This window comes from Enterococcus sp. DIV0008, from assembly GCF_050542615.1.
In the GTDB taxonomy this organism is placed as follows: domain Bacteria; phylum Bacillota; class Bacilli; order Lactobacillales; family Enterococcaceae; genus Enterococcus_D; species Enterococcus_D innesii.
Genome location: NZ_CP172937.1, coordinates 1,537,501 through 1,595,171, shown reverse-complemented (window position 1 = coordinate 1,595,171; position 57,671 = coordinate 1,537,501). Strand labels below are relative to the sequence as shown.

The following is a 57,671-nucleotide window of genomic DNA, read 5'->3' as shown; positions in this document are numbered from 1 at the left end:
CTGGAACAAACACAAGAAATCGTGCATAGTTTTAATTCTACGTATAGTGAAGTATTAGTCGAACCAAAAGCTGTTTTACCGCCAAAAGGTATGGGACGTTTGGCTGGGATCGACGGCAATGGAAAAATGAGTAAGTCACTAAATAACGGTATCTATTTAGCAGATCCAGCTGATGTGTTACAAAAGAAAGTGATGAGCATGTACACTGATCCAAATCACATCCATGTCGAAGACCCCGGACAAGTCGAAGGCAATATGGTCTTTACGTATCTTGATGTATTTGGTACCGAAAAAGAAAAAATTACTGAATTAAAAGAACATTACACCCGTGGCGGATTAGGAGATGTCAAAATCAAACGCTATTTGATCGATGTTCTGGAAGCCGAATTTGCACCGATTCGGGAACGACGTGAAGCTTTTGCGAAAGATCCCGGTGAAGTGATGAACTTATTAAAACTTGGTAGCGAAAAAGCAGAACAAGTTGCCGCCCAAACGTTAGCTGAAGTCAAAAATGCAATGGGCATCAATTACTTTGCTTAAAAAAATAAGCCTTAGCGGCTTATTTTTTTGTTCACAAATCGAGAATACAATTTAATGCTAGACCTACGAGCACACTCTGTGTTAGGTTTCACGAGCAAACTTCATCCACAGACCGATCCATTAGGCAACTTGATTTGATGCGATTTCTTGCGAAAAAACCTAGAAAATTGCCCTAAAAATAACTTCGAAAATGCTGATTAGAGAATCATTTTCTCAACCTTGACAGCGCTAAAAAAGAACAGTTCAAAAAAGCTGGATTGCCTTTGATAGTGAGATACTTTACAGCTCCAACCCAACTCCTAACATTTTTGTGTCATCTGAGCATCTATTATAATAGTAGAAAACGTTCCCCACCCAACTTCTTTGTATGGTGGAGAACGTTTTTCTACTTATTTGATTAGCGGATTTCTGCTTGAACTTTTTCTTCTAAGTTACGAGTAATTTTCGCTATTGCTTGATTGATCTCTTCATCCGTCAGGGTAGCTTCTGGATTGCTAAAGGTCAGGCTGTACCCTAATGATTTTTTGCCTGCTTCGATGTTTTTCCCTTGATAAACATCGAATAAACGAATCGCACTTAAGAAGCGACCGGCACTTTCGCGAATGATCTCCATCACGGACTGGTTATCGATCGTTTCATCAAGTAAGAGTGCCATATCCCGCGTTACTGATGGGAACTTAGAAACTGGTTGATAGACCAATTGTTCTGTTTTCGCTGCTAACAGTTGATCTAAGTTCAATTCAGCAACATAGGTTTCACTCACTTCATAATCTTTGGCGATCGATGGGTGGACTTGTCCCAAGAAGCCGATTTCTTGGTCATCTAGCAGGATCATTGCCGTACGGCCAGGATGCATCTCTTTGATAGCTGCCGTTTTTTGATAACGAATACGGTCGGTTAATGCCAACGAATCAAATAGATTTTCTAAAATGCCTTTTAAATGGAAGAAATCAACTTTTTGAGCTTGGGTTTGCCAGTCTTTCTCATAGATATTTCCTGTCAAAGCTAGCCCCAAGTGATTGACTTCTGTTGGCAGCTCGTGTTTACTGTCGCCTGTCTGATAAAAGACGCGACCAATTTCATACAAAGCAACACGATTGTTTTTACGTGCCAAGTTGTACGCAACGTCGTCTAACAAACCTGAAATCAGATTCAAGCGCAAGACGGCACGCTCTTCGGTCATTGGCCAATCCAATCGAGTCACTTGGCTCGATTTATCCGTAAATTGTTGTGCCTTCTCTTCCGTTGTCAAAGCATAGCTGATGGCTTCACTGACCCCGTTGCCTTCCAATAGCGTCCGAACTTCTCTAGTCAGACGTTGCGCTTTGGTTAGATGACCGGCAACCGTTTCTCCTTGCGGTAAAGTCGATGGCAAACGATCATAACCGTAAATACGCGCCACTTCTTCAATGATATCTGCTTCGATCGTAATATCCCAACGACGAGGTGGGACAGAAACAATATAGCTGTCTGCTTCTTGACGATGACCAAAGCCTAATGCATCAAAGATTTCTTGCACTTCTTCATCAGTGATTTCTGTGCCTAAATAGCTATTGATTCGAGCTAAAGTGATTGTAACCTCAACAGGTTCTACTGCTACTTGGGAACCTATTACTGCCCCTTTTAAGACCGTTCCACCAGCAAGTTCCGCAATCAGTGCTGCTGCTGCATCACAAGCTTTTGCAGCCGTGGCTTGGTTGATCCCTTTTTCAAAACGAGCGGAGGATTCGCTTCTTAAATTGAATTTCTTTGAGGTCAAACGAATCGCTAACGGATCGAACAAGGCCGCTTCTAAAGCGACTGTAGTCGTTTTTTCCGTGATTTCTGAATCAAGCCCTCCCATGACGCCTGCGAGCGCAACGGGCGTGGTTCCGTTGGTGATAACGATGTCTTCTGGGGAAAGCTGACGTGTTTCTCCATCTAAAGTCACCAAACTTTCATTTTCTTTACCACGACGGACAAGTATTTCTTTGCTGTCGAGCTTTTGATAATCAAAGGCATGCAATGGTTGGCCAAATAATAGTAAGATATAATTCGTCACGTCCACGACATTGTTGATTGGACGAATACCTTCATTCATCAAGCGATTTTGCAACCATTGTGGACTTGGGGCGATCGTTACACCATCAATGATTCGAATTTGGTAGGCGGGTGCATCTGTTGCTTCAGTGACCTTCACCTGAATTTTATCGGCAGCAGCTACTTCACTTTCAGTAAGCGAAATTTCAGGAAACTTCGGTGTTTGGCGATAGATCGCACCGACTTCATAAGCAACCCCCCGCATGCTCAACGCATCCGCACGATTCGGAGTGATCGACAATTCGATAATGTGATCATCCATATCCAGATAAGGAAAAACCGGTGATCCTGGTTCTGCTTCTGCTGGTAAATAATAGATTCCTTCCGCGTATTCTTTGGGAATCACGCTATCGGCATATCCCAACTCTTGCAACGAACAAATCATGCCGTTGGAAACTTCTCCCCGCATCTTGCCCTTTTTTATTTTTACATTGCCCGCGATTCGAGAGCCTGGTAATGCCACGATGACTTTGATGCCGCTTTTGACATTCGGCGCACCGCAAACGATCTGTGAATCTTCATCCTCGCCAATATTTACTTGGCAAATCGATAGATGGTCAGAGTCCGGATGCGGTCGGCAGTCGGTCACTTCTCCGACAACGATTTTTTTTAAGCCTTCTTCAGGCACGTCAATACCTTCGACTTCGATCCCCGTCACTGACATTTTATCCGCCAGCTCTTTGGGTGTGATCTCAGACAGATCAAGGTATTCATTTAACCATTTATATGATACTAACATTTATTGTTCCCCCTTGAACTGGCGAATAAAACGCACATCATTTTGATAGAATTGGCGAATGTCGTTCACGCCGTAGCGCAGCATTGCCACTCGGTCAGGACCTAAACCAAAAGCAAATCCCGAATATTGGGTTGGATCAATCCCTGACATTTCTAAGACGTTAGGATGGACCATTCCGGCACCAAGGATCTCGATCCAGCCAGTTTGTTTACAAACATTACATCCGGCACCACCGCACTTGAAGCAACTGACATCGACTTCGACCGATGGTTCTGTGAAAGGGAAATAGCTTGGTCGCAAGCGAATTTGGCGATCTTCCCCAAACATTTTTTGCATCATGACTTCTAAGGTTCCTTTTAAGTCACCCATCGTAATATTTTTATCGATTACCAATCCTTCAATTTGATGGAATTGGTGGCTATGGGTCGCATCATCTGTATCACGACGGAAAACTTTCCCGGGAGAGATCATCCGTAACGGCCCTTTTGAAAAATCATGGGTCTCCATTGTTCTCGCTTGAACGGGTGATGTATGGGTTCGAATCAACACTTCCTCTGAAATATAAAAGGTGTCCTGCATGTCTCTGGCAGGATGATCTTTTGGCAGATTCATCCGCTCGAAGTTGTAATGATCTTTTTCCACTTCATAGCCTTCAACGACTTGGTAGCCCATACCAACAAAGATGTCTTCGATTTCTTCCATGATTTGTGTCAGCACATGGCGAGTTCCTCGGTCCATCTTTTTACCAGGCAACGTCACGTCGATGGATTCTTCAGCGAGGGCTTTTTCCAAGTTTGCTGCTTCGATAGACGTCTTGGCTTCTTCGATCGCTTCTGTCAAAATATCACGAATCTCGTTGGCATAGCTCCCCACCTTCGGCCGTTCTTCCGCAGAAAGATCTTTCATCCCCCGTAGAACTTCAGTGATGGGTCCTTTTTTTCCAAGCACTTCCACTCGAATTTGATTCAAGTCGTTCATGGTTGGACTTTCTTTGATTTTAAGCAATGTCGTTTCCTTCAATGCTTCTAATTTTTCTTGTAAAGACATGTGTTTCCTCCTTCTATACTGTGAATAGTGTAAGAATAACAAGACTGGATTGACTGAATAAAGGGAATATCATTCATTTAAAGACAAAAAAAGACATCATCCCTTAAAAAAGGAACGACGTCTCGTGTTACCATCCTCATTCGCGAAAAAACCGCGCACTCACTTCGGCTAACGACAGCAAAACTGCCGACTGACTGTAATCAGCAAGCTCCAGAAGTGAAATTCATTTTTCGAATGCAGGACTTGCTTTCAGTCTGTGACAAGTCTCCCTTTTTCTGATTCAGCCAAATTACTAGTTTCTATCAACGCTTTTTAACTATTCATTTAAGGTTAGTTTACCTAATTTCTGGTGAGAAATCAACTGCATTCTTCCTCACGTACCCATGTTTCTGCCCAACGCTTCACACTCATCATACTCTTTTCAAGAGCAATACCTCTTGGCGTCAAGCAGTAAAGATTGTTTTCTTTGCAGACAATTTCTTCCCGCTCTAATTCTTTCAAGCGTTCGACTAACACCCGATCACTCACTTGAGGAATCTTGTTTGCTAACTCAACAAATCTTTGTTTGCCGTCTTCAAGAAGGACATCAATGATCAAGCCGTTCCACTTTTTGCCTAAAATAGAAAAAGCTTTTTCAAATTTAGGACAAAGGGCATAATCCGATTCTACTTTTATCATTCTCCATCACCTCTTTTACCTATTATAGCATATGACTTACGAATTGTAAGAAACTAGGATCGATCAGTTAGAATGACACGATCATCTTAGGTTTTAACAGCACTAAATAGGTCTGTTTCACTGGTTTGTTCAACGCTTTCTCCAATGCTTGGCAATAGAGTTTCAATTGACCATAGTATCGTTCGCGCATTTTCTTTTCAATCTGAGCCTGACTACCGAAAACATCATCTGTTTTAAAGTCATACAAAATGATTTCATCCGCCAATTCAATATAGCCATCGATAATTCCGTGGATCAAAAGCGGCGCATCTGGTTCGTCAAACTCTTCAAAGATCGTATCAGCCTCTTTTAGCATCGAAAACGGTTGTTCCCGCTTCACCAAATCAGAGGATCGGTTCAGCAATTCACCTAGTTCAGTTTGATAAAACCACAAAATGCTCGATCGGTCAATTTTTTTGGCGATTTCTTCAGAAAAAAATTGCTTTTTCACGAGTTCAGCAATCAGGAGCTCCAAAGTATCTTGATTTGGCGTCATTCCTAATGGGATCATTTGCAAAACCGTATGGGTTGCTGTCCCGATACTGCTAGCGAGAGGCTTCGTTTCTTGCAGAAATTTTGGTTTCGCCAATTCATCCTGTACGTAGCGATATTGCTGAGGATTCGTCTTCTCGGAAACCGACCGCCATTCCAACAAAGTGGTCTGTTGATCATCAGGATCGTTATAGAGTCTTTTCAATTCTGATACAGATTGATAACTAGTCGTTTGGGTCGCTTTTTGATAAGGATAGCGATAGGCTAGGCGTTTCAAAAGATCATCGATATTGCTATCTGGCGCAAGCAATCGTTTAGGCTCCTCGACTGGCGCAAGGGTCTCTTGGACTTGTTGCGTGATCGTTTCTTGATTCCACCATGACAGACGAAAATGAGCAGGATGATCGATCGTCCGCTTGCGCTCTGACGCTTCAGAGAATACTGCTTCCATATCTGGATGGCGCATCAGGGTCCGTCCGACCCAATCCATCAAACTCCCCCGGGCAACAAGGCGCAATGCAGGGTCAAGAACCATTTCGGCTTGCGTCAAGCCAGATTGCCACGTCTTAAAGGCATCCGCTTGATTTTTATAGGAGCCCACTAAGAAAAGCTTCTGCTCTGCTCGAGTCAATGCTACGTACAATTTTCGCATTTCTTCTGATAAGGCTTTTTTCAAACGAACTTGCTTGATGGCTTGAAACGGCAGTGTCTCAAATTTAAGATTTTCTGCGGGTTCCACATATTGGATTCCAGCCCCGAGCTGTTCTTCAAAGATATAGCGTTTTTGAAAATCTTGGTAGTTAAAGAATTTTGTTGTATCCAATAAGAACACAACAGGGAATTCCAAGCCTTTACTTGCATGAACGGTCATCACTCGAACGGCATCTTCTTCAGGAGTAGCCACAGGCTCCGCCAAATCCTTGTTTTTTTCTTGCATTTTTTCGATGAAGCGAATGAATTGGTACAAACCACGGAAACTGCTCTTTTCGTATTTTTCGGCTCTGTGGATCAATGCCACTAAATTTGCATAACGCTGCTGTCCTGCAGGAAGTCCCACAACATAATCCAAGTAAGCAGTATCTTCATAGATTTGCCAAAGCAAGGTCGGGATCGGCAGTCTGCGTGCTTCTTCTCGCCATTGATTTAGTTTAGCTAAAAACCCATCCACCGTTTGCCACAAGTTTGACGCTTCATGTTGACCATGATAATCCAATACTGCATCGTAGTAGTCGCCGGAACGATTGGCTAAACGGATTTCAGCTAATTGATCTTCTGTTAAGCCGACGATTGGCGAGCGCAAGACAGCCACAAGCGGGATGTCTTGGTACGGATTGTCAATGATTTGCAGCAAAGATACGACGGTTTGGATCTCCGTTGCCTGAAAATAGTTTTGAGCATCATTGACCGCCATCGGAATTCCAAACTGCTTAAAGACATCTAGGATAACAAGATTGTTTTTACGTGTGGGGGTCAACAAGACGATATCATTGTAAGTGATTGGTCGATTTGTTTTGGCTTTTTTGTCATAGATCATGAATTTTGATTCAATCAACTCTCGAATCTTCAATGCAGTAATCTGCATCTCACCTTCTGTTTTGTCATCAATCAATTGTTCTTCAGATTCATGCTCTTTTTCATATAACAAGAGCTCTGTGGCAAAGGCATCGCTTTCTGGAAAATGAGGAAAACCGGTAATCAAGGTTGCCGCCTCATCGTAAGGGATTTGGCCAACCCGTTCATCCATCAGCTGTTGAAATACTAGATTCGTAAAATCCAATACGTCGGAGCGAGAACGGAAATTTTCTGCTAAGACGATTCTCCGCCCACCATTCTCCGTTTCAAATGCCAAGTATTTTTCGATAAACAGCGTCGGATCTGCTAGTCGAAACGAATAGATCGACTGCTTCACATCCCCCACCATAAACATGTTGCCAGGGTTATGATCAACTTGTCTCACCCAATATAAAATTGCCTCTTGCAGCCGATTGACGTCTTGGTATTCATCGACTAAAACTTCTTCAAAGCGATCACGATAATAGACCGACGCCTCACTTCCACTGCCGTCACCTTGTAAAATCTGCAAGGTGAAATGTTCCAAATCATTAAAGTCTAAACGGCCTTTTGAAAGCTTTCTTTCTTGAAATGCTTTCATAAACGCTTCGGTCATGGCCGCCATTTTCTCAACGACAGGTGCTGATCGATGAAGCAGTTCCATCATTTCAGCCGGCGGGTATGGAAAGGCCACTTTCAATTGCTCGACCAATTTTTTCGCATCATCTCGCAAAGGCTTGATTTCTTGGGAGAGTTCCTTTTGTTCTGGTTTGCGAAAAGCTGGGTAGCGACCAAAACGCAACACTTGGATCTGCTCATAGAAGCCATCAACATCGTCTGCATCAAGCAGAGCCTTTAAGGTTTCCACCATTCCCAATTCGGTATCGATCAATAGTGCTGCTTTTTCCATCGCTTCATCAGAACGAGCATAGTCTTGCGCCGCCTGCAGCAAATGCGCCGCTGTCTTCAAATTTTCTTGCAAAGTCGGTTTGATTTGCGATTGGTACAGGATATTTTCAGCAAAGGTTTCTTTACCGATATAGTGATCACTTAGATGAGCTAGCCAGTTGACTGGATCCGGATTTGCTCGGGCAAAGTCATAAAGAGACAGGATCAGATCCCCGACGCCTTCATCAGAACGATCACTAGAAAAATTTTCTGTCAAACGAAAGAAGGCTTCATCATTGGCTTCATATTGTTGATCTCTCAGCTGTGTCCAGATTTCTTCTTTCATCAATAAAATTTCGGTTTCATCGGTCATCATGCGGAAATTTGGATCTAAATCGATCAAATAATAAAAACGCCGAATCACCGTTAAACAAAACGCATGCAAAGTAGAAATGTTAGCTGTCGGCAATAGCTGCAGCTGACGGACGAAGTGCTGGCGTTTTTGCTCATCACTTTCTTGGTTGATGGCTTGTTGCAATGCCGCTTGAATCCGTTCTTTCATTTCTCGAGCAGCTGCTTCGGTAAAGGTCACGATCAGTAAAGAATCGATCGTCGTTCCTGCTTTTAACTTTTCGATCACTCGCCGAACCAAAACGGTTGTTTTTCCTGAACCCGCTGAAGCGGAAACGAGGATATTATCCCCTTTATCAAAAATGGCTTGCCATTGGGTATCCGTAAAGGTTTCATTTTGCGGTTTTAAAGGGATCTTACTCATCTTCTTCCTCCCTTAAGCGATGGATAATCTCATCTTTAGATAAGTTTTCTAAACGGTGGTACTCATTTTCTTTCAACAATACATCAAAATCACAGATGCTGCGAAACGGACAAAACTCACACGCCCGTTTTTTGTCTTTTAATTTATAAGACGGGTTTAAGGCGATTTCACCGCTTAATAGCTTCTCACCGCTTTGTTGCATGTTTTTACGATTGTGTTTTCTTAACAGCTCAAGCTCTTCTTCTGTATAAAACTTGTTTTTCGCCTGCGTCGTTTTTTGATAATCGCCGTTTTTGTCTTTTCGAACAGGAAATATCGGTGAATTTTTGCTAGCTTCAACTTCCTCATCGAGTAATGGGAAAACAGCCGGTTCGTCAATAAACAACCCATCATACTTGAAACGTTTTAAACGTTCTTCTTCACTGGCTTCTTGTCCGTCCAAAAGCGGATTATGCACATGCAGATAATATGCCCCCGCTGGTCGCACATTTGGCGAACCAACCAGTTGGACAGCATCCGTCAATGCGACATCGAGATAGGTGATCAACTGCATCGCAAGTCCGTAGTAGGCTTCAGAAAGGTCAAAATCTCGGCTGCTAGATTTATAGTCAACAACAGAAAGCCATTGTTCTTCTTCCGTTTTCGCCGTGTCGACTCGATCGATTTTCCCCCGTACATGTAGTTTCCCACCAGAGCTTAAAGGCAATTCGATCCCGTTAATCCCATTTGAGCCAGCGATCTGGCCGAACAGTACCTCCGTCTTTTCCGGACTAAAATGCATTTTTTGACCTTGTTTCGCTAAAGCCCACGCTACTCGCTGAATCGTCTTACCTAATTGATACCGAATAAAATTCATCCGTGCAGAACTTGTCAGCAAACGGTAACGGCTTTCGCCAAAAATCTCCTGCAAAACGACTTCCACAAATTGCACGCGTTGGTCAGCAGTTAACTGGGTCAAGGAAATATTTTCAGCAATCAGGACTTTGACAAAGCGGTCCAACGCATCATGGAAAAACTCACCGGTCATTGCTGGATTTAAGCCATAAACTTCCCGTTCTTTTAACCGTAATCCGTAGCTGACGAAATACTTGTATTCACACTGATAGAACGTCTCCATCTGAGAAATGGAGCTGTAGATCGACGGCCCATATAGTGCCGCAGCTTGTGCTTGAGACAAAGGAATCGGAATATTCTGATGAGTTTGGCTTTCAAATACTTGGGCAGCTAAATCTGTCCATTCCGAACGCAGCAGTGCTTGTTTCAGCTGCTCCCAGACTCGAGGCAAGGTCTCTTTGTTTTTTTGCGCTTGCTGACTGAGGTTATTGATTTGGTAAATCAGGCCACGGTAACTGCCGACATAGTCTCTCGGGTCACTGACTAGCGTCAAGATCCCCCGCTCTTGCAGTGGTACATCCAAATGTTTGATCACGCGGTCTAAATAAGGCGACATTTTGATGTTTTGCTGGGTATCAAAATTAACGGCATAGGACAGTGATAAGTGTTCCGTTGCTGAAAGCAAGACCGAATAAAAGGCAAATGGCTCTTTGACACTGCCTTCCACCACTGTATCCCTAAGGTATTTTTCACCGTTGAACAACTGATTGAAATGCTGACGTTCTTCATTCGTCAACAATGTTTTGTTCTCTATTTTTCTTGGCAACGCCGTTTCATTCAATCCCGGTGCAAATGTGATCTTCGCTTGTTTTGGACGAGCCAAATCAAGGCGGTTGACGTTAACCTGGTCGATCGCTGTTGGGATCTTCCCGAATGTGACATTTTCTAAGCCAGTCAATAAAACATCTTCAAAGAGCGCAAAATCAAAGGGCTCTTCTCCATAGATCGTGGCATATTCATCTAGCAAATCCATTAAAGCTTGCCATGCTTGTTCATGGTTGCGAGCTTGATCCAATTTTCCTTGTTGGATTGCCTGGTCTCGCCAATGCCGTAGTTGTTGCTCGACACCGGCATTCAGTAAAAAGCGATACAGCAGTTCTACGGCATCTCGATTTGTTCTAGCAGCCGTCAGCCAGTCAAGAGTATCAGCAACATCTTGCTTAAAGGCCCTACGCAACTGGTTGGTATACGCCGTCAAATCCACTTTGTCCACTGCTTCTTCTTCCAATTGTAAATACTCGATCAGTTCCCAATCTTCGTTTCTTGTCCAACTCGCTCCTTGAAAGTCATGGGCTAATGCTTTATTTTCAGTAATATCCACTAACTTACGAAACTGGTCACGCCCAACGAGCCAATCTGCTTCGGAGCGATAGGCTGCCGGTAAATAAAGTTCCGTTCTTAATAATCGCAAAATATCATTTAAGCGGAAACCATAGGATTGACAAGAAAAAAAAGCATTCAAAAACTCAACCAATGGATGTTGTGCCATCATCTGCTCTTCATCGATATAAAAAGGAATCTCAAACTCAGTAAAAATTTTAGGAATATACTGATGATAGACTTCTGGTTCGGCGATCAATAATTGGATATCACGATACCGTAATGTTGGGTACCGTTTCTTATCACTCATCATCCCGCGGATCGACGCTGCGATTTGACGGATCTCTTCTTCAGGATTCCCAACTTTCCAGACTGCCAGAAAGTCTTTGACGGAGGTCTGCTGATGATAATTGGCTTGTGATTGGGTCTGCCGCCAAAAAGTTTCTACTTCCTTGTATGCCTGCGGGATCGATCCCTCGTCTTCTTTGTCCACCTCTTGGTTGACGGAAAGTTTCTGATCTAAGTAAATGTTCACTTGATTGTCACGAGCAAAACTGATCAACTGATAATAGGTCCGTCCTGCTTCATAAAATAAATTCAATGGCGTGGGCATCTCTTGTGGGTACCCGCGATCCAAAATAAGATCAATCACTACATGACTTCTCTTCATCAGTACTTGTATCAACTGTTGCTCTTGGGTTGAAAAAGCGGAGAAACCGCTGATAATAAATAAGGCGTGGGAAAGATCTGGCGCTTTGTTCAAAGACAAAGCAGTTGGTATCGTTTGATCCACCCGGGAGTCTCCCAGCAAGGAACCTTCCAGAAAGCGTGTCAATAAGGTGAGCGGTTGTTCGACTAGCAAAGCACGCTCTAGAAGTTCTTGTTCAAATCGTTGAAAAATTATCGCCAATTCACTGTATTTCTTCTCTTCATCTTGGGTTGCACTGGGGGCAGCACCACCAGCTAATAAATCTTCGATCCCCAATCGACTTGTATGCATTTCTTGATAAAAAGCCAACAATTGTTGGATAAAACCCGCTTTATTAATTTCGCCGCGATACAAGACAAGTTCTTCTTCTAAATCCAAAAGCAGCTTGCGCATGATCATGGAGGCACCATTTTCAGTGATGGCATTTTGCGAAAGCAATCCTGTTTGCTGCAAATAAAACCAAGCCAAACGGTGAAAACTATACACTTGGGCCCGAATGGAAGCGAAATCCCCTGATTGATCATTTTTAAGTAATTGAAGGATCTCACGCTCTCGTTCAAATTTATTGTAGTTAGGAACGAGGAAAAACACTTCTTGATGGTCTTTTTCTAACCAGCTTTTTGCCTGCTCTATCACAGCTTGATCATGACGACAACGGCCATCACCAAGGATAAATCGTAAACTCATGAAAGGACTCCTTCTCTACATAGTTTTAAAAAAATCCCCAAAAAACAATGAGCAGCTTTTCTTCGAAAGCGACGTTTTTGTCTAGTGGTCATTTTCAGAAACACGTTACAAAATCGGTAATACTCGTTCAATCTTTTCCTAACATGCCAAAATCGGCAATGGGCCAAAAAACAAATTTTACATCCCCCAAAATCGTTGATTCATCGATCAAGCCTAATTGACGGCTATCTTTAGAGATTCGGCGATTATCACCTAAAACCAATACTTGGCCTTCAGGAATGACTTCCACACCAAATAGACTCATGTCAAAGTCACTGGTCAAGGGAAAGCCATCGGTGACAGCCGCTTTGAATTCATCCAAATAGGGTTCATCATACGCTTGTCCATTAATGTAAAGGGTATCGTTTTGATAAGCAACCCGATCCCCCGGCAAACCGATCACTCGTTTGATATAATTTTTCCCCTCTTCATCCGGCGCTTCGAATGTAATGATATCAAAACGCTCGATTTCCGTGTTCTTTAAAGCAATCACTCGCTCACCATCATGTAAGGTTGGATCCATCGAATCTCCTTTTACAATAACGGGGGTAAAGACATATTGTCTTAATAACAAAAGGAATAAGGCGAAGATCACGACAAATCCCACTGTTTTTAAAAGCTCTTTTATCTGTTGCACGTGTCCTTCACTCCTTGAATGTTTTTACTATTTTTTTAAAAGAATCGAACAAACATTCTTATTTTCTATTCTACCATAAAATGATAGAAGCAGAACATCTCCTCTCTGGTTCTTTATGAAAATTTGGGGAATCATTAGACTTGCATATGAATTGTCATCTATTCTGATCCGTGCTACGGTTGAAATAGCACCCATTGATGAAAGGAAGTGCCAAAATGAACCCACAGTTACCACAAGTGCCCACGAAGTTATTGATTGACGGAAAATGGCTTGAAGGAACAAAAGAGTCGGTTTCAGTTACCAATCCTGCCACGAATGAAGAACTGGTAAAAGTCAGCCAAGGAGGGATCGAAGAAACGAAGCAAGCGATCAATGCCGCCGCGAAAGCCTTCACAGACTGGTCAAAACGTTCGCCTCGAGAACGAGCCGATTTGATGAACAAGATTGCAGATTTAATGGAGCAAGAAAGCGACCGACTGGCAAAGATTATGAGTATGGAACAAGGAAAACCATTAAAGGAAGCGGAGGCAGAAATCCAATCCAACGTGGATAATTTCCGTTGGAATGCTGCTGAAGCACAACGAGTCTATGGTGAAGTGATTCCAGCTCCTGCACACAATCATTGGCTGGTACGCAAAGAAGCCATCGGCGTTGTTGGTGCGATCACACCTTGGAACTTTCCGTCCAATATGATTGCTAGAAAAATTGCGCCTGCTATGGCAGTTGGCTGTACCCTGGTTATGAAACCATCAAAAGAAACCCCACTATCCGCACTAGCTCTAGGCGAGCTTTTTCAACAAGCAGGACTTCCTGACGGGGTCGTCAATATCGTCTTAGGAGATTCTTCTGAAATCGGGAAAGAATTGACCGAAAATGAACAAGTCAAAAAAATCACCTTTACCGGCTCCACGAAAGTTGGGATGAAATTATATGAACAAGCTGCACCAACTCTGAAAAAAGTTTCATTGGAGTTAGGCGGCCATGCCCCGTTTCTCGTTTTTGCCGATGCTGATTTAGATTTAGCTGCTGAAAAATTAGTTACAGCTAAATTCCGCAACAACGGTCAAGTTTGTACGTCACCAAATCGTATTTTTGTCGAAGAATCCGTCAAAGACGCTTTTACTAAAAAACTATTAGCGAAAATGGAAACCGTAACGGTCGGTAATGGTCTTGATAACCCCACCGTTGGTCCTTTGATCAATCAAGCTGGCGTTGAAAAAGTTATCGAACAGCTGGAAGATGCGGTAAACAAAGGGGCTGAAGTCTTATGTGGCGGTACAAAACTTACTGAAGGCGAATATGAGAAAGGCAATTTCTTTGCACCGACAGTCATTGATGGCATCACTCCTGACATGACTATTTACTATGAAGAAACCTTTGGACCCGTGATTCCATTGATCTCATTTACCGATCGACAAGCAGTCATCGCTGCGGCAAATGATACGGAATTTGGACTAGCCTCCTACTTCTTTTCAACGAATCTGCAAACAATCTCGGATGTAGCCCAAAACCTCCAATATGGGATGGTTGGAGTCAATGACATCGCGATCTCAAACCCGGCGGCTCCATTCGGCGGCGTCAAGCATTCTGGCTTTGGTCGTGAAAATGGCAAATATGGTCCCGAAGAATATGTGACTGTCAAATTTATCGCCATTGATGCCCAGTAAAAAAAAAGTCAGGCGCGTTTGCCTGACTTTTTTTCTTACAAAGCATTTTGTTTTACTAACATTAAGTAAGAATGTATACTTCACTCTATGACAATAGAAAAGGTGGGAATACGATGACAAAATTTCTTGATACGATCAAACAACGCCGTTCAATCTATGGGTTAGGTAAAAATGTTGCTCTTTCCGACACAGAAATCGAAGACATTGTGAAAGAAGCAGTGAAAAATAGTCCAACTGCGTTTAACGCACAATCGCCAAGAGCTGTAATTTTATTTGGCGAAGCCCACGAAAAACTGTGGACATTAACAGAGGCTGCGTTAGAACCATTGACACCACCCGAGGCTTTTGAAGCGACAAAACAAAAACTTGCTGGCTTTAAAGCAGGTTACGGAACCGTTTTATTCTTTATTCACACAGATACCGTTAAAAACTTGCAGGACCAATTTGCCCTTTATGCAGAAAACTTCCCGGTTTGGGCGGAACAATCGAATGGGATCGCTCAAGCGAACGCTTGGACCGCTTTAGAAGAAGCTGGATTAGGTGCCAACTTACAGCATTACAACCCTGTCATCGATGACGCTGTTGCAGCTGAATGGTCAATTCCTGAAAATTGGCAATTGCGGGCGCAACTAGTCTTTGGTTCAAAAGAAAGCGAACCGAACGAAAAAGAATTTCTAAGTGATGATGAGCGCTTCCGCGTGTTCCATTAATCCAACGCGCGACCTAAAAAAGACCCTTGATTACGGCCACATACGGCAGCAATCAAGGGTCTTTTAGTCGTTGGTTCCTTGATCATGGTCGACCAGAATATCGATCGGCGTTCCTTCATTCAAGTGCTCCGACAAAAAAACCACTAATTCAGCTAACGGCTGTTTGAATTTCATTAATGGTCCCCGCATCCCTTTTCGAAAATAGTTCATCTTAATAGGCTGCCCTTCCTTTTCTTGAAATAAAACGACCCGATCGATCTCTTGGTACAGTACCCCTTTAATACTCATTGGATGGACAATAATTCGATCAAGGGCTAACCCGCGGCTGTCTAGCACAAAGCTTAAAAAGACAAAACCTGAAACGATTCCTCGCACCTGATTATCCAATTGGTCATCCATCATCAACATGGACCCGATGATCATTACTGAAAAGATCGTAATAGCGATTTTGCTTAGTTTGCGCTCAACAGCAAGAAAGTGAATCTCTTTGCGTACCACCAATAAATAGAGGTACAAAACAATCGTAAAGGCACACATCATTAGCGTTAACCCACTCATAATACTCTCCGTTCTGTTTTCTTTTCCCTATTTTACCAAAAAATGATCTGTTACAAAAGGCTTAGCCTATTTCCTAGGTTTTTTGATATCTATTTTCACCAGAATTCGGTACAATAAGAAAAAAAGGAGGAATTATCATGAATGCATTTTTTGATAAATTACAACGCTATGACTTGCTTCGTGCCGTCGTATATATCGTCTTCGGCTTCATTATCTTGATCGCACCACGATCTGTCTTTAACACGATCGTTTATCTTGTTGCCGGATACATCGCATGTCTAGGGATCATCAGCTTGTATACGAGCTACAAAGAAAAACAAAAGGGCTATTACAATGTGCAATCGGTCTCTGGTATCTTACTATTGATCGCTGCAGCTGCGATTTTAGTTTTTGCTAAAGGGTTACTTGCTATCGTACCATTTTTCTTGGGAATCATGATCACCATCAGCGGGTGCACCCGCTTAATGGCAAGCTTTAACCAAAAACGCATTGGCTTACCTTACATCACGAGCTTAATCATCAGTCTCTTGATTATTGCTGCTGGACTCGTTCTTGTATTAAATCCATTTGCGACTTGGCTCCTGTTCTTCCAAATTTTTGGTGGTATCTTGATTTTCATGGGGGCATCCGACGCTGTTAACCATTTTCAACGAAAAAGAGCTTAATAAATGAGAATGTTTTAAAATTTCCTTTGAATCTAACATCTACATGTAGACTTTTCCCGCTATTCCTTTTAAAATAGGAGATATCAAACAGTCAGTCCATTGAGAGGCGGGAGGTGCGACATGAAGAAAATCAAGCAAGAAGCAAAACATCCAAATGATGTGCCGGTAATTTTTTTGACCGATGCAACTGGCAAAGTCGTACGAAAAATCTCGATCAATGAGTGGCGTGCGTTAAAAGCGAATCCAGACCAAATCGAAGAACTTGATATCAAATTGTATCGTGAAGCGATCAGTTTCTATCTTCAAGAAGACTATGCGAAAGCAAAAGATCTCTTGCATTTCTTGATCAATAAAACGGACTATAGTCATTACGAATATGTTGAGCGGTTAGCAAATATCTATCGCATCGAAAATCGTCCTGCTAAAGAAAAAGTCCTATTGCTGACTGCTTATCATGCAATCAAACCGTTAGAATCCTCTGAAGGAATTCTAAGAAGGATCGAAAATCGATTACAAAAAATCGATGCCTTTGATTTTCCAACTTCGACACAATTCAGTCATTAAAAAAAGCAGCTATCTTTCGATAGCCGCTTTTTTTATGCTTCTGGCAGTTTACGCAAAAGGCGCAACCCGTTGAACAATACAATCAATGTACTGCCTTCATGGGCAAATACCCCCAAACCAATGTTCATCATGCCGAATAGATTCAAGCCGACTAATAACGCGACGATAAACATGGAGAAGAAAATATTTTGCCAAATGATCCGATCCATCTTCTTCGCTAAGCGATAGGCATATGCAAAACGTGAAAGGTCATTCTTCATGATCACTGCGTCTCCTACTTCAATCGCAACATCTGACCCTTCCCCCATCGCAAAGCCGATGTCTGCTTGAACGAGTGCAGGAGCATCATTGATACCATCACCCACCATGGCGGTTTGTCCGTATGCTTCTTGGAGTGCTCGTACCGCTTCCGCTTTGTTCTCAGGCAAAACATTGGCAGCCACTTGGTCAACCTTTAAGCGCTGACCGATTGCTTCACCAGCAGAGGCACTGTCTCCGGTGATCATAACAGTATGGATACCTTCATTTTTCAAATAATGAATCACAGAAGCTGCCTGTTCGTTCGGCTCATCCATCAATGCGATGATCGCCGTAACCTCTTCGTTGATGGAAAACACGACCATTGTTTTTCCTTGCACTTCCAATTGACGGTACTGTTGCTCCATCAAACCTGTAAACTGGGTGTTTTCGGTTCTTTTTCCTAATCGATAGGTTTTTGTTCCTGCGACGGCACCTAACCCGGAACCAATCTCGTTTGTGACAGTCAACTGTTCGATTTCTCGTATTTTCTCTGTTTTCTCGAAATAAGTAACGATCGCATCTGCTAATGGGTGGTTGGCTTGCTTTTCCATCGAAACGATGACTGCTGCTGCCTCTGCTCGATCGATCGTATCAGCGAAAACGGCTTCCGTGACTGTAGGTTTTCCGACAGTCAATGTTCCCGTTTTGTCAAAAGCCACCGCTTTGATCTGAGCAAAATTAGTCAAGTAATTGCTCCCTTTAAAAAGAATCCCTTTTTTTGCTAAATTTGAGATCGCCGACAAACTAGCAGGGACAGCGCTTGCCGCTAAAGCACAAGGAGAAGCGGCAATCATCATTACGATCCCACGATAAAAACTTGTATACCAATCCCAACCAAATAGAAACGGTGCAGTCAAAATGAACAAAGGGACTGCGATGAAAACAACTGTTACATAGATTGGTTCGATTTTTTTGATTCGTGTTTCGGTCGGTGATTGATTTGATTGCGCCGCTTCCACCACTGAAAGAATTTTTGCGAAGACTGTTTCAGAGCTGTCTTTCGTGACTTCCATCAAAAATGTGCCGTTTCCATTAATCGTACTCCCATAGACTTCGTCTCCTGTAGTCTTTTCTCGAGGAATACTTTCCCCATTGATCGAGGCTTCATTGATGGCACTCGTTCCAGAAAGAATTACGCCATCTGTTGCTAACTGATCACCAGGCAGCACTTGCAAAATATCTCCTTTTTTTATCTCTGAAGCGGCAATTTTTTTGGTTTTTCCATCTGGACCCATCAAACGGGCTTCCGTGGGATTCAGTTTGAGAAGATTGGTGATTTCTCTTCGACTTTGTCCCTCGGCGTATTCTTCTAAGAAGTGAGCGCCTGCAAAAATCAAAATCAACAAAGCGGCTTCATTAAAATTTCCTATGACCATGGAACCAATCGCTGCCAACAACATCAAAAGATGTACATTCGGTGTGAAGCGCCGATTGGCTCTGGTACTTTTTATGGTATCTTCGATCCCTTCCCAAGAAATGTGATAGCCCGCTAATAAAACCGCTGCAAAATAAAAACCATCTTTTACCCATTGGTTCGGAACAAAAAGTGCCAGTATAAAGAGCAGTAAGCCTGCAAAATAAACGTTACGCGGAAGAGTCCCATGATCGTGAGTATGAGAATGTCCCTCCGTTTTTGTGTGATTATGTTGACAAGTATGTTCAGCCATCATCAAAACCTCCTCTAGTCCATCTAACATATGAACAATCAATCATATTTATACACTTATTATATATGAATAAACAATCATATGTCAACCGAAAGAAGTTTTTCTTGTGAAATGTAAGCGTTTTGGGTTTTGTGATTCTTTACGGCATGCTAGAATAAACTTAGGAGAGAAAGGAGTGTTGGTTATGAGAACATTTACTGGCGGTATTTCACTAAGTCCCCCATTAAAAATGTTAAAAGAAAAATTAATGATCGAACAAGATGAAATTCTTACCTTTTCACCCACGATGGTTTTTATCCCTTTAGCACAACATATCGGTGCCCCGGTGGAACCGATCGTTTCCGTTGGCGATTATGTCAAACAAGGGGAAGTGATCGCTGAGACTGATGCGTTTGTATCTGCCAAAATTCATGCATCTGTTTCGGGTAAAATCGTCGACATGGTCGATTGGCCGAATCAAAACAATGAAGAAGGAAAAACCATCATCATTGAAAACGATTATGCTTACCAAAATGATTTTTTGTCTGTCCCCTTCGACTGGCAATCTGCTGCTAACGAAACCATCCTCAACAAAATCCGTCAAGGCGGCATCGCCGGCAAAGGCGGTGCAACGTTTCCCACCCATGTCAAATTCAGTATTGATGAAACAAAAAAAATCCATACTTTGATCTTAAATGGATCTGAATGTGAACCGTTCCTACGCAGTGATGCTTTCTTAATGCAAAAAGAAGCCAAAAAAATCATTCACGGCGCAAAGATCGTCCAAAAATTATAATAGGCATCGAAGATGACAAACCAAGAGCCATTTCAGCCATGCAAGCCGCAAGTGCAGAGGATGACACGATAGAAGTCGTTACTGTCCCAACTGTTTATCCAACCGGTGGTGAAAAGCAGTTAGTAGAGTTATTGACCGATCAAGAGGTGCCATTAGGTGGTTTGACTGCCGATATTGGCATCGTCTTGATCAATGTTGCCACCAGCTTTGCCATCGCCGAAGCGGTCTGTTATGACAAACCGTTGATTGAACGCTATACAACCGTTACCGGCGATGTTCAAAATCCCTGCATCGTCAAAAATCCGTTAGGAACACTCGCAGGAGAATTGATCGACTTTGCCGGCGGCTTTCAAGGCGCCCCCAGCAAATTGATTCTTGGTGGACCAATGATGGGAAAATCCGTCAAAACCTTGAAAGTTCCGGTCACCAAAGGCAGCAACGGCATCGTTGTTTTTAATGAAGAAACCGATTGGCTCTATGCCGAAAACCCCTGCATTCGTTGCAATAAATGTGTCGAAGCTTGTCCGATGCGCCTGATGCCGATGGAGATCGATCAGTTTTATCGAGCGGGGGATTATCAAAAATGTGAAGAACTGTTGGCAGAAGCATGTATCAATTGTGGTGCCTGTACCTTCGTCTGCCCAGCCAAACGTTCCTTAGCTGCCAATATCACTGCCGCAAAAGGCAAAGTTGCCCAGCTGCAAAAGGAGGCGAAGGAAAGTGCCTGATTACTACAAGGATTCTGATAGTGAGCGCCTCTTTCAACAGCGGAAAAGTCAAGAAACGCCCCCCAGCCCCCATATTCGTAGCAATGACGAGACCATTAAGATCATGGGGTGTGTGGTACTAGCCCTATTACCAGCAGTTTTATTCTCTGGCTATCTTTTTGGGCTCAAGGTATACGGTTTGTTTTTCATTGCGCTAGCTACGGCGTTTGCTGCCGACGGTCTTTGGTCCTATCTTGTCAAACGGCCGTTTCGCTTCGATTTAAGCATCGTCGTGACGGCCTTGCTTTTAACGATGAATCTTCCACCGACCGCACCTTGGTATTTCCCAGTGATCGGGGTGGCGTTTGCCGTAATCATCGTCAAAGAATTTTTTGGCGGAATCGGTTATAATTTCCTAAATCCAGCCCTCGGCGGTCGAGCCCTGTTGATTGGCTTGTTTTATAACCAAATGTTTCTAATCAGTTGGCCTGATCCACCATTCGGTAGCATCGCACCAGATGTCGTTTCGCAGGCTACAGCGAACGATGTTGTTTCCGGTGCTACACCGTTAGCTGTCATGAAGGCCGGGGACACCTTAAGCGGTTCTGAACTAGTGGATGCCTTTTTAGGATTTACCGGGGGGCGAATCGGTGAAACCAGTGCCTTACTTTTACTGTTGGGTGGAATTTTTCTGGTTTACAAGAAAATCATCTCCCCTCGTATCCCATTGATTATCTTTGCGACGATCGGGCTCTTTGCTTTTATCCTTGGTCCAGAAGGACTTTTTACTGGCAGTTGGCAAACGATCATCGGTCATATCATCAGTGGTGGTGCCATGTTGGGTGCCATCTATATGGCGACTGATTATTCTTCGACCCCAGGAACAAAAGCAGGAGAAAATCTTTTTGCCTTAGGCGTTGGCCTCCTCGTTGTGCTCTTCCGTTTCTTTGGTTTTACGAATGAAGGCATGAGCTATGCCATCTTGATCATGAATTGTTTCACCCCACTTATTGATCGCTTCTTACGCCTTCGCATATTAGGGGAAGAAAAAAAGACCCCGTTCAACCTTAAAATTATGAGCTAAATCGCAAAAAAGGAGGGTTCCTTATGATGATCGCCAATCGGCTAGTGGTCTTTCTAGTCATTCTACTCACAAATTACGCCTGTCAAAATTTGGCGCCGACCGTCAAAGAGAAAAAACCGAACGTGACGACACGGGTGGTTTTCCTCTCAGGGATCATTGCGGTCGCTTACTTGTTCAGTGGGTTAAGCTTTTATCTTTTACTTCAAAATCGTTTCGTCTATGGCAATCAAGTGGTCACCAACTTGGTAAGTGCTGCTATCATCGCCTTGATCGCGGCGGGCTTGTGTTTACTGATCGTTCCTGCAAAAAAGCATTTCTTGACGACTGATCTAAAAAAAACGATCCTAGTCAGTGTGCTCTTGCTGACGGTCGCCACTGTGACCCAATTTCCCTATACCGATTATTTAACCAATTTATTTGTTGCTGTAGGCATGTATTTCCTCTTTTCTTGTGCTTTGTCAGGGGTTCATACACGGAATCAAATTGCCGCAATTCCGCCAATTCTAAAAGGTCTCCCACTGGATATCGTAACACTTTTTCTATTTTATCTGAGCTTTTCCTTTCTCAACGGTGTCTTCTTCAACTATTTATTCTAAACAAAAAGCAAGTCCCGCCTTGGCAGCGGAACTTGCTTATTTTTTGCGGAATAACTCTCTGAAGGAACCGATCAAAAAACCAGTTGAAAAAGCATTTTGTGCTTTTTGTTCTTTTTCAGCAGCGATTTTTTGTCGGGTTCGCAGCCCTTTATTGGCATTTTTGGACTTCTTCCCTTCACGGAGTTCTTTCGAAGCCTTTTGAAACTCATTTGAGAAACGATTATACCCAACCATTCCTTTTGCCCCCTTTCTTTTTACATGGTACTTAATAACGAGGATTTACTATAGGAATTGCCTTTCTGATGCAAATCAGGTAACATAACAGACAGAAAGATGATTTACCCTAGGTTTGTCAGAAAGGAAGATTCCATGAACGAAACCCACACTGGATTGTTAGTCAATAGCCGTGTTTTTCAAGAAACGCCAATGATGCTGACAGGTATCCAACTTTTAGAAGACCACAAAATCGTAAATTGTATTATTAAGGATCGCTACTTAGCCAGCTATGTCTTACGCCTTCCATTAAATAAATACCAATTAGAAGTCGAAGGGAAATGGAACAAGCGGGAACAGTTAGTGATCAAGCATATGAAAATCAAGAATATCGATGAGTTTATTAAAATCGTCGGTACGCCAGAATAAGAGGACTCACGAAAAGCAAGTGCAGGCAACTGCCCTTGCTTTTTTTCTGAAAAAAATCCAGCTGATTTTCCTCACTATTCCTCCGAAGTCTATCGCGACATTCTGGTAAACCGATCGATCAAGGCTTTTTGCTCCTCTTTGATACCGATCGCCAACGGTTTGATCATTAATTTGACAGTGGTCGAAGGTGTCTGAATCTGGACTTTTTTATTTACCACACCGCCTAGTTGTAATTTTGTGATCTCATGGATCATAATTGTCTGCATCCCTTTTTCATGAAATTGCAGATCTAACTGAATCAAGTGGATTTTTTCTTCGTCAACCACCACGATAAAATACTTTGGGGTTGGCAGGGCAATCACTTTGGCTTCCTCGGCATAACCAGCCAGTTTTCCATGGAACTTCGCGCGGTAGCTTTCTAAATCATCTTTTTTCACGATCCATTTCATCAAAAGCCACATCCTTCCTTAGATACCTTAAGGATACCTGCAGAAACCGCTTTTGCACAACAATATGCCTGCTTGTTTCCTCACATAGCCCCTTTTATCTCATTTGATCGTCAAAGACTTTTCCTCTAGTCATGGACGTTTTTGCCTGACACTAGCAAACGCAACAAAAAAGCGAAGCGCTTAGTGCCCTTCGCTTTTTTTCTTTGGATAGTAGTGTTGGAAAAGCCGTAGAAAGATCGGTGCTAGTAACAAATAAAAAATGCCATTGCCTACTGCGTGCAGGGCATCAAAGCTCAATCCTTGAAAATAGTAAGCCCAAAAACTAGGAAACCCGTAAAGTTTGACACTGATCCAAGATATCACAAAGCCATAAGCAAACCCTGCAAACACACTGTAGCTGACTTGTAAAAGCAACCGTTTCATAAACAGCTTGCTTTTTGACAACAGATACATCCCCAAAATAATGATTGCATAACTAACTAATTGAGCGATCGTCCATATTCCCATTCCCATGTAAAAATTTGTAATCAGCATCGAGAGCAGACAAACGATCAATCCACGACGAAGACCTAAATGGATGGTTACTAATAAAAAGATCACCGTCATTGGTTGAACATTGGGTAAGGGTTGAAAAAGTGTCCTGCCGACGACGGCCGCTGCCACAAGCAGCCCTAAATAAGCAATTTCTTTTCCAGCAAATGAAAGTAGTTTATTCGAATTTTTCATAGGTGAAAACCACTTTATCGTTGTTTCCTAAAAAGGTATCATCCGCCCCAGTTGTAATCATTTCATCATTGATTGTATACGTCCAATAATAGCCAGCTTTTTCATCTTGCGCTAAACCGTCGATGCTGGTGATCATCCCTTGATTTTCTTCCAAGTCAAAGTTGTCTTTCATGATGGTCATCAAAGAAACCCCTTCTTTAAAAGTGACCGTTTTGGTATCAATCTCCCGGTCTTGCTCTTCACTTTTATTATTGAAGCTGATTTGGGCAGTGCGCTCTTCGGCATTTTGTTGAACTGACGAAGAGTCACTGGAGGAGTTTCCCGCATCCATCGATGGTTTGGCACAGCCGGCAAAAACCAGACTAAGTAAAAAAATATAACTAAAGATAACTGTTTTCTTCATAATAATGGCTCCTTTGATTATTTTTACAACACCTTATTGTACTAAAAATAAATAAAAAAGGCGAAATATTTTTGTTCCTCTCTATAGAAAGCATTGTAAAACCATGAGACTATGGGTATACTAGCTTCAATCATTCGTAAGAAGAAATGAAGGAGTGTTGGAAAGATGGATAGAAAAAAAGCGTCCTGTACCACTTTACTAGTAGGAAAAAAAGCATCGATCGACGGCTCGACCATGATTGCCCGTAATGAAGATTCTGGAAGCGGTTCGGAACCGCAAAAATTCGTCGTTATCACTCCAGAACAGCAAGGAAATGAATTTTACGCCGTTTTAAGCGGCTGTCGAATTCGTTTACCTAAGGATCCCTTACGTTATACTTCGACACCTGAAGCAGATGAATCCCAAGGAGTCTGGGCAGCTTCAGGAATCAATGAAGAAAATATCGCCATGACTGCGACAGAAACGATCACAACCAATTCACGCGTTTTGGCTATTGATCCATATGTGGAAGATGGTATCGGGGAAGCTGATTTCGTCAGCATCGTACTGCCTTACATCCATTCCGCTAAAGAAGGTGTTTTGCGCTTAGGGGAACTCTTAGAAACCTATGGTACCTATGAAGCCAACGGGATCGCGTTTTCTGATGCCGAGGAAATTTGGTATATGGAAACCATCGGTGGACATCACTGGGCAGCTGTTCGCCTACCCGATGATGCCTATGTCGTGGCACCCAATCGCTTAAACATTGATCACTTCGATTTCGCCTCAGAAATGACGTTGTGTTCGCAGGATCTCGAACAGTTGATTGAAGACTATCAATTAAATCCTGATTTTGAAGGTATCAATCTACGCCATATTTTTGGCAGCTCATCAGAAAAAGATACCCGTTACAATAACCCGCGGGCATGGTACATTCAAAAACACTTTAGCGGAACAGCTGCTGAACCGATCAATCAAGAGCTCCCGTTTGTATGCTACCCAAAACAAAAGCTATCCGTGGAAGATGTAAAATGGGCATTGAGCTCCCACTTCCAAAATACGCCTTTTGACCCTTACGGTACAGGAACCGAGACACAAAAAACACAATTCCGATCGATTGCTCTCAATCGCAACCAGCAAGTCCACATTTTGCAGATCCGCAACCACGTGCCTGCAGCAATCGCTGGCATTCATTGGCTCGCCTTTGGTCCCAATACCTTCAACGGCGTTGTGCCATTTTATGCAGCTATCACTAAGACCCCACTTGGCTATTGCGATACGACAAAGACCTACGATCCAACAAATAGCTATTGGTTAGGACGCACCTTGGCGTTGATTGGGGACAGCGACTACGATCGCTATAGTGATCTTGCCAACCGTTTTGAAATGGAAACGATGGCGGCTTGTCGCCGCATCCAACAAGAAACTGATTGTAAAGCTTCCGCTGAAAAGGAGCCTACTCGTCTGCTTGAAGAAGCCAACGCTGAGATGGCTGAACTGTATTTAAAAAATGCAACAACGTTACTAGGAAAAATGGTGGAGTCTGGCAGTAATAAAATGGCCTTGCGTTTTTCTTTAGCCGATTAGTCAATCGCTGAAAATAAAAGGATTAACAAAAACTTTACATGGAATTGCAGCAATCTAAACATTGCTCTCCTATACTAAAGATACCAATTCGTTTTCTTTTTCCTTGCTGGTACAAATCAAGCAATTGATTTGTACTGGTCCCCCTATGGAAGACCAATTGGTAAAAACCGTTGGGAGGAATGAACATGACTACAAGCATTTATCGGACTGTCACCAACGAAATTGTTAAAGGTGAGATCATCAAGAGCAAGAGTCAGCAAGATATGCTGATCATTCAAGACAAAGAAGGTTATTTCCATGTCGTTGAACCACTCCCCGTTACTACTGCAATGACTCCCCGCACGACGAAAGACTAAAAAAACCACTGGCGATCAGAAAGAATACAGGATCTTTCTGATTGCTCAGTGGGTTCTTTTTGTTAGGTCAAACTCAATGTGAATCGTTTCAAGCCATCAATGAGTTTTTCTCGCGAACAGCCAATGTTTAGGCGCAAAAAATTTCTCCCCTCTTTCCCATAGATTTCCCCTGACATAATCGCAACTTTTCCCTTACGAATCATTCGTTGCTGCAATTCTGCCATCGTTAAACCCATTGCTGTACAATCAATCCACATAAGATACGTGGCTTCACTTTTCGTGACCACGAGTTCTGGGTGATGTTCCTGTAAATAAGCGATCACATAAGCAATGTTACCATCCAGATAGTCATTGAGCTGATCCACCCACTTACTTTCATTATCGTAGGCAGCAATCGTTGCGGTCATGCCAAAAATACTGGTGGAGCTCAACCCATCGGCTTCTTTTAACTGAGTTAAGAAGCGATCACGCAACTTGGAATCAGGAATGATTCCATAAGAATAAATCAACCCTGGAAAATTAAACGTTTTGCTTCCCGAAGTAACAAGGGCTACATTTTTTTGCAACAAATCAATGATTGGTTGATGCCTTTGTCCTTTTCTTACAATGTCCATATGGATCTCATCAGAGATGATAAATACTTCATGGGTTCTCGCCAATTCGATCATTCGTTGCAACTCATCTTTTTGCCAGACTCTCCCAGTTGGGTTATGAGGACTACATAAGAGAAGAACTTTGTTTTCAGGCTGTGCCATCAATCTTGTTAGCTCTTCAAAATCAATGCGATACGAGTTAGCATCATAGATGAGTGCATTAGGTACGATTTTTCTTTTGTTCTCTTTGATCATTTTATAAAACGCATCATACGCTGGCGTCTGAATAATGATCCCATCTCCTGGTTCACTGAGTAGGGTGACGAGCTGTTTAACACTATACATAACGGAAGGACTATAGACCAGCCAATCGCTTTTGATCATGCTGTTAAAACGTTCAGAATACCATTTGCAGACCGCTTGCTTGAATTCATTATGATTCCAACGTGTATACCCAAAAACCGGGTGTTGCATTCGCTTGATAAGTGCCGCTTCAACTGCAGCTGGCACCTTGAAATCCGTATCGGAAATCGTAAATGGCAACAAGTTTTTTTCACCAAAACGGTCTTCAACATAATCCCACTGAGTACACTGGGTTCCTTTACGATTGATTGGTTCATCAAAAAACATTTTCTTCACTCCTACTACTTGACAATTTTGCTAAAGAATCGCATCAAGTTGATTTCTGACTGTTGTTACTTTCGTTCCAATGATTACTTGAACGTTAGTATCATCTAAGTGAACGACTCCAAGCGCACCTAGTTTTTTTAACCGTTCATCATCAACCAGTGAACCATCAGTTAACACCAGGCGTAGCCGTGTAATGCAATTGTCCAAAGAATCAATATTGCTTGCTCCCCCTAAAGCTGCCAAAATACCATGGGCATCATAGCCACTCTTTCCAGAATAGGTCATTTCCTCTTCCAACTCATTCGTTTGATCACTGTTCTCTTCTCTACCAGGTGTCTTCAAGTTCTTGCGAAGGATTACTGTTTTAAAAACAAAGTAATAAAGGGCAAACCAGCAAGCTCCTACAATCAGAACGAGCCACCATTTTGTATATGCGCCTTGCATCACGCCAAAGATAAGAAAATCAAGCACGCCCCCATCGGTATTTCCAATCGTGACACCTAATAGACTCATTACCATAAATCCAGCACCTGTCATGATGACATGAAAAATCCATAATAAAGGGCTGATGAATAAGAATAAAAATTCGATTGGTTCAGTAATTCCTGTCACAAAAGTTGCAATGACGCCTGAAATCAATAAGCCTTTTATTTTTGAACGATTCTCAGGTTTTGCCGTCTGGTACATAGCTAATGCTGCTGCCGGCAAACCAAACATAAAGGTTGGCATCTTCCCTTGAGACAAGAACGCCGTTGCACTTGGTGAGATACTTAAGCCGTTTTGTAATTCCGCATAAAAAATATTCAACGCCCCAAAGACTTGCTGACCATCGATCAGCTGACTTCCCCCTGCTTCGGTAAAACGAATCATGGAAACCAAAATATGGTGTAACCCAAATGGCAGTAATAAGCGTTCACCTGAACCAAATAAGAACGGACCGAATGGACCAGCTTGTTGAATTAAATGTCCGATTCCTGTGATGATCATAGCAAACAACGGCCAAATCATCGGAATGATCACCCCAACCACAGCTAAAGTAAGCGAGGTGATGATTGGAACAAAACGTGCTCCTGAAAAGAATGCAAAACTATCTGGCAATTGAAAATGGTAAAAGCGCATATGCAATTTATAAACGATCAATCCTGCGATAATACCACCTAGAACTCCCATTGATAATGTTTGAATGCCAAAAACGATCTCTTGTCCTGCTTCTCGTAGTTGATCTGCAGTAGCTAATTGATTCGTTTCTTGTAAATAAAAATTGATGGATAAATGCATCACGACATAGCCCACAAAGCCTGAAAATGCCGCAACTCCCTTCTCTTTTCTTGCTAGACCTAAAGGAATCGCCATCGCAAACATGACGGGTAAGTAACTAAAGGCAAACCCACCGATCGTTGACATGAAACGAAAAACCACTTGGAGCCAAGGGGCACCTAAAAACGGGAAAACATCGATCGTTGAAGAAGATGAAAATGAACTACCAATCCCTAAAAATAAACCCATGAATGCGAGTAAAGCGACTGGCAACATAAATGTTTTCCCAAGTCCTTGAAAAATTTCCATCCAGCTTGCTTTCTTCCCTTTTTGCATATCATTTCCTCCTAACACTTTTGTCTCTTAAAATGTAAACGATATCAAGAAGGCTTACAATACAGTTACCAAAACAAGAATGACCATTCACAAAATGGAATGGTCATTCAGGATCAAGTACTTCTTCGATTTGATTGGCGTATTGAATAATTAAAATATCCAGTAACGCTGCTAAAGAGATCCGTGGGCTCAAATCGACTTCATGATGATAAATCGCTGTCATTTCAACAGGAAAAGAGAAGGTGGCAAGCTTCTCCAACGTGCTTTTTGGTTGACCAATACAGGCTAAAATTGGCACACCTCTTTGTTTCAACCGGTTAGCATAATTTAGCATCCCGATCGTTTCCCCACTATGACTAATAAAAATAGCGATATCTTTTTTTGATAGTTGATTAGCGATGGTTGTCAATTCATCCCAATCCGTTGAAGCGCCAACCGTTTTTCCTAAAAACCGCAACTTTCGACTCGCAGATAATGCAACCGGCGCACTTTGCCCTAAAGCAAAAAATTCGATTCGTTGTGCTTGCTGAAGCATTTCCAGGGCACGCTGAAAGTCGGCTTCTTCGATCATTGATAAGGATGTCGTCAGCTGGTCAATCATTTGCTTGATCAGTGGGGATAAACCAAGAGAAGCTTGAGTAGATGATTTTCTTTCAAGAGTTTGATAATTCTTCAGTGAAAATTTGAATTCTTGAAAACCGGTAAAGCCAAGCTTTTTTGCCATTCGGCTGATCGTCGCTTGACTGGTGTACGTTTGGGAAGCTAACTCATCGGCCGTCATTTCTGAAACTTTCTCGGGTGCCCTTAAACAATAGTTAAGGACCGTTCTTTCTACTCGGTTCAGCTCTGGAATTTTGTATTGGATTCGTTTATATAAATGATTCATCACCTGCTTCTCCTCTCTACTATTGCTTCATTCTTCCGTCTCCACTATGCTTCATTTACTCATTATACCTTCCCTCAACAAAAGTACAAACTGATGATGAATGGCTTGAAATAAAAAAAAGGACTCACCCTTTGATGAGTGAGCCATCTTTGTTATTGTCTCTGCATCGGTCATCTGTAGACAGTCACTTCAGTAAACTCTTGCCCGTTGCCGTAATCATTTTCTTGCGTATGACGCTTTCCATCAATTCGTTGTTTGCAACTGGCAAGTCCATTTTCGACATAGTTCACTGTATTTGCAACGATCCTTATTATAGTTGCTAGACCTTTCATCAAGGGATCATTTGATTCCATCTCTATTCCCCCATTTCTATCACGCTTAAGCCGGTACTGACTTTTCTTATACACCAGTATAAAAGAAGTACCTTAAACGAAACTAAAAGTGAAGAACTTCGACAAAAAGAAAAGCAGACTAGTTTCTCTTTTTGGTAAAATATGGTACATGTAATAGGAAAGGATGATCAGTCTCATGATAAAAACTTTAGTGGTAGCCAGCCATCCGGATTTCCACAATTCGCTTTCCCAACGATTCTTTAGTGAAAGTGCCAAGCTTCCTAACGTCACCATGCATTTTCTTGATGGTCTTTCTGATTTTTCTCTTGCCGATGAACGGATGCTGTTGCAAACATGCGATCGTTTGGTTTTACAATTCCCCTTATATTGGTACAGCGTTCCAGCAAAAATGAAAGATTGGATTGATACGGTTTGGGAAAAATGTGCCCCTGCATTGGCGGGCAAGGAAATCAGTTTCGCCGTTTCTACTGGCGTTGCCGCCAAAGAATTTCAGCTAGGTGGTCGCGAAAATACGACCTTCAATGAAATTTTACACCCACTGGTACTTATGGCAAAAAAACACCAAATGACGGTACTCCCCATCATTGTCCTCGATCAACTGATGTATAAAACAGAGCAAGAGAAACGAGCCTTTGTCATTGCCTATCAACAATTGTTATCAATGCCGGCTCCCTTTACATTTGATCAAAAGCAACAATGGTTTAGCGAGAAACTGGCGCATTTGGTTTCTGAAAAACCGCAGCTTGCTCCTTTGCTATCACTGCTGCAGGAAAACCATGAAACGTTGACCGAATTAGAAGACGCTTTAACTGAATTGGAGGTGCTGTGATGGATCACGAATGGCTAAAGCCACTGATAGAGCAGTCAATAAAAGAAACAGCTGACTATCACGAAAAAGCATTTTTGCAAGAACTAGAGAAGTTGCTTCATCAGCAAGAAATTCGAATCGAATTGACACAAGGAGAACTTGATGGAAAATTGTGGAATCCTAGTGAATGGTAAAATCTGCACTTGTATCCAAGAAAAAAACTTTGGTCCACCTAGCCATAAAACATGCTGGGTGGGCCAAAGTTTTTTGCATCGTTTCTTTTGCTTGTTAACTAGGATTCGCACGTACTCTTTGTAGCAGCGATATAGGCGGCTTGCAAACGTTTCGTGATCGAACCCAAAGTGCCATTGCCAACTGATTTCCCATCTACATTGACGATAGGAACAATTTCCCAGACAGAATTGGTCAAAAAACACTCTTGCACGTTGCTTAGTGCCTCAACAGGGACAGGTTCTTCTCGATAAGCAATTTCTAATTGCTGACACAACTGTAGCACCTTCATTTTCGTGATACCTGGTAGTACTAAGCGTCCATCGGGATGCGTATAGACGATACCATCAATGACAAACCAGAGATTTGATGCCGAAGCTTCCGTGAAAAAGCCATCTCGTTGAAGGAGTGCATCATCGAACCCCGCTTCGATCGCTTGATCTAACGCTAACAGATTCCCTAACAAGCTCAATGATTTGATATCACAATGCAACCACCGCTCATCTGGAAGAACAGTCGCAGATAGCCCTGCATGCTGCATTTCCAAAGGTCGTTCAAAGGGGATCACATTTGCGGTTACGACTCCTTTGACTGCTCCAGCAGACGGAAACTCGTGATTGCGGGGAGAGGCGATTCCTCTGGTGATTTGAAGATAGATCTCTCCTTCTGTGATTCCTTCGGTTTTAACCAGTAACTTAAGGTTTTCAGTTAATTGGGAAATCGTATAAGGCAACGTCAGCTTAATTTTTTGCGCACTACTTTCTAAGCGAATCATATGTTCCCCTAACATAAAGCAGCGACCATTATAGATTCGAATCACTTCATAGATTCCGTCACCATACTGATAACCGCGATCTTCAATGTCAATTTTCACCGCTTCTCGATCAACGATTTGATCATTCCATAAAACCTTCATTTTCTCACTCCTATCGTCCTTCTCGTTTCAATAAGTATAGCATTTGTCTTGAAGCCATGCTACGTAGTGCTTAAAAACAAAAAAACCTGCTGATGGAGATCACTCCAACAGCAAGGTAGAACATTTTCGTTATAATGAATCCTTATCAATTACAGATCGTTCTAATTTTCGCTCTTGAAAAAAGCGCAACAATGTACCAGACATCGCCATCACGATCGAATACACTGGCAGTGCCACGATCATGCCCACAAATCCAAGCAAGTTGCCAGCGATCAATAATAAAAACACCGCAATGATTGGATGGATATGCAATACTTTTTTCATTACTAATGGTGAAACAAGATACGATTCACCTAACTGAATGATCGTGATTCCGACAATCAGAAAAATAGCTGTTCGAATGTCTTGACTTAACGCAAATAAAAAGGCTGGTGCCGCTCCGATAAAGGGACCAAAATAAGGAATAATGTCCAGAACACCACAAATCAGGCCTAAAAGCAACGCATTCTGCAAACCTAGCAAAGAAAAAATCAAATAGCTAGAAACTGCAACGTAAGAACAAACCAACAATTTCCCACCAATGTACGCTGACGCTGCTTGATGGAAATCACTGCAAAGTTGTCGCATTAAGCCTTGATAGTTTTTCGGTGTCTTACTTGCCAAAAAATCAGGAACTTTCTCACCGTCTTTAAACATATACACTAATAACAGTGGGATCGTAAACAAGACGATCGCTGAATGAGAAACGATGGAGATCAAACTCGTCAGACTATTGGTTGCCCCGGTAATAAACTGTAAGGCAAAGTTGCTAGCTTGGGAAATATCAATCGAATCAATAAAAGGACCAAATAATTCTTCTAAATAAGAATGATCAATAGTATCGATCACCAAATTGATAATGATGGGAATTTGATTGATAAAACGCCCCATCTCATAGGCTAATGCTGGTCCAATCACCTGAACGATCAAATACGCTGCAAAAACGATCAGCAGCAATGTCGAATATAGCGCAATGCTTTTCTTTTTCGTTCTTTTTTTTACCCAATTAAAGAAAGGTAAAAAGATGTAAAAAATAAAAATCGAAATCAATACTGGTAAAAAGACACTAGAAAAGATGGCTTCCAGTGGTCGAAAGACAAACAGTATATTTGAATAGATCCAGACCGCGATCCCTAAGAGACAGACAATCACTAGACCTGCAAAAATTTTTGATTTTTTAAGAAACTCCAATAATAAATCCTCCTGATTCTAGAAAATAATTCAACTTCTTTCAGTTTAGCATAATTTTAAAAACGAAGGATGATTTCAAGAAGATTTTTTTCAAAAATCCACGTTTTCCATAGCAAACTTTCAATTAATTTAATTTTTTTCATCTTTATTTCTCAAGTCTAATCAATTTTGATGAGCTGAAAACGGCAACGGGAGATGCATGCTTCTGACAAAGTAGACTGCTGAAGCAAACTGGAATAAACCTAATAAAAAGAAAATCAGATGCAAGACATGCCATCCTCGCAATAAGATGACTTGCACGATGATCCAGACTACTAAACTCATGCCTAAAAGCATTGCCCCGTAGTATCCTTTGTTATGCCACAACAGGATAGCGACAACCAGATTCCCCAAGCCTAAGATAACGAACAAAAACAAGCCGGGAATTAAGAAGGTCGTGAAGGGGGTTCCTTGCAGCATGGCCGCCTCCAAACCAGCATATGTCTGTCCTTGACTTAACGGCTCAATGCTTTTAAACGCCAACAGACTTCCCCCACAGGCGCCAACACCGATAAAGAGGCACAAAAAAAGCAACGCAAAGCGCATCTTCATTTTTCTCCACTCCTTCTTCAAACCCAAACCAACTAAAAATAAAGCCATTCTCAGTGACACATTGATTTTCTTGTCCCTTATTCGCTTTTTGGTAAATAGATAAATGCGGCAATTTGTTGCTCTTCCACAGAAGAAAAGCCACACGTTTCATAAAAACGACGCGTTTTTTCTGTGTTGTCCGTAATCAGAACCTTTTGCCGTATCGATGGATGATTCGCCAGCATTTTTTTGAGTAATCGCTGACCGATTTTTTGACGTTGGAACTCGGGTGCAACTAATAGATCTTGAATATAAAGAATGGTTTGTCCATCGGTTATACAACGGATGAGCCCCACTAGTTGCTCTTCAACATAGGCCGTTATCACCTGTGATTGAGCTAGCCCTTTTAGAAGACGCTCAGGTTCTTTGGTGTAGGCGCTCCAACCAACCCCCTCGTACAAGGCGAGTACTTGATTTGAATCAGATGGTAAGTGGTCTTGAAAGACGATTTTCATACTTCTCCTCCTTGTGACAGCATAGCGAAAAAGTGGCACAATAGAAATAGAGCTGACAGCTCTTTTCCAGACAAACTCTTGCTATCCGTCAAGCCGTAATGCTTGCTTGACTAAAGAGTATCCTGAGGAAAAGCGGCTGTCAACTCTAATTACTAACTTACTGGATGAACAAAAATATACTAGCTCTGTTTCTAAACCAAAAGCTTAATCAATCAACAACTCATTTTTTAAACGTTGGCTCGTCGTCTGTTGTTCTTCAGGCGTTACTTCTTGATAAGAAATCCCATATTCTCCTCTAAAGCCATCACCCGTGAACCCACTGCCAGCCATTTGGTAAGACTCGACGGTCCCTAATGCGGATTGATATTGAGTGAATAGGCGACTCATTTGTGAAAAAGTTAAATCCGTTTCGCCATTATCTCCAATAATCGTTAGCAGATCCTGAATCCGCATCACGCTTGAAAGTGAAACTAACTCATTGGCCAAAATTTCAGTCACTTCTCTTTGACGACGCTGACGTCCATAGTCGCCTTCTGGATCATCTTTTCGCATACGGGTATACTGGAGTGCCTCCCAGCCATCTAACTCAAGGGTACCCTCTGGGTAATCGATCTTCTCGGCAGTAAAAGCAAATTCATTTTCAACCGTGATGCCACCAATTGCATCGACAAGATCTGCCATCCCATCCATGTTTAAGGAGAAATAATGATGGATCGGTATATCAAGGTATTGTTCAACGGTTTCAATCATCATTTTTGCTCCACCGAAAGAATGAGCATGATTGATTTTATCATGGTATCCTTGTCCCACGATCTCCACATAGGCATCTCTAGGAATACTCGTGAGGGTGGTTTTTCGCGTGGCAGGATTCAACGTTGCCACCATGATGGTGTTTGCACGAAAATCGGTTTTGCGCCGGGAATCATTGGCGATCCCCAACAAAAGAAGGCTCAAAGGTTCAGCATTTTCGATGACCTCCGCCTCTTCTCGTCCTTCGATCGGACGATGGATCGAGTGAGCAACATCCTCTACTTGAAAATACACCCTAATGGCATAGACGGTTCCTGCTGAAATAATTCCCGTCAGCAATACTAGGAAAATGATTATTAGTTTTTTTGCTGTACTCATTTTATTTCCCCCTAAGTACACGTTTTTTGATTGAAAAGACGAAAGCATAGGTGATATAACTGATCCCACTTGCCAATAAAATACTTGCTAGCAAGTCACTGGGATAATGAACCCCGAATAGCAACCGACTCATCATGATCAGCAACAAATAGATCATTCCAAGAAATAGTGCCAGGTTTTGGATAAAGTGACGCTTGCCTCTTTTAGCGGGAACTGTTTGCCCTAAGAAAAAGAGGAGAGAAATAATCAAAGTGGTCGCTAATAATGTATGTCCACTTGGAAAACTTGCTGATGCCCGCTCCATGCTGTCAGCAAAATCCGGTCTCGGGCGATCAACTACTTTCTTGATCACTTGACCGACCCCACTGATCACAATCATGTTCGCCATCAACCATAAACTTTCTAAATACTGCTTGCGCATAAATAAAATACTTGCTAACAGAAAATGAATGGCCGCTATGGGAATGATCGTGGCCGTACTGGCAAGCGGAAGAAAAATCGATTCCACAGCAGGTGTCCGCCCTTGAGGCAATTGGGAAAACAGGTTGTCGATGCTTTGGAACCAGTGTGGTTCTAATGCAACGAGGAAAAACAGCCATGCAAAACAGCTGCAGAGTACTCCACCTATCACTCCTTTTTTTGCTGTTTTACTCATGTTAAGCTCCTACTTTCTTTTAATGTATACGACCTATTTTTGGCTTTTGCCGGAAATTTATCTAACCCAAAGATAATTCCCATAGCAATGCTGATCGCAATCAGTGAGGTGCCTCCTTGACTTAAGAATGGTAAAGGAATGCCGGTTAAAGGCAGCAAACCGATCGCCGCTCCGATGTTTTCAAAAATTTGAAAAACTAAACCAAACACATAAGTGATCGCAATATAGACCGATGCTTTGTTATTTGTTTTTAAAGCAGCAAAAATGATTTGATAGATCAGATAAAAATAAAGGAAGATGACTAAAGTACTTCCTAAAAAACCATACGTTTCTCCAATGACTGTAAAGATCATATCTGACTCACGAACCGGAACATACACCGTTGTATGGGTAGCTGGCGCTCCCAATAAGCCTCCGGAACCGATCGCCCACATACTGCGGACTTGTTGAAAAGCGATGGAATCTTGATAAGCGAAAGGATCTGCCCAAGCTCTCACACGATCCAATTGGTATTGTGAGAAGTGCAGTCGAAACAACACACGATTGCCCCATTCCGTGAATACGAGCAGCAACAAAATAGCACCAAGAGCGGCAATCAACCCGATCACGACAGTCAGTATTTTCCAATGAACACCAGAAATGATGAATAAGGCACCTAACATCACGATAAACACCAAGCTCGTTCCAAAGTCCCGCTGCATAAACATCAATAAAAACGTGGGTAAGCTGTATAGCAGGATCTTAGTGACATAGATCAAATCGGATTTGATCGTTCGTTCGGCTTTTCGTTTTTCATAAACTAAGGTGAGATAGACCATAAAGAGCATAAAGGCCACTTTCATAAACTCGGAAGGCTGAATCGTGAACGCACCAAATCTGATCCACCGTTTGGTGTTCGTTTGTTCGAACATCGTTTGATCATAAAACCAATGAAGAGAAGCCATCAAACTAAGGGATAGTAAGTACAAAAGACCAGAAAAGCGGAGGAGTAAATTCGTAGGAATCAAACTCGTCACAAAAAGAGCAATCGCCGAAAGAATACAAAAGAGGATCTGCCGCAAAACAATCCTTGAAGGATCATTGCCATCCATCACAGATGCTTGATGTTGTACCCAGATACTTAACAAAAACAGCAGGAAAACCGGCAGCAGTAAAGCATAGTTTGCCTCATGACGTTTGAGGAACTTCATTAAGGATGCCCTCCTCTCGTTCTAGTTTCAGGCATAAACTAAAGGCAAATGAAAGAATAAAGTAACTAGAACCACCATAACTAATGAATGGTAGCGGCACCCCCGTCATCGGCATCAAACCTAAAATACTGGCAATATTAATACTTGTTTGCAACAAAAGCAACGTACTCGTCCCTAATAAAATCAAGCCTATTTGAGGGTTTTCAATTGCAGCAGATCGCATAAATAAACGCAAGATGATCACGAATAATAAGCCGATAACAAAAATACCAAAAATCAAGCCTAGTTCTTCTACTAAAACTGAGAAAATAAAATCTGTTTCTGCTACTGGTAAAAAGCCTTTTTTAGTGATGCTGTTTCCTAAGCCAAGACCAGTAAGACCACCATTAAACAAAGCGTAGTAGGAATGGATCATTTGAAACCCCTGATTATACGGATCGGAAAATGGATCCCCCACTAACCGTATGCGGTTATAAACGTGCATAAACATGTGGGGCAGTAAATCATTGTTTCCTAAAAAAATAATCAGCATGGCAATCAAGAACAGACTGATCAATAAGCCACCAAATAAAAGAGCTGTTAGTTTCACGGGCACTTGTACCGTAGTAATCATGACAAATGCTAAAAAAAGTAAAATCATTACCCCAGCTACTTTTGGTTGAATCAAGATCAACACACAGCACAAAAACAAAACCAAAAGGGGACGCTTCATTTCCTGCAGGGTGGTTTTTGCTGTTTGAAAGTAATGAGCCAGATACAAAACCATACCGACATTCACGATTTCTGAAGGTTGAAATTGAATCCCTACGATTGAGACCCAGCGTTGGGCACCATTAACAGAGACGCCGAAAAAAGGCACACGTGCTAAGAGCAATGTAAAGATCCCAAATGCCAGCAAACCGATCGCTAAGTACTTACTAAGCAGTATCTCTCGACGTGTTCTTTGAATAATGAAAAGGAGCACCCAGCTAAGTAGTAGAAAAACAAGCTGACGCAAGAATAAACTCGCTGGTGGCTGATCCCTCGTTAACAAACGGTAAGAACTTGCACTATAAATCATTAAAAGACCGATAAGGCTCAATAGCAAATAAGCTATGATCAGCAGCCAATCGATCTTCTTTTTTTCTATCATTGCTTCCACTCCTCTTGCCTTGGAGTAGGTGTTCAGACGGTACCAGTTATTTTGCCTTTTGAGCTGATTCATCCATCAAAAGAAAAGCAAAAAAGTCTCACTTCTCTTAGGACGTCAGACTTTCGCAGCAATCTCATCGTCCGAGTTTTAGCACTATACAACGTAAAGAAAGTTCTTTCCTTTCTTAGCTATTTTATGAAAAGCCTTAATCCGACAATTCCTGTTCTACACATTGGCGTCTTTCGACGTTTCTGCGCAATAGCTTATGTTTGTATAGGAGCCTCACCTAACAAGGTTATATGTTATTTTTCAATCCAATATGAATGGTACCCTTCCTCGAATAAAGATACAACCTATTCTTTGTTATTTTTATTTTTCTTTAACTTTTCTTAAAGAAATTAGATATTTCGAATATTTTCCGACCTTTAAAGAAAAAACAATGAAAATCATTCAATCAACACCGGATCCCCTTCAATAATATACGTTATTAAAAAACGGTCATTCCAAAAAAAAGACAGTTCTTTTTCTAAAGATTGAAAAAGAACTGCTTTCTTGATTTGCACTGTCTGAATAAATATATCCGTGCCGATCAATCAAATGATCGTTTGGCTTGACGCTCTTGTGCTGCTTTTCTTAACTGCTTTTGCGCTTTTTTAGACCCACGTTCAATATCTCGGGTAAATTTACGTTGAGCAAAATCGAAAAATAATTGATCTAGATCATAGCCGTCTGGATAGAGTGCTTCTCGTTTTGTGAGAAGTTGCAATCGTCGAGCAGCAACAACGAAAAATTGTTTCTCAATCGAAATTTTCGCTTGCCCCTGTTCTAAATATTCATAAAAGAGTCCCCGTTTTTCATGTTCTGCTGAAAAGACTTGGTCTCCCTTTTGGAAAATGTGCTCAGGCTTTACTTCCTGCGGATCGGTTCGTTTTCTGGTCGACACAAAAGGCTGCTTTTCAAAAGAATAGGATTTATCCTTTAAATACTCCTTAGCCGTTTGTACGACCTCAGCTGGAATCGCCATTTTTTCGGCGATCCAAAACGCATTACTTTCACCGACCGCATTGGTCAACAAGCGGTATTTGGGCGTCAGTGTTTTGGCATCAAACGCCATCGCTGCCGTTTCAAAGTCTTGATGGTCAAGGGCAAATTGCTTGATTTCACCATAATGAGTCGTGGCGATCATTAATGCCCCTGAACGATAGATCGATTCCATAATGGCGATTGCTAAAGCCGCCCCTTCATTTGGTTCAGTCCCGCTGCCAATTTCATCCAACAAAACGATACTGTTCCGGCCGGCATTCGTCATGATCTGTGCAATATTCGACATGTGTCCAGAAAAGGTACTTAAAGAATTTTCTAGACTTTGCTGATCCCCAATATCCATCCAAAGACTTTTTAAAAACGGTACACTGCTGTTGCCATTATGCGCTGGAAATAAGCCGTAATGTGCCATCGCACAAACGAGTCCGACGGTTTTTAAGACAACCGTTTTACCACCAGCATTCGGCCCTGTGATGACCATACATCGGTTCTCTTCTCCTAGTTTTAAAGATAGAGGAACAGCATCAGTGCCCAGTAAAGGATGCCGGACTTGATCAAGAAGCAAAACTTCTTCTTCAGTGATCGCTATCGGTTGCCCATTGATTTCCCGACAATACTTTCCGCGAGCAAAAATAATATCTAGTACCACTAAAATATCAAGACAGGCAAATACTGCATTCATTTGTTCGGCGATCGCCCCGGTCAATTCTGATAAAACTTGGTATTGAGCGGCCGTTTCTTCCGCCTGTGCCAAGATCAATCGATCATTCAGACGGGCAGCTGCTTCCGGTTCAATAAAGACAGTCGCACGCTTATTGGAACGTTCGATGATCGTTCCTTTAAATTGCTGTTGGAATTCAGCGCGCACGGGTAACGTGTATCGATCATTCTTTTTGATGACACGATTTTCTTGTAAATAACGACTTTCTTTAAAAAACTTTGCAAAAACTTTTTTCAGATCAGCTTCATATTTTTCGATCGTACCGCGAATTTTCCGCAATTCTCGGCTGGCATTACTATCAACCTGACCATTGCGAATCTTTTGGAAAATCATTTCGGCGATTTCAGAAAAGTCTTCTAAACCTTGCGCATATTGATGCAATTTTGGGGCGATCGATTGATTCTTTTCGAACAATTGACGGATGATTCGAAAAGACCGTAAAAAGTCTCCATATTCGATAAGCTCCTGTGGTTCTAAAACAAACCCTTTTTCAATTTTCTCCGTATGGTGTAAGACATGCTGCAGCCCCATAAAAGGCACTTGACGACCGGCGGCTAATAGCGCCATCGCTTCAGTGGTCTCTGTCACTCGTTTTTGTGCAGAGTGGATCGTAGCTGCTGGTTTTTCATTCGCAAAGCGCGCTTTGCCGTAATCGCTGATTATTTTTTTACTTACTTGTTCTTTGATTTGTTCAAATTCAGTTGCTTTTGGTATATTCATGTGTGATCCTTTCTTGTGCCTGAGGATCCCGATAATATCCCCGTCCAAAAAAGTGTACAAAAAAAGCGACAGTCTCCCATCACCTGATTCATCAATAACGATTTTTATCGGTATCTACAGGCACAACAAATAAACAGTCTGTTTTTGCTTATTTGTTTTAATTGGCTGGTTAGATACCTACGACACTCATCAATATACCTCTTTCTTTTTTGAACGAGTTTTTTTCATTGTAATATAGAAACTGTCCTGCTGTCAACAGCCTTAAAATTCCCTCATCCACAAAAAAACGTTCAGGAGCTCCTAGAAGTTCCTGAGACGTTTCTGATTTAAATCATATATGAGTAGCTGTTGACTGCTTACGAGCGAATCAGATGATCAAACGCACCTAACGCAGCAGTAGCACCTGAACCCATTGAAGTGATGATCTGTTTGTATACACTATCGGTACAATCTCCCGCTGCAAAGACGCCTTCAATGTTGGTTGCGCCATGTTTGTCTACCACGATCTCATTACGCTCGTTTAAAACGATGCGGTCTTTTAACCATTCAGTATTCGGCATTAAGCCAATCAAAATGAAGACACCCTCCACAGCTAATGTGAATTCGCCATTCGTTTCGCGATCAACGTAGGTCAATTGTTCGACATGATCGGATCCAGCAATTTCCTTCGTTGCGGCATTCGTAATAACAGTCACATTTTCTAACGTGTTCAAACGGTTTTGTAGCACAAGGTCCGCTTTTAGTTCTGGTAAAAATTCAAGAACGTAGACATGTTTTGCCATGCCAGCTAAATCGATCGCTGCTTCGATCCCAGAGTTTCCGCCGCCAATGACAGCAACCTCTTTCCCAGCAAATAACGGGCCGTCACAATGTGGACAATAGGCAACACCTTTATTTTTGAATTCTTTTTCTCCCGGAACATTGATGTTGCGCCAGCGAGCACCGGTTGCTAAAATAGCCGTTTTGGTTTTTAATACTGCGCCATTTTCTAATTCAACTTCGATGACATCATTGCGACGAATATCCTTGGCACGCTGCCCTTTCATGACATCGACTTTGTATTCGTTGATGTGCTCTTCTACCTGACGCATTAATTTTGGTCCTTCGGTATAAGGAGTACCGATCATGTTTTCGATACCAAGGGTTTCCATCACTTGGCCACCCATCGTTTCTACGACCATCCCGGTATTGATACCTTTACGCGCCGCATAAATCGCTGCACTTCCACCTGCAGGTCCGCCACCGACGACCAAAACATCGAAAAGCTCTTTTTCAGCAAAGTCATCTTTACTCGTTGGACCAGCTGCTTTTTCCAATAATTGTTCGATCGTTTGACGGCCGCTTGCAAATTCTTCGCCATCTAGAAAGACTGTTGGCACAGCCATAATTTTTTTCTTGTCAATTTCTTCTTTGAACATCCCACCTTCAATCATGGTGTGACTGATGGAAGGATTTAGCACTGCCATAATGTTTAACGCTTGAACAACATCCGGACAGTTATGGCAGGTCAAACTGACATAGGTTTCAAAATGTAATGGCTTATCGATCGCTTTGATGCGCTTTTGTAGTGCTTCATCAATTTTCGGCGGACGACCGCTTACTTGAAGCAATGCTAAAATAAATGAAGTGAACTCATGTCCTAACGGTAAACCAGCAAAAGCGATGCCGCTTTCTTCACCGGGACGATTGATCGAAAAGCTTGGTGTTCGTTTACTTGCTACAGCTTGAATCGTGATTTTTGGCGACATTTCTGCGATTTCTTCTAAGAATTCACGTACTTTTGTGGAAGAATCATCCTCACCTAAACTTGCTGCAAAAACAACCTCTGATTCCAGCATCGCTAAATACTGGGTCAGTTGGTCTTTGATTGCCTTATCTAATGCCATGAGAGCCTCCTAAATCTTGCCTACAAGGTCTAAGCTTGGCGTTAATGTTTCTTCGCCTTCTTTCCATTTTGCAGGACATACTTCACCTGGATGAGTACGAACATATTGTGCTGCACGGATTTTATCAATCAAGCCACTAGCATCACGACCGATACCATCCGCATTGATTTCAACCGTTTGTACCACACCATCTGGATCGATGATAAATGTACCACGTTGAGACAAACCTGATGCTTCGTCTAAGACATCAAAGATTTCTGAGATCACATGAGAAGGATCTGCAATCATGATATATTCGATTTTATTGATGGCATCAGAATGATCATGCCACGCTTTATGTGTGTAGTGGGTATCCGTTGATACAGAATAAACTTCTGCGCCTAATTCTTTTAATGATGCATATTGGTCTTGCAAATCTTCAAGTTCTGTCGGACAAACAAATGAGAAATCTGCAGGATAAAAACAAACAACGTTCCATTTTCCTTTAAAATCTTCTGATGAAACATCGATAAATTTTCCATTGTGGTAAGCTTTCGCTTCGAATGAACCAATCTCTTTTCCAATTAATGACATATCATTTCCTCCAATTAGAATAATTATTTGAGAATAATCTCTATTAATTATTAGTATATCTAACTATAAAAAGCAATAGTATATTCAGAAATAGTCAAAAAAAATGTTATCCTCCTCAGAAATGAGCATATTTATTTTCTATTCAAAGCAAATGGAGTATAGTAATAAGTTTGGTTAATCATATCTAAGCAAAGTTCCTACCTGTTAGATTCTCAATTACATCTCCTATTCTCAATTAAACAAAAAAAGATTGCCTCTTCCTATGATTCCTCACAAAGTAAAGTAAGTCATAGAAAAAGACAATTTTTTTATTTAGTATTGAAATAATTGAACAATCCACCGATCGTTCGCTCCCTCAACGTGATCCGCTTGCCGTCTAGAAAAACTTCTTCGACTGGGTAATGGTCTTGAAAAGGTGGGACTTCCAAGTATTGGCTCGCAAGAAAGCGCTCCGGGGATTCAACTGTTGTTACTTCTTTGCTGCCATTTTTCAGATAATGAATTTCTAACATATCCATTGCCTCTTTTCTTGTATTCTGAACTTTTAAAAAAGCAATGAGAACATCTCACTTCTCGCCGTTCTTTTTTACTTAATTCAGTTACAAGGCGTATTATAGTCTTCCTTTTTTTAAAAGTAAAGAAAGCACTCTCGGTTGAAACGTCTCTTATTTTTTGGCTTTTGTCTGACCAATAAAGTAGTCCTCTAAGACCCCACCGATAACAAAAATGACCCAAGAGTAAGCCCATGCATGAAACATGAAGGACCAAAGCATGTAAACGACCAAAATCACTGGCCAATAGACTGTTCGAAAAAAGGTAACTCTACCAGCGGATTCGCCATATTTATGACGTGTTGCTCGATCACCAGGATGATCTTCGTCGCGAATAAAATACGTTTCCGAAGCCAATTTCGCAAACCCTGCCCGAATAATACTTACATAAATAATAAAGAACACACCTACTGCAACCGTCAAGAAAAATAGCGCTATACCGAATTCGACAGAGTAATAAATCAGCTCACTTAACAGTACAGGCGCAATCGAAAAAATGCAGGCGCCAATTCCTAAAACGAGACCAATTCGAAAACTTTTTTCATAATTTGCGAGTTGCTGAGCGGCTTCTCGTTTAGCATCCCTTTTGATCGGACGATCATCCAACTGTTTACGAGCACCGGAAAAGTGCAAACTGCTAGAGATGATAAAACCAACCCCGATGGCGATAAAAAGGATCATCACCATTACACCAAATAATTCCGCATAGAAACTAACAAAAAGCATCAAAGCTGCAAAAGCTGCGATACAAAAGCCGATTCCCAAAGACAACGAGAAAGCAAAGTGGCGCACAGTTCCCCAATAATCAAATGCATCATCTTCTGTGATAGCATCGGACCAATCATCAATTGGTTCTTCTTTAGAAACATTTAATTCTTGCAGCAATTCATCCACCGAACCAAACTCACTGATCACCGCACCGATGGCTTCGTGTTCACTTTTCCCTTGATGGATTAATTCCAAGTAGTGGTCTTCCATAATGGCTAAGAGGTCTTCTTTTGCCCTCTTCGTTTCCGGTGTGATGGGTACTGATAAAAATAAGCTGTCTAAATAGTCATGAATGGTTTTCATTTTTCTCCTCCTTGTAAGAACTGGTCAACGACGATCTTTGTCTGTTGCCACTCCAATCGTTTCTGTGTAAGGCTCGCTTTTCCGTCTGCAGTTATCTGGTAATACGTCCGCTTTTTGCCATGCGTCACTTCTCCAGGATAGGAACGAATCAATCCTTGTTTTTCTAGCCGAGTAAAAGCGGAATACAACGTCGTTTCTTTGATCACATATACGGCATCCGTTCCTTCGCGAATACGCTTGGATATTTCATATCCATAAGAATCTTCTTTTGAAAGAATGGATAAAATGATTGCGTCGTTATAGCCGCGAATTCCGTCACTCGAGATCACGCAATCGCCTCCTAAATTACTTCATCTGTCGTACTAATTATAAAACAATTACTACGACAGGTAAAGTAAAGCTGGTAAAGTTCTCAAAAATCAGTCGTAGGTCCTAGAAAATGAAAAAAAGACACGCATTCTCAGTAAACTGATACGCGTGCCCCTTGTTACTTGATTCTTGTTCTCACATACTTATTCAACGGCTGGTTTGACATCATCCATCATTAATTGGATCGACTCCAATCCGGAACCAGCTAAATACCAAACTGCAGCATCCAATTCAATCACTTGATCGTTTTGCCCAGCATTTGTTTCTTGTACGATTTCGTTTGCAACAAATTCACTTTCGCTTTCATTACCACCGATCGCTTTTGTCCGATCAATCACGAAGATGACGTCAGGATTTTTTTCAAGCAAGTACTCATAAGAAATACTTTGTCCATGAGTTGACGCCTCTAGCTCTTCATCAACTGCCGGAAAACCAAACGTATCATATAGGATACTGTAACGAGATCCTGGACCGAAAGCGGAAAGATTGCCTTCATTCACCATAACTACCAAAGCTTTTTCGTCAGCGCTTTGTGCTTGCTCTTTCAAGGTGTTGATCTGTGTTTGCAACGAATTCAGCTGTTCTTTCGCTTCTTCTTCCACACCGAAGATTTGTCCGATAGCCGTAATATTAGCTTCGATCGATCCCCACGTATTACTATTGTCGACGCTTAAGAAAACGGTTGGCGCAATGGCAGATAATTCTTCTTGAAAATCACGTTGCCGACCTGAAATAATGATTAGATCCGGCTGTAATTGATTGATTTTCTCTAGATCCGGTTCTTTGATTCCCCCTGCTGATTCAACATCTGCATACGCTGATAAATAATCTGGCAGATTGCTGGTTGCTGCAGCAACGACTCGGTCTCCAAGACCAAGGGCATCCATTGTGTCTAATGCACTGTTGTCAAAGACAACAACTTTTTCCGGCGCATAAGGAACAGTGACAGTCCCATTGCTGTCCGTAATCTCGACTTCTGTCGGCGTTTGTGCACTTTCTTCTACTTGGGTTTGGGCTGTCCCCGTTGAATCTGTTGTCCCTGTATTATTTGATCCGCAAGCGGTCAACCCCGCTAGTACGAAAATACTCATAAAACTTACTACTATTTTTTTCATTTTTTCCTCCTTAGAAACAAAATTTTATTGGAAGGTGTAGCAAAATTGCCGCCCATCCACTTGTACCAGTTTGATTGGAATCTCATATAGTGCTTCTAATACCTCTTCTCGAATCACTGCCTCTGTGCCAGCTGCTTTAAAAATCTGACCATCTTTCATAGCGACGATGTGATCGGCATATCGTGCTGCAAAATTAATGTCGTGCAAAACGATCACAACGGTTTTCTGATACTCTTCCACCAATGTAGTCAATAATTTCATCAGCTGGTTGGCATGTTTCAAATCTAGATTGTTTAACGGTTCGTCCAATAATAAATAATCGGTATCTTGGGCTAAGATCATCGCCAAGTAAACTCTTTGCAGTTGCCCACCTGAAAGTTCATGGATCGATTGACCAGCATATTCGGTGAGAGATAACTTAGACAAAGAATCATCAATGATCACATCATCTGCTGCCGATTGTCGTCCCCGGTTATATGGATAACGACCAAATGCCACTAGTTCTCTTACGGTCAGATTGACAGCATAGCGATTGCTTTGCTGCAAAAAAGCCATTTTTTTTGCTAGCTCTTTGGATTTCCATTGACGAATCTCCGTTCCATCCAGATAAATATCACCGGTGCGCTGATCCAACATCCGACTGACTAAAGAAAGCAAGGTACTTTTTCCGGCACCATTGGGCCCAATGAAAGCAATCATTTTCTGCTCCGGCAACGCTAAGGAACATTTCGTCAAAACTTGTGTTTTTGCATAATTCTTGGATACATTTTTGGTTTCGATCATGATTTTTTCCTTTCCAGCAGCAATTTGCTTATAAAAAAGATACCACCTAATAATTGGATCACGGTGCCGATGGTCGTTTGCCATTGAAAGACCTGTTCCACTAGGAATTGACCTCCTACCAACAGGAGAAAACCAATCAAACTACCACCGGCAAAGAGCCAACCGTGACGATAAGTTGGGAAAAGCTGATAGGTGATCGTTGCCACCACAAATCCTAGAAAAACTGCTGGACCAACTAAAGCAGTGGCAGTGCCTGTCAGTAAAGCAATCAAAAATAAAACACCTCTATGAAGCCATTGAACAGAAACGCCTAAACTTTTGGCCTGTCCGCTTCCTAAATGGAGCAAATTTAATTCTGGAATCAGCAGAACCAGACAGATACTCCCTACCAAAATGATCGCGGCAGCAATCAAAAGATGTTGGGTGTTTATATTGCCAAAACTGGCGAATAAGCGGCCTTGCAGCAAATCATATTCATTTGGATCCATCAATACTTGTAAAAAGGTGCTGAGACTACCGAACATCGTGCCACAGACCATACCTGCCATCAATAACAAAAATAGTCCGGCGACTGCTTTTTGATAGAAAAAGCCAATCAAGAAACTTCCTAGAACGGCAGTTAAACCGACAGAGAACAAAAACATCGCTGCTGTTTCTTGGCTTAACATCTGAATCCCACCGATAAAAAAGAAACAAAGGGTTTGAACAAGGACATACAATTGATCTAAGCCTAAAATCCCAGGGGTTAGATAGCGATTGCTCGTCAGTGTCTGTAGCGTGATTGTACTAAAGGAGATTGCAATGGCAACTAAAGCAAAAGCCATGATACGACGCCCTCGTAATGCAAAGGCAAAGGACCAGTTACCATAGGTGTTATAGGTTAGATAGGCCATACATGCACAAAGGATTAGAAACAACAAGAGAAAGAGTTTTTTCTTCATCGAAATTTCCTCCCCAGAAGCAAAATCAAGAAACAGCACCCACCCAGTACGCCGGCGACAACACTGACCGGCATTTCATACGGCGCGATGACGACTCTCGCCAATACATCACACAATAACAAGAACGCGCTTCCGGCAAAGCTGATCAAGACCAGATTATTTTTCAAATGATCCCCGAAGACCATGCCGATCATATTTGGGATAACGATCCCTAAAAAAGGGATTTGTCCAACGGTCAGTAAAACGACACTGCTGGCAAACGCCACCAGAGCAAATACAGCAAAACGCAGGAACAAGTAATTGATCCCCAGACTCTTAGCCGCACTTTCACCTAAACCGGCGATCGTGATCTCATAAGCTAAGAAATACAGCAAACCGAAAACCGGAATCGTCAAATACAAAAGTTCATACTGTCCAACCATAATGGTGGCAAAATTTCCTTGTAGCCAAGAAGAAACGTTTTGAACCAATTGGAAACGATAGGCTAAGAAGCTACTAATAGCACCGATGATATTACCGAACATCACCCCTGTTAAAGGCAGCATCATTGGATCTTTCTTTGGTAGAAATTGGCTTAAAAATAAAAAGAACAACACCCCTGCATAAGCAAACACAAATGCTGCAGTCGTACGAATCAAATTTGAGGCATTTGGCAGAAAGAGCATAACCAGCAAAATTCCTAAGCGAGCGCTATCCGTCAGCCCAATCGACTCAGAGGCCACAAATTTATTTTGCATCATGTGCTGCATGATTTTTCCACAGATACTAATGATCCCACCTGCAATGATCAAACTGATCGTCCGTGGAAGTCTAACTTTTACCAAAACAAGCCAATGATTCGGATCACCCTGCTGTAAACCTGTTAAAGACAATTCATGGGTACCTGCCAACAAAGAGCAACCCACTAGAAGAATAAAGATCAGCAGTAATCCGATTTTTTTCAACATGCCCCGCCCCCTCGTTATTGAGAATGATTCTCACTCTCTTTAATAGGGTAACGTATTTCACTTAAAATCACAAGAAGTTTTTTTAAAAAATCCCTTTCCCATCGCAATTTTTGGAAAATGAGTATGCGAGGAAAGGAAATTATGTGATGTTTTTCTCTTATAAACCTGCCGATAAGCGTATTCTTATCTCAAGGATGTCTATTTTATCCTTTGGATTATAAAAATACTTACGAATGATACATTCACTTTCTGAGTATCATTCAATAACAGATCACTTAGATTTGCACTTGTTTTCATCTATTGAAAACCATGTAAAATCACCACTTACCCAAGATGATGTATTTTATCAGTTAAAAGCAAATGACGTGTGTCCCCTCCACCTAAACAATCATCGTCTATCAATAAAAATCTATAAGCAAAAGCAGTTCAGTCATCGAACAAGCTTTATCGTTTTCGTTTCGAGATTCTTCATCAAAAAAAATCATGATAGTAGTTGACATCGACCTCCAACAGCAGCCCACCTGATTTTTAATTACCGAAACCAGTCACTGATGGAAAGCGATAGTCTTCCTTGATTATCGTTACGTGCAAAAAAAATAAACCTACGATGATCGTAGGTTTACCAAGGTTACATACTTTACTTTAACAAGCCATCCAGGGCCAATTGATTCAAAAAATGCAACGGAAAAGAAATGGTAGGATTAAAAAAGTAATCCATTGTTGCTAATTGGTGCAAGGACGTTTTGCTATTGATTAACGTTGAAATCGTGTTGATGATCTCTAAACTTCCACGATCACTCGTGATGATTTGCCCTCCCATGATTATTTTCGTTTGCTGATCAAAAATCAGTTTTAAGGTTACTTCAAAATCCTCATCTGTCGCGAAAAATGTCCGAGAATGAAATGTCTGCGTCACTGAATCTACTTCAAAGCCGTAATACGGTGCCTCAGTCTCATTGATACCTGAACTGCTGACAAAATAGCCAAACAATTTACTAACAACCGTGCGCTGCATTTTGGGAAAAGGAATTTTCGTCGTTCCCTGCTCATTAGCCAATACATTGGTAGCAGCTACGATCCCCGTCCGATAAGCATTAGTCACTAAAGGGATATACAAAGAGCTATCCGAATGATTGAAAGGAATCGAGACGAGATCGCCGATCGCATAGATGGATGGATCAGACGTTTGCAAGTATTCATTTGTAAATACCGTGCCATCGAGATTTAGTTTTAAAAAGTCTTCTACTAAGGCGACATTCGGTCGCGGATTTACAGCATAAACGACTACATCAGCTTGAATCTGGGTTCCATTTGAAAGCTCAATTCCTTGATATTCGCCCTTCTCGTCTTTGATCGTATGGGCAACGTTGCTGTTAAGATAAATTTGTAAGTTCTCTGGAAAACGTTCCATCAAAATTTCTGCAACTTCATGATCAAAATAACGGAACAACAGCGTATCCATTCGATCGATTAAGTGAATCGCTTTTTGCTGTCCACTTAACGATTCCGCCAATTCAAACCCAATCAGGCCAGCGCCGACGATCGCCACGGTTTGCGCCTTTTCGATTTTTTCTAGTGCTTGCTTTGATTGACCAATCGTTTTGTAGGTCGTTATATGTGCTTCAACATCTGAGGCGAACTCCGAGCGGAAAGTACTCGATCCCATCGCTAAAATTAAGCCATCATAACTCACTTCATCTTCTTGTCGATATGATTCCGTTGACGTCACAAATTGAACCAGTTTTTCTTGCGGAAAAATGTTTATGACTTCACTGTTCAGCATCACATTGATTCCTTCTGAAAGAAGCTCGCTAGCAGTTGTGGTCCGTGAGTCTTCCAGACGCGAGATATATCCTTCTAAAACTAAATTCAAGCTGCTGGCAACGTAACCAAGGACACCTGATTTTTCTATAATAATCACATCGACTTTGGGGTCAACTTTTTTTAAATGACGGGCAGCAGCAATTCCTGCATGAGAGCCTCCAATAATCACTATTCTCATATCTTTTCCAACTCACTTTCAAGGTTCTCATTGCGTATTTCATCCACGATTTGATGAAGTCGCTCTTCTTCAAATGGGGTTGCACCACCTGTTAAAATCAATCGCTTCTTATAACGATAGCCTTCCGAGATCTCAGAATGATCAACAATCAATAAATCATAGTCCTTCTCCTTCGTCCCATCGAAGTGAATATTCGGATAGCCAGCCAATTCTTTGATCAAAAAACGCCGCAAAAAGCCACTGCGTAATCGTGATTGAGTCAACAAAATGCCTACGGTAAATGCTTTTTCCTGTTTTACTTGAATCCATTGACGGATCAAAAGCAATTCATTGGTTAAATGCTGCTTTTTCTCAAGAGAAAAAGACTGGTTTACGTTTTTCTCCAACTGTTCGATTGCTTGTTGTGCCACTACAATCAAGCTTTCATTCGCAACACTTTGCGGCTGAAATTCAGCAAAAGCAATAATGCCGCCATGAATGTATAGCGCTTGGATCGTTACGCTGGTTAAGAAGACACCCAACTCCACTGAAGTTTCTGCGGACTTTCTTTCACTATCACCGATCGCCTGCAACAACTCTTCATTTAATGCTTCGATTTCTCGGAAGAAAAGTGACTTCTGGCTTAATCCCTCCTCTGAAGGACCAATCAAGCCTTCTGCTAGTAAAAACAAATAGAAATAAACCGTTTCATAATCGCTCCAGGAAACCGCAAAACGACTGAGGTAGCGTCCTAAGATATTCCGCAGAATCTGGAACATGGCTTCATTTTCTAGAGACTTTAATAGGTGATACGAGGCTTCATGCTGCTGTGAGCCACGATAATCAAAACGAGCTTCCATAATGCCTAGCCATAACCCAACTTTCCAACGCTCAGCTTGACTAAACGTTGTCTGTAACTGTTTTTCAATAACTCGAATCAAATTATTGATGGCTGGAGCATTCAAGCGGGTAATCAATTCTTCATTGGGATAACTTTGTGAAAAAAATTGATAATAGAAAAAACGAATTTGCTTTTCATCCCCAATTAATTTTTTATTTTTTAATTGGATATCGAACTCTTTCAATAATTGATTGATGGCTTTGAATCGACGAAACAAAGATGCTTCACTCAACATGAGTTCTAACATCATTTTCGTCGTTGACTCATCTCGATGAAAAAACAAATAAGACAAAATCTGAAAATCGATCGCCTCTGACAGATACGAATAAAAGAATTTTTTTAGTGAGAAATCAAGCGGAAGTGTTAACTGTACTTGATCATTTTCTAAATAAGTCAATGTCGCATCCTCATGGAAAGCGACTAAATTCTGATGAAGATTTTGAAGCTCTTTTTGCAAAGTGGGGGCGGAAATGGATAATGTTTTTGCAAGTTTCTTATAAGAGATCTCTGAGCCATTCTGAAAAAAAACAGCTAAAATTTGAAAATGAACCTGCTGATTTTTTTCAAGCAGCTGCATAACATTCATTTTTGAACCTCCTTCACCTTTCACATACTAATTTCCCAATTAATGACTCATTTGTCAACTATAAAATTTGCCTGAATGACTTTGAATTAGACGGATAAAGCGTTATTTATTGTTCCTAAAGCGCGGGAATGGTAAAATTCTTGAGAAGAAAGGTGGTGAACTATGGGAAAACGAATGTTAGCATTTTTTCGAGCCGATCGATTATTTTCGATTTCCCTGCTACTAGCACTCATTGCTTGTTGTTTTGGCACCTTCCGTTGGTCGTTTATTGACTTCAAAGTGATCTTGTCGCTGTTTGGATTAATGCTAGTGATCAATGGGTTGGAAGAAGCTGGCTTATTACGGGTATTTGGGCAAAAATTGGTGGAAAAGAGCCGCAGTTTGCGGGATTTGATTCGTGCAGTCGTTCTTCTAAGCTTTTTTAGTTCGATGTTCTTAACGAACGATGTAGCTATTTTAACCTTATTGCCCATCTATCTGCTTTTAACGAGACAAGAACAACAGCGAACTAGTGTCATATTAGGCGCCGTCTATTTAATCGTAGCAGCCAATTTAGGAAGTAGCCTTTTTCCCTTTGGAAACCCGCAAAACTTATTTTTATTTTCTTATTATCACATCTCACTAGGACAGTTCATGTGGACAACCGGTACTTTCGTGGGGTTTTCCTTACTATTACTGCTTGTTTCGGTTCAGCTTATTTCAAAATCGCCTCTAGAAATCACTATTCAAGAAGACGCCTATGAAAAAAAAACAGCGATGCGCCATGCAGGCTTGTTTGTTATCATGATTTTGGGTATTTTTAGTGTTCTACCCATCTCCATAGCCGTTCTTATCGTCGTAGCCGTGGTTTGGTTCAGCAATAAACGGTTATTTTCCAAAGTTGATTATCGTTTATTGCTTACCTTCATTTGCTTCTTCTTGATCGTTGGCAATATTCAAGACCAAACGTGGATCACCAATCGCATTCGACCGTATTTTCAAGAAACACATCGAGCTTTTTTAGGCAGTATTTTACTCTCTCAAGGAATCTCTAACGTTCCAGCAGCGATTTTGATCGCTCCCTTCACCGACTTGGAAAAAGCCGTTCTTTTAGGGGTCAATGTCGGCGGATTGGGTACATTGATTGCTTCACTAGCCAATTTGATTGGCTATAAGTTACTGAAACAAGCTCGAGCCAAAGAAGCCAAAGCATTTCAAAAATGGTTCTTAATCGTCAATCTTCTTTTCTTACTGATCTTAGGAACGACTGTCTATCTTTTCTTATAACAAAAGCGATGCAAAACGAGATTCCAGCATAAGGACATTTGCAGCCAGTAGTCAAAAGAGGCATAACTACTGTTTCTGTTTTTCGCTCTTATGTCAGAATCTCGTTTTTTTTTGATCTCTTTGAGGGATTACTATCGAGATAAAAGAAGTTCAAAGGTTATTTTCGTATGGCTTTCAACAGTCAGCGATTCACCAAAGATACGTTGAACCATTTGTTTCCGCTGTTCCAATGAATACTCATCCTCAAAATAAAGATGAAAGAGATCCCGATCGATCTCTTCTTTCACCATATACTCAAACTGGCAGCTCCGCCATTCAATTGCCTCTTCTGATAACCACTTCTTGTAGTAGGTATTAAGCTGTAACTCTTTTTCAGCTACGGGGTCTTCTTCAAAGGGCTGAAACACATTTTCGACTTCAGCGATTGTTCTAAGAATAATCAATTGATCGGTTTTCTTTCGCAACTGCAGCAATGTCTTTTTGTCTCTTAGTGCTGGATTCATGGCCATGAAAATACAGGGCCAGTGCTGGTCCGTCGTTAAAAAGTCGCTTTGGCTCTGTTGGATCAGGTGTAGTTTATTCTGTGGATCATCAATCGTTTCTTCAATTATTCTAAGCATTTCCTTTGAAAAATCAATCGCATAATACTCATTTACATAAGGATAAAATGCGGGGATATAGCGACCCGCACCAGCAGCAAAGTCAACAAAAATAGATATCGGGAACACTTGCTGCTCCAATAAGTAAGCAACTACCTCTTTCGCAATCTGCAATGAAGACTCCTGCTGGATTTGTGCATAATCTTGAGCAAACTCATCCCAAAACAGGATTGCTTCCTCTTCTTCCATCTATAAGACGCCCCCTGTAATCACAGTCTTGCCTTTATTTCCCCGCTCAACCGCTTCGGTACCGAGTTTTAAGTTTTCGATCGTGATTCCTCCATCAATCGTTTGGACCGCAGTGGTGTGAATTTTGCCATTAACTAACAGCGAAGCGATTCGTTTTAAGATCGCTCCTTGGGTTTCAAACATCAGTTGAGCATCTGTTTTGGCAAACATGTACTCCCAATAAAAATCGATGCTAAGGTTTTTAAATGGGTTTAAATCGAGCGCTTCTTTCGTATTGACGATCATTCCGACTTTACCAAATGGGACGATTGCTTTCGTTAATTGTGGCAAATAGGTGGAGGCATCATAAAAAATGGCAATGGCTGAAAAAGGTTTGTTTATTTGTTCGGCTAAAGGTAAACGGTGATTAAGAACATGATCCACTTGATTGTTTTTTAGCCACTCGTTGTTTCTAGGACTAGCAGTGCCATAAACGGTTAAACCTGCCCATTTTGCTAATTGTGCAGCGATCGAACCCACACCGCCGCTGGCATTGATCAACAAAATCGATCCTTGATTGGCGTTTTCTTCAGGAATATATCCAAATTTTTCAAATAGCAATTCCCATGCGGTTAAACTCGTTAATGGTAAAGCTGCAAGATCACCGTCAGAAAAGCCGGCTGGTGCCTTTGCTGCGATTCGAGAATCAACAGCTTGAAACCTTTGATTCGCACCAGGTCGTTGTGTGGTTCCGGCATAGAATACCCGATCACCAACGGCAAAGCCACTAACTGCTGAGCCGATTTCTTTAACGATCCCAACGGCATCATACCCTTGGATCTGGAAATCTTCACTTAAAACAGTCATTTGCCGACGTTTCGTATCGATTGGATTGACCGAAACTGCTTGTACTTCCACCAGTAAATCATGTGTTTGGCAAATCGGTATAGGAATTTCCTTTTCAGTAAATACTTCTAGATCATCTAAAGATCGTCCTTCATAAAAACCTAGTGCTTTATTTTTCATCATACTGCTCCTTCCAAAAAAAGTGCTGAATAGTTATAAAAACCATTCTAGCACTCTTAACCAATTTAGAACATTTATTCTTCACCTTTTACCACAAGTGGAACTAAAAACGGATAGCTTGTGAAGAAATCTAATAAGGATCGCTTCCATTGATCTGAGTCAATCGTTAGTAAAGTGGACTCTGTATACAAATGGATCGTCAATCGTTGATTTTTATCAAGTAAAATAAGAATTTCGCCTTTGTTTTCTGTGATAAAATCATATTGCTGATTCTCCATCGTGATAATAAAAATTTGATCGAGAACTTCTGCTGCAACAGGAAAATCTGTTTCCATATCGACAGCTAAGGTTTGGGTATTGTCGATCAAGCTTGGTGAAACCGTAAAGCCTAATTCTTTTAAATGCGCCAATACCAAGTTGACATCATAATTAAAAAGCGAAAGCTGATTGACCGAGAAAATATTCTCCGCATGCCATTGACTGATTAAATGCAAAATCTGTTCATCATTGACAACCACCGACTGGGAGTTTGAATTGATAGTCAACAATGGCAAATAACTGGATTGATACGTAGAATTGACTGGATTTAGTTTAAAACTAAACTCGAGCTCCTTTGTTTCTGTTAAACGAAAACGGACATTGAAATGCTTTGTCTTCCATGTATCATAGTTATCGGTAGCAGTTAAATGAATCGTTTTTAATGGTTTCAAGAATTCATAGGCATAGTATTCAAGCAATGTCTTTTTGGCGATCACCGAAATATCTTGATCTGTTAAAATCAACTGACGGTAATGAGCAAGCAATCCAGAAAAATCAGCTTCCATGATTGATTTTCGCAATTTTAAATCAGCTAGTTCGTTTTCGGCTTGCTCAATAAGCGATTCGATTCGTTGGTGATCTTGCGCTTTTACAGCGTAATAATCATCTTCGTAGTCAGATTCTTCTTCCGCTGAATCAAACGAATCATCCGCTACATTTCTACTATCTTCTACTAAAGGACCGTCATTCACTAAGTCCGTCGCATTTGTTGGTACGTTTACCTCAACTTCATTAGCGCCTTCTGTTTGAATCTCTAGCGTCGGTTCCTGCTCCAGCAGCTGTGATTCATCAGGATTTGTCTGCGTTTCTTTCGTCAATATCAGTCAGCTCCTTTCCCGTATAGTGAGCTAAGAAAGCCATTATTTTTGTCGTAAATTCATCAAAAGAACCAAAAAAAGTATCAATTTGACGAAATTCTTTTTCTACGATCGCTTTCTTTAAGCGCAATGTTTGATATTGCTGCTGTAGGCGTTCTTTTTCAGCAAAAACCTCTTCATTATTATTTGAATATCTTTCCCATTCTCTACGTTTGGCTTCTAATGCTTTTCGCTCAGAAGTTAAATGT

53 protein-coding genes, 1 pseudogene and 1 riboswitch (2 of these 55 only partly in view) are annotated in these 57,671 nt (G+C 41.5%); of the genes and pseudogenes, 14 read left to right on the top strand and 40 right to left on the bottom strand.

The features are described from left to right. Nucleotides 1–540, top strand: partial view of a tryptophan--tRNA ligase gene (trpS, locus tag IGI84_RS07615; RefSeq protein WP_081118703.1) — the 3' portion only. Its footprint begins 468 nt before the window's first position; only the last 540 of its 1,008 coding nucleotides appear in the window; its start codon lies beyond the left edge, outside the window; its stop codon occupies nt 538–540. 397 nt (nt 541–937) lie between these two features. Here trpS and pheT read toward each other — a convergent pair whose 3' ends face one another. From pheT to lepB, 6 genes are all read right to left on the bottom strand, one after another. After that, nucleotides 938–3,358, bottom strand: a complete 2,421-nt coding sequence (gene pheT / locus IGI84_RS07610; protein ID WP_430600943.1) for a phenylalanine--tRNA ligase subunit beta — start codon at nt 3,356–3,358, stop codon at nt 938–940. Further along, complete coding sequence (gene pheS, locus IGI84_RS07605) at nt 3,359–4,405, bottom strand: phenylalanine--tRNA ligase subunit alpha (RefSeq protein WP_005236117.1); 1,047 nt, start codon at nt 4,403–4,405, stop codon at nt 3,359–3,361. A gap of 357 nt (nt 4,406–4,762) precedes the next feature. Next, complete coding sequence (locus IGI84_RS07600) at nt 4,763–5,083, bottom strand: winged helix-turn-helix transcriptional regulator (RefSeq protein WP_005226192.1); 321 nt, start codon at nt 5,081–5,083, stop codon at nt 4,763–4,765. 67 nt (nt 5,084–5,150) lie between these two features. After that, nucleotides 5,151–8,828, bottom strand: a complete 3,678-nt coding sequence (gene addA / locus IGI84_RS07595; protein ID WP_200124409.1) for a helicase-exonuclease AddAB subunit AddA — start codon at nt 8,826–8,828, stop codon at nt 5,151–5,153. Then, complete coding sequence (locus IGI84_RS07590; protein WP_220427164.1) at nt 8,821–12,438, bottom strand: PD-(D/E)XK nuclease family protein; 3,618 nt, start codon at nt 12,436–12,438, stop codon at nt 8,821–8,823. Before IGI84_RS07590 ends, addA begins: the two co-directional genes overlap by 8 nt. 127 nt (nt 12,439–12,565) lie before the next feature. After that, the gene (gene lepB, locus IGI84_RS07585) at nt 12,566–13,114 is read right to left on the bottom strand and encodes a signal peptidase I (RefSeq protein ID WP_077453443.1); all 549 of its coding nucleotides are present in this window, start codon (nt 13,112–13,114) and stop codon (nt 12,566–12,568) included. A 215-nt stretch (nt 13,115–13,329) separates the two neighbouring features. Here lepB and IGI84_RS07580 point away from each other — a divergent pair, with 215 nt between their 5' ends. Then, nucleotides 13,330–14,781, top strand: a complete 1,452-nt coding sequence (locus IGI84_RS07580) for an NAD-dependent succinate-semialdehyde dehydrogenase (RefSeq protein WP_081118708.1) — start codon at nt 13,330–13,332, stop codon at nt 14,779–14,781. A gap of 113 nt (nt 14,782–14,894) precedes the next feature. Then, nucleotides 14,895–15,491, top strand: coding sequence for a nitroreductase family protein (locus IGI84_RS07575; RefSeq protein WP_081118709.1), 597 nt, complete (start codon nt 14,895–14,897; stop codon nt 15,489–15,491). A 63-nt stretch (nt 15,492–15,554) separates the two neighbouring features. On the opposite strand, the gene IGI84_RS07570 is transcribed toward IGI84_RS07575, so the two are convergent. Further along, nucleotides 15,555–16,049 carry a hypothetical protein gene (locus tag IGI84_RS07570; RefSeq protein ID WP_077453446.1) on the bottom strand — a complete coding sequence of 165 codons (495 nt, stop codon included), beginning with the start codon at nt 16,047–16,049 and terminating at the stop codon, nt 15,555–15,557. Nucleotides 16,050–16,186: 137 nt separating this feature from the next. On the opposite strand from IGI84_RS07570, the gene IGI84_RS07565 reads away from it, so the two are divergent. Together IGI84_RS07565 and IGI84_RS07560 are read left to right on the top strand one after the other, a co-directional pair. Further along, complete coding sequence (locus tag IGI84_RS07565) at nt 16,187–16,714, top strand: HdeD family acid-resistance protein (RefSeq protein ID WP_077453447.1); 528 nt, start codon at nt 16,187–16,189, stop codon at nt 16,712–16,714. Nucleotides 16,715–16,834: 120 nt separating this feature from the next. After that, nucleotides 16,835–17,278 carry a hypothetical protein gene (locus IGI84_RS07560; protein ID WP_077453448.1) on the top strand — a complete coding sequence of 148 codons (444 nt, stop codon included), beginning with the start codon at nt 16,835–16,837 and terminating at the stop codon, nt 17,276–17,278. Between the two features lie 32 nt (nt 17,279–17,310). Here the strand turns inward: IGI84_RS07560 and IGI84_RS07555 are convergent, their stop codons facing one another. Continuing rightward, a complete protein-coding gene (locus tag IGI84_RS07555) occupies nt 17,311–19,245 on the bottom strand; it encodes a heavy metal translocating P-type ATPase (RefSeq protein WP_081118710.1) in 1,935 nt (644 codons plus the stop codon). A 184-nt stretch (nt 19,246–19,429) separates the two neighbouring features. Here IGI84_RS07555 and rsxC point away from each other — a divergent pair. The 3 genes and pseudogenes from rsxC to IGI84_RS07540 all read left to right on the top strand — a co-directional run bounded on the left by rsxC (nt 19,430) and on the right by IGI84_RS07540 (nt 22,407). After that, nucleotides 19,430–20,748: pseudogene (rsxC, locus tag IGI84_RS07550) on the top strand (electron transport complex subunit RsxC). Continuing rightward, entirely contained in the window at nt 20,741–21,811 is a 1,071-nt protein-coding gene (locus tag IGI84_RS07545) for an RnfABCDGE type electron transport complex subunit D (protein WP_081118712.1), read from the top strand. The pseudogene rsxC and the gene IGI84_RS07545 overlap by 8 nt, the downstream one beginning before the upstream one ends. A gap of 23 nt (nt 21,812–21,834) precedes the next feature. Continuing rightward, entirely contained in the window at nt 21,835–22,407 is a 573-nt protein-coding gene (locus IGI84_RS07540; RefSeq protein WP_081118713.1) for a hypothetical protein, read from the top strand. A gap of 36 nt (nt 22,408–22,443) precedes the next feature. On the opposite strand, the gene IGI84_RS07535 is transcribed toward IGI84_RS07540, so the two are convergent. Beyond that, nucleotides 22,444–22,641, bottom strand: a complete 198-nt coding sequence (locus tag IGI84_RS07535; protein ID WP_005236143.1) for a hypothetical protein — start codon at nt 22,639–22,641, stop codon at nt 22,444–22,446. Between the two features lie 135 nt (nt 22,642–22,776). On the opposite strand from IGI84_RS07535, the gene IGI84_RS07530 reads away from it, so the two are divergent. Beyond that, nucleotides 22,777–23,049: a hypothetical protein gene (locus tag IGI84_RS07530; RefSeq protein ID WP_005226206.1), complete on the top strand. Its 273-nt coding sequence runs from the start codon at nt 22,777–22,779 to the stop codon at nt 23,047–23,049. Between the two features lie 89 nt (nt 23,050–23,138). On the opposite strand, the gene IGI84_RS07525 is transcribed toward IGI84_RS07530, so the two are convergent. The 3 genes from IGI84_RS07525 to IGI84_RS07515 form a co-directional block, all read right to left on the bottom strand. After that, entirely contained in the window at nt 23,139–23,510 is a 372-nt protein-coding gene (locus IGI84_RS07525) for a hypothetical protein (RefSeq protein WP_077453452.1), read from the bottom strand. A gap of 168 nt (nt 23,511–23,678) precedes the next feature. Beyond that, the gene (locus IGI84_RS07520) at nt 23,679–24,224 is read right to left on the bottom strand and encodes an ECF transporter S component (RefSeq protein WP_096742655.1); all 546 of its coding nucleotides are present in this window, start codon (nt 24,222–24,224) and stop codon (nt 23,679–23,681) included. Further along, nucleotides 24,208–24,627 (bottom strand): DUF4430 domain-containing protein, encoded by a 420-nt coding sequence (locus IGI84_RS07515; protein WP_086292435.1) that lies wholly within the window; start codon nt 24,625–24,627, stop codon nt 24,208–24,210. The genes IGI84_RS07520 and IGI84_RS07515 overlap by 17 nt, the downstream gene beginning before the upstream one ends. Before the next feature lie 165 nt (nt 24,628–24,792). Here IGI84_RS07515 and IGI84_RS07510 point away from each other — a divergent pair, with 165 nt between their 5' ends. Both IGI84_RS07510 and IGI84_RS07505 read left to right on the top strand, forming a co-directional pair. Next, the gene (locus IGI84_RS07510; protein WP_086292436.1) at nt 24,793–26,193 is read left to right on the top strand and encodes a C69 family dipeptidase; all 1,401 of its coding nucleotides are present in this window, start codon (nt 24,793–24,795) and stop codon (nt 26,191–26,193) included. Nucleotides 26,194–26,378: 185 nt separating this feature from the next. Continuing rightward, nucleotides 26,379–26,549, top strand: coding sequence for an aldo/keto reductase (locus tag IGI84_RS07505; RefSeq protein ID WP_081118717.1), 171 nt, complete (start codon nt 26,379–26,381; stop codon nt 26,547–26,549). A gap of 62 nt (nt 26,550–26,611) precedes the next feature. Here the strand turns inward: IGI84_RS07505 and IGI84_RS07500 are convergent, their stop codons facing one another. From IGI84_RS07500 to IGI84_RS07485, 4 genes are all read right to left on the bottom strand, one after another. Further along, complete coding sequence (locus IGI84_RS07500; protein WP_081118718.1) at nt 26,612–27,772, bottom strand: MalY/PatB family protein; 1,161 nt, start codon at nt 27,770–27,772, stop codon at nt 26,612–26,614. A 30-nt stretch (nt 27,773–27,802) separates the two neighbouring features. Beyond that, nucleotides 27,803–29,365 (bottom strand): maltose/glucose-specific PTS transporter subunit IIBC, encoded by a 1,563-nt coding sequence (gene malX, locus IGI84_RS07495; RefSeq protein WP_430600942.1) that lies wholly within the window; start codon nt 29,363–29,365, stop codon nt 27,803–27,805. A gap of 103 nt (nt 29,366–29,468) precedes the next feature. Further along, the gene (locus tag IGI84_RS07490) at nt 29,469–30,251 is read right to left on the bottom strand and encodes a MurR/RpiR family transcriptional regulator (RefSeq protein ID WP_200124397.1); all 783 of its coding nucleotides are present in this window, start codon (nt 30,249–30,251) and stop codon (nt 29,469–29,471) included. Nucleotides 30,252–30,421: 170 nt separating this feature from the next. After that, nucleotides 30,422–30,604, bottom strand: coding sequence for a hypothetical protein (locus IGI84_RS07485; RefSeq protein WP_077453460.1), 183 nt, complete (start codon nt 30,602–30,604; stop codon nt 30,422–30,424). Between the two features lie 163 nt (nt 30,605–30,767). On the opposite strand from IGI84_RS07485, the gene IGI84_RS07480 reads away from it, so the two are divergent. Together IGI84_RS07480 and IGI84_RS07475 are read left to right on the top strand one after the other, a co-directional pair. Beyond that, the gene (locus IGI84_RS07480) at nt 30,768–31,433 is read left to right on the top strand and encodes an NAD(P)H-dependent oxidoreductase (RefSeq protein WP_077453461.1); all 666 of its coding nucleotides are present in this window, start codon (nt 30,768–30,770) and stop codon (nt 31,431–31,433) included. Next, nucleotides 31,433–31,606, top strand: coding sequence for a hypothetical protein (locus IGI84_RS07475; RefSeq protein ID WP_175632036.1), 174 nt, complete (start codon nt 31,433–31,435; stop codon nt 31,604–31,606). Before IGI84_RS07480 ends, IGI84_RS07475 begins: the two co-directional genes overlap by 1 nt. 98 nt (nt 31,607–31,704) lie before the next feature. Here IGI84_RS07475 and dat read toward each other — a convergent pair whose 3' ends face one another. The 20 genes from dat to IGI84_RS07375 form a co-directional block, all read right to left on the bottom strand. Beyond that, nucleotides 31,705–32,559: a D-amino-acid transaminase gene (gene dat, locus IGI84_RS07470; RefSeq protein WP_077453462.1), complete on the bottom strand. Its 855-nt coding sequence runs from the start codon at nt 32,557–32,559 to the stop codon at nt 31,705–31,707. 129 nt (nt 32,560–32,688) lie between these two features. Continuing rightward, nucleotides 32,689–33,789: an AI-2E family transporter gene (locus tag IGI84_RS07465; protein WP_081118721.1), complete on the bottom strand. Its 1,101-nt coding sequence runs from the start codon at nt 33,787–33,789 to the stop codon at nt 32,689–32,691. Nucleotides 33,790–33,951: 162 nt separating this feature from the next. Beyond that, nucleotides 33,952–34,380 carry a hypothetical protein gene (locus tag IGI84_RS07460; protein WP_200124393.1) on the bottom strand — a complete coding sequence of 143 codons (429 nt, stop codon included), beginning with the start codon at nt 34,378–34,380 and terminating at the stop codon, nt 33,952–33,954. A gap of 77 nt (nt 34,381–34,457) precedes the next feature. Further along, nucleotides 34,458–34,874: a GNAT family N-acetyltransferase gene (locus tag IGI84_RS07455; protein ID WP_077453463.1), complete on the bottom strand. Its 417-nt coding sequence runs from the start codon at nt 34,872–34,874 to the stop codon at nt 34,458–34,460. Nucleotides 34,875–35,078: 204 nt separating this feature from the next. Continuing rightward, nucleotides 35,079–36,002 carry an LCP family protein gene (locus IGI84_RS07450; protein WP_081118723.1) on the bottom strand — a complete coding sequence of 308 codons (924 nt, stop codon included), beginning with the start codon at nt 36,000–36,002 and terminating at the stop codon, nt 35,079–35,081. Between the two features lies 1 nt (nt 36,003). Beyond that, the gene (locus IGI84_RS07445; protein WP_077453464.1) at nt 36,004–36,657 is read right to left on the bottom strand and encodes a phosphatase PAP2 family protein; all 654 of its coding nucleotides are present in this window, start codon (nt 36,655–36,657) and stop codon (nt 36,004–36,006) included. Beyond that, nucleotides 36,654–37,847: an FtsW/RodA/SpoVE family cell cycle protein gene (locus IGI84_RS07440; RefSeq protein ID WP_200124391.1), complete on the bottom strand. Its 1,194-nt coding sequence runs from the start codon at nt 37,845–37,847 to the stop codon at nt 36,654–36,656. Before IGI84_RS07440 ends, IGI84_RS07445 begins: the two co-directional genes overlap by 4 nt. After that, a complete protein-coding gene (locus IGI84_RS07435) occupies nt 37,825–38,979 on the bottom strand; it encodes an FtsW/RodA/SpoVE family cell cycle protein (protein ID WP_170920146.1) in 1,155 nt (384 codons plus the stop codon). The genes IGI84_RS07440 and IGI84_RS07435 overlap by 23 nt, the downstream gene beginning before the upstream one ends. 125 nt (nt 38,980–39,104) lie before the next feature. Continuing rightward, a riboswitch (M-box (ykoK) riboswitch) is annotated at nt 39,105–39,280 on the bottom strand. A gap of 288 nt (nt 39,281–39,568) precedes the next feature. Then, the gene (locus IGI84_RS07430) at nt 39,569–41,464 is read right to left on the bottom strand and encodes an endonuclease MutS2 (RefSeq protein ID WP_200124389.1); all 1,896 of its coding nucleotides are present in this window, start codon (nt 41,462–41,464) and stop codon (nt 39,569–39,571) included. A gap of 356 nt (nt 41,465–41,820) precedes the next feature. Then, nucleotides 41,821–43,350, bottom strand: a complete 1,530-nt coding sequence (gene ahpF / locus IGI84_RS07425) for an alkyl hydroperoxide reductase subunit F (RefSeq protein WP_077453467.1) — start codon at nt 43,348–43,350, stop codon at nt 41,821–41,823. A gap of 9 nt (nt 43,351–43,359) precedes the next feature. Continuing rightward, nucleotides 43,360–43,923, bottom strand: coding sequence for an alkyl hydroperoxide reductase subunit C (gene ahpC / locus IGI84_RS07420; RefSeq protein ID WP_005226227.1), 564 nt, complete (start codon nt 43,921–43,923; stop codon nt 43,360–43,362). A 308-nt stretch (nt 43,924–44,231) separates the two neighbouring features. Further along, the gene (locus tag IGI84_RS07415; protein WP_034871989.1) at nt 44,232–44,435 is read right to left on the bottom strand and encodes a hypothetical protein; all 204 of its coding nucleotides are present in this window, start codon (nt 44,433–44,435) and stop codon (nt 44,232–44,234) included. Between the two features lie 153 nt (nt 44,436–44,588). Then, nucleotides 44,589–45,545 (bottom strand): permease prefix domain 1-containing protein, encoded by a 957-nt coding sequence (locus IGI84_RS07410; protein ID WP_077453469.1) that lies wholly within the window; start codon nt 45,543–45,545, stop codon nt 44,589–44,591. Next, nucleotides 45,542–45,874 carry a PadR family transcriptional regulator gene (locus tag IGI84_RS07405; RefSeq protein WP_077453470.1) on the bottom strand — a complete coding sequence of 111 codons (333 nt, stop codon included), beginning with the start codon at nt 45,872–45,874 and terminating at the stop codon, nt 45,542–45,544. The genes IGI84_RS07410 and IGI84_RS07405 overlap by 4 nt, the downstream gene beginning before the upstream one ends. A gap of 183 nt (nt 45,875–46,057) precedes the next feature. Beyond that, a complete protein-coding gene (locus IGI84_RS07400) occupies nt 46,058–47,029 on the bottom strand; it encodes a siderophore ABC transporter substrate-binding protein (protein ID WP_077453471.1) in 972 nt (323 codons plus the stop codon). Between the two features lie 24 nt (nt 47,030–47,053). Continuing rightward, complete coding sequence (locus tag IGI84_RS07395) at nt 47,054–47,812, bottom strand: ABC transporter ATP-binding protein (protein WP_081118730.1); 759 nt, start codon at nt 47,810–47,812, stop codon at nt 47,054–47,056. Continuing rightward, nucleotides 47,809–48,753: an iron chelate uptake ABC transporter family permease subunit gene (locus IGI84_RS07390; RefSeq protein ID WP_140965567.1), complete on the bottom strand. Its 945-nt coding sequence runs from the start codon at nt 48,751–48,753 to the stop codon at nt 47,809–47,811. The genes IGI84_RS07395 and IGI84_RS07390 overlap by 4 nt, the downstream gene beginning before the upstream one ends. Beyond that, nucleotides 48,750–49,700 (bottom strand): ABC transporter permease, encoded by a 951-nt coding sequence (locus IGI84_RS07385; protein WP_077453473.1) that lies wholly within the window; start codon nt 49,698–49,700, stop codon nt 48,750–48,752. Before IGI84_RS07385 ends, IGI84_RS07390 begins: the two co-directional genes overlap by 4 nt. Before the next feature lie 637 nt (nt 49,701–50,337). Beyond that, complete coding sequence (locus IGI84_RS07380) at nt 50,338–51,702, bottom strand: FAD-dependent oxidoreductase (protein ID WP_081118732.1); 1,365 nt, start codon at nt 51,700–51,702, stop codon at nt 50,338–50,340. Continuing rightward, nucleotides 51,699–53,168 (bottom strand): helix-turn-helix domain-containing protein, encoded by a 1,470-nt coding sequence (locus tag IGI84_RS07375; RefSeq protein ID WP_170920147.1) that lies wholly within the window; start codon nt 53,166–53,168, stop codon nt 51,699–51,701. The genes IGI84_RS07380 and IGI84_RS07375 overlap by 4 nt, the downstream gene beginning before the upstream one ends. 162 nt (nt 53,169–53,330) lie before the next feature. Between IGI84_RS07375 and IGI84_RS07370 the strand changes: the two genes are divergently transcribed. Beyond that, the gene (locus tag IGI84_RS07370; protein ID WP_200124385.1) at nt 53,331–54,434 is read left to right on the top strand and encodes an SLC13 family permease; all 1,104 of its coding nucleotides are present in this window, start codon (nt 53,331–53,333) and stop codon (nt 54,432–54,434) included. 131 nt (nt 54,435–54,565) lie between these two features. Here IGI84_RS07370 and IGI84_RS07365 read toward each other — a convergent pair whose 3' ends face one another. The 4 genes from IGI84_RS07365 to IGI84_RS07350 form a co-directional block, all read right to left on the bottom strand. Then, on the bottom strand, nt 54,566–55,282 hold the full coding sequence (locus IGI84_RS07365) for a class I SAM-dependent methyltransferase (protein WP_096742643.1): 717 nt from the start codon (nt 55,280–55,282) through the stop codon (nt 54,566–54,568). Further along, entirely contained in the window at nt 55,283–56,290 is a 1,008-nt protein-coding gene (locus IGI84_RS07360) for a zinc-binding alcohol dehydrogenase family protein (protein ID WP_200124383.1), read from the bottom strand. A 71-nt stretch (nt 56,291–56,361) separates the two neighbouring features. After that, nucleotides 56,362–57,423: a hypothetical protein gene (locus IGI84_RS07355; RefSeq protein WP_200124381.1), complete on the bottom strand. Its 1,062-nt coding sequence runs from the start codon at nt 57,421–57,423 to the stop codon at nt 56,362–56,364. Beyond that, nucleotides 57,395–57,671: the 3' end of a hypothetical protein gene (locus IGI84_RS07350; RefSeq protein ID WP_081118738.1), read on the bottom strand. Its footprint extends 635 nt past the window's final position; 277 of the gene's 912 nt are visible here — the last part of the coding sequence; the start codon falls outside the window, past its right edge — the gene reads right to left on this strand; it ends in the stop codon at nt 57,395–57,397. Before IGI84_RS07350 ends, IGI84_RS07355 begins: the two co-directional genes overlap by 29 nt.

Excerpts from the sequence above, each read along its gene's own strand:
- pheT (WP_430600943.1), bottom strand. The coding sequence starts at position 3,358 with ATGTTAGTATCATATAAATGGTTAAATGAATACCTTGATCTGTCTGAG.
- pheS (WP_005236117.1), bottom strand. The coding sequence starts at position 4,405 with ATGTCTTTACAAGAAAAATTAGAAGCATTGAAGGAAACGACATTGCTT.
- IGI84_RS07600 (WP_005226192.1), bottom strand. The coding sequence starts at position 5,083 with ATGATAAAAGTAGAATCGGATTATGCCCTTTGTCCTAAATTTGAAAAA.
- addA (WP_200124409.1), bottom strand. The coding sequence starts at position 8,828 with ATGAGTAAGATCCCTTTAAAACCGCAAAATGAAACCTTTACGGATACC.
- IGI84_RS07590 (WP_220427164.1), bottom strand. The coding sequence starts at position 12,438 with ATGAGTTTACGATTTATCCTTGGTGATGGCCGTTGTCGTCATGATCAA.
- IGI84_RS07580 (WP_081118708.1), top strand. The coding sequence starts at position 13,330 with ATGAACCCACAGTTACCACAAGTGCCCACGAAGTTATTGATTGACGGA.
- IGI84_RS07575 (WP_081118709.1), top strand. The coding sequence starts at position 14,895 with ATGACAAAATTTCTTGATACGATCAAACAACGCCGTTCAATCTATGGG.
- IGI84_RS07570 (WP_077453446.1), bottom strand. The coding sequence starts at position 16,049 with ATGAGTGGGTTAACGCTAATGATGTGTGCCTTTACGATTGTTTTGTAC.
- IGI84_RS07565 (WP_077453447.1), top strand. The coding sequence starts at position 16,187 with ATGAATGCATTTTTTGATAAATTACAACGCTATGACTTGCTTCGTGCC.
- IGI84_RS07560 (WP_077453448.1), top strand. The coding sequence starts at position 16,835 with ATGAAGAAAATCAAGCAAGAAGCAAAACATCCAAATGATGTGCCGGTA.
- IGI84_RS07555 (WP_081118710.1), bottom strand. The coding sequence starts at position 19,245 with ATGGCTGAACATACTTGTCAACATAATCACACAAAAACGGAGGGACAT.
- IGI84_RS07540 (WP_081118713.1), top strand. The coding sequence starts at position 21,835 with ATGATGATCGCCAATCGGCTAGTGGTCTTTCTAGTCATTCTACTCACA.
- IGI84_RS07535 (WP_005236143.1), bottom strand. The coding sequence starts at position 22,641 with ATGGTTGGGTATAATCGTTTCTCAAATGAGTTTCAAAAGGCTTCGAAA.
- IGI84_RS07530 (WP_005226206.1), top strand. The coding sequence starts at position 22,777 with ATGAACGAAACCCACACTGGATTGTTAGTCAATAGCCGTGTTTTTCAA.
- IGI84_RS07525 (WP_077453452.1), bottom strand. The coding sequence starts at position 23,510 with ATGTGGCTTTTGATGAAATGGATCGTGAAAAAAGATGATTTAGAAAGC.
- IGI84_RS07520 (WP_096742655.1), bottom strand. The coding sequence starts at position 24,224 with ATGAAAAATTCGAATAAACTACTTTCATTTGCTGGAAAAGAAATTGCT.
- IGI84_RS07515 (WP_086292435.1), bottom strand. The coding sequence starts at position 24,627 with ATGAAGAAAACAGTTATCTTTAGTTATATTTTTTTACTTAGTCTGGTT.
- IGI84_RS07510 (WP_086292436.1), top strand. The coding sequence starts at position 24,793 with ATGGATAGAAAAAAAGCGTCCTGTACCACTTTACTAGTAGGAAAAAAA.
- IGI84_RS07505 (WP_081118717.1), top strand. The coding sequence starts at position 26,379 with ATGACTACAAGCATTTATCGGACTGTCACCAACGAAATTGTTAAAGGT.
- IGI84_RS07500 (WP_081118718.1), bottom strand. The coding sequence starts at position 27,772 with ATGTTTTTTGATGAACCAATCAATCGTAAAGGAACCCAGTGTACTCAG.
- malX (WP_430600942.1), bottom strand. The coding sequence starts at position 29,365 with ATGCAAAAAGGGAAGAAAGCAAGCTGGATGGAAATTTTTCAAGGACTT.
- IGI84_RS07490 (WP_200124397.1), bottom strand. The coding sequence starts at position 30,251 with ATGAATCATTTATATAAACGAATCCAATACAAAATTCCAGAGCTGAAC.
- IGI84_RS07485 (WP_077453460.1), bottom strand. The coding sequence starts at position 30,604 with ATGGAATCAAATGATCCCTTGATGAAAGGTCTAGCAACTATAATAAGG.
- IGI84_RS07480 (WP_077453461.1), top strand. The coding sequence starts at position 30,768 with ATGATCAGTCTCATGATAAAAACTTTAGTGGTAGCCAGCCATCCGGAT.
- IGI84_RS07475 (WP_175632036.1), top strand. The coding sequence starts at position 31,433 with ATGGATCACGAATGGCTAAAGCCACTGATAGAGCAGTCAATAAAAGAA.
- dat (WP_077453462.1), bottom strand. The coding sequence starts at position 32,559 with ATGAAGGTTTTATGGAATGATCAAATCGTTGATCGAGAAGCGGTGAAA.
- IGI84_RS07460 (WP_200124393.1), bottom strand. The coding sequence starts at position 34,380 with ATGAAGATGCGCTTTGCGTTGCTTTTTTTGTGCCTCTTTATCGGTGTT.
- IGI84_RS07455 (WP_077453463.1), bottom strand. The coding sequence starts at position 34,874 with ATGAAAATCGTCTTTCAAGACCACTTACCATCTGATTCAAATCAAGTA.
- IGI84_RS07450 (WP_081118723.1), bottom strand. The coding sequence starts at position 36,002 with ATGAGTACAGCAAAAAAACTAATAATCATTTTCCTAGTATTGCTGACG.
- IGI84_RS07445 (WP_077453464.1), bottom strand. The coding sequence starts at position 36,657 with ATGAGTAAAACAGCAAAAAAAGGAGTGATAGGTGGAGTACTCTGCAGC.
- IGI84_RS07440 (WP_200124391.1), bottom strand. The coding sequence starts at position 37,847 with ATGAAGTTCCTCAAACGTCATGAGGCAAACTATGCTTTACTGCTGCCG.
- IGI84_RS07435 (WP_170920146.1), bottom strand. The coding sequence starts at position 38,979 with ATGATAGAAAAAAAGAAGATCGATTGGCTGCTGATCATAGCTTATTTG.
- IGI84_RS07430 (WP_200124389.1), bottom strand. The coding sequence starts at position 41,464 with ATGAATATACCAAAAGCAACTGAATTTGAACAAATCAAAGAACAAGTA.
- ahpF (WP_077453467.1), bottom strand. The coding sequence starts at position 43,350 with ATGGCATTAGATAAGGCAATCAAAGACCAACTGACCCAGTATTTAGCG.
- ahpC (WP_005226227.1), bottom strand. The coding sequence starts at position 43,923 with ATGTCATTAATTGGAAAAGAGATTGGTTCATTCGAAGCGAAAGCTTAC.
- IGI84_RS07415 (WP_034871989.1), bottom strand. The coding sequence starts at position 44,435 with ATGTTAGAAATTCATTATCTGAAAAATGGCAGCAAAGAAGTAACAACA.
- IGI84_RS07410 (WP_077453469.1), bottom strand. The coding sequence starts at position 45,545 with ATGAAAACCATTCATGACTATTTAGACAGCTTATTTTTATCAGTACCC.
- IGI84_RS07400 (WP_077453471.1), bottom strand. The coding sequence starts at position 47,029 with ATGAAAAAAATAGTAGTAAGTTTTATGAGTATTTTCGTACTAGCGGGG.
- IGI84_RS07395 (WP_081118730.1), bottom strand. The coding sequence starts at position 47,812 with ATGATCGAAACCAAAAATGTATCCAAGAATTATGCAAAAACACAAGTT.
- IGI84_RS07390 (WP_140965567.1), bottom strand. The coding sequence starts at position 48,753 with ATGAAGAAAAAACTCTTTCTCTTGTTGTTTCTAATCCTTTGTGCATGT.
- IGI84_RS07385 (WP_077453473.1), bottom strand. The coding sequence starts at position 49,700 with ATGTTGAAAAAAATCGGATTACTGCTGATCTTTATTCTTCTAGTGGGT.
- IGI84_RS07380 (WP_081118732.1), bottom strand. The coding sequence starts at position 51,702 with ATGAGAATAGTGATTATTGGAGGCTCTCATGCAGGAATTGCTGCTGCC.
- IGI84_RS07375 (WP_170920147.1), bottom strand. The coding sequence starts at position 53,168 with ATGAATGTTATGCAGCTGCTTGAAAAAAATCAGCAGGTTCATTTTCAA.
- IGI84_RS07370 (WP_200124385.1), top strand. The coding sequence starts at position 53,331 with ATGGGAAAACGAATGTTAGCATTTTTTCGAGCCGATCGATTATTTTCG.
- IGI84_RS07365 (WP_096742643.1), bottom strand. The coding sequence starts at position 55,282 with ATGGAAGAAGAGGAAGCAATCCTGTTTTGGGATGAGTTTGCTCAAGAT.
- IGI84_RS07360 (WP_200124383.1), bottom strand. The coding sequence starts at position 56,290 with ATGATGAAAAATAAAGCACTAGGTTTTTATGAAGGACGATCTTTAGAT.